Origin of the sequence: Ammoniphilus sp. CFH 90114 (assembly GCF_004123195.1) — a bacterium.
GTDB lineage: Bacteria > Bacillota > Bacilli > Aneurinibacillales > RAOX-1 > YIM-78166.
This window is the reverse complement of the sequence record NZ_SDLI01000002.1, coordinates 288358-345751: the sequence shown is the minus strand read 5'-3', so window position 1 is coordinate 345751 and position 57394 is coordinate 288358. Positions and strand designations below refer to the sequence as shown.

Genomic DNA, 57394 nt, shown 5'->3' with positions numbered 1-57394 from the left:
TTTCTCTTGTTCCATTTGCTCATCCATATCCTTCAAGCGCTGTAAATCCCTTAATCTTGAAGGGTCTTCATTAAAGTAATGAACTAGGTATTCAATACAAGTAATTGCATCCCAACTCAGATGATGTTCAATCCCTTCCACATCATCATAGATCTGTTCCTGCGAAACTCCGATCATTTCCAAAAAGTTCTCCAATAAGGTATGACGATCAACCAACCGCTTGCCGACCTTTTTCCCTTTGGCAGTCAAAACAAGCCCGCGGTATTTCTCATAAACGAGATATTTGTTGTGATCAAGCTTCTGGACCATTTTGGTGACGGAGGAAGGATGTACGGAAAGAGCTTCAGCTATATCAGATACTCGGGCGTATCCTTTTTCCTCGATGAGCGTATAAATCTTCTCCAAATAGTCTTCCATACTAGGAGTTGGCATATATATCCCCCCATTCATCCTCTACGTCCATAATCACATAACAACAATATTACCTTAAGTTGCTATGGTGAGGCAAGTGAATTTAAGTGGCTTATACGAAATAATAAGCCTGAGGTGAGAAAATCATGGCGACACTAACCCTAGAAAGAAAAACCCAGCATGTAAACAAGCCTTTTGAGCCAGATGTCGTCTTCTTTGAGCCTCAAGCTCTTGAGTATCCGTTGGGTAAGGAGCTCATGAATCGGTTTAAAGGATCGAATACCCCGATCCAGATGACGACTTCCCATAACCAAGTCCGAGGAATTCAAGGAGAATCGGGTTCACCGGAATGGTATCGAAACGCGAAACGGACACTAGTTGTGGGAGTAAAAAGATCCCTGAAATTTGAACCCTCCAAGCCATCAGCAGAATACGCTATACCGCTAGCTACGGGTTGTATGGCTCATTGCCATTATTGCTATTTGAACACGAATGTAGGAACCAAACCCTACATCCGAGTGTATGTGAATCTAGAGGAAATCTACGGGCAAGCAGAAAAATATATGAGAGAACGTGCTCCCGAAATCACCCGATTCGAAGCCGCATGTACCTCAGATCCGGTAGGGATTGAACATATTACAGGGTCATTAAAAAGAACGATCGAGTATTTTGGTCAACAGGAATTAGGACGTCTACGATTTGTTACTAAATTTGCCAATGTAGACTCCTTGCTCGACGCGAAACACAATGGTCATACTCGATTTCGTTTTAGTATTAATGCCGATTATGTGATTCGAAATTTTGAACCTGCTACCTCTTCTTTCTTGGATCGAATCGAAGCCGCTAAGAAGGTGGCTGAAGCAGGATATCCGTTAGGCTTTATTGCCGCCCCTCTCTATCGGTTTGACGGATGGAAAGAAGGGTACGAAGATCTTTTTGAACTACTGGCTCGTGCCTTGCCTTCATCAGCTACAAAAGACTTAACGTTTGAACTGATTCAACATCGGTTTACTAAGGTTGCTAAAAATCTGATCTTAGCACGTTATCCAAAAACCAAATTAGAAATGGACGAAACCAAACGCCAATATAAATGGGGAAAGTACGGACGAGGAAAGTACGTGTATAAGAAGGATGAAGCAGCTGAACTTCAGATGCATCTAGAAAGGCTCGTCCATTCCTATTTTCCTCAAGCTGAAATTAGTTATTTCACTTAATACAAAAGGCGACCAATATGGCCGCCTTTTTATTAATTGGACTGTAAAATTTCGAGCTCCTGAAAAACCGACTCCAAGTAATCGATATCCACTTTGTCCTCTAAAGCACTAAACAGTCCTGCATAGTGTTCCTCTAGCTGCTCTAAGAGCTGCTTTTTCTTTTCCACCGTGTTTTCCTCAAACTGATCGTGGTAGTATTGCTTCATTTTGGATCCACACTGTTGCAAGTAAGTGGTGACAGGTTCTGAAGCCCATTCCTCTAGGCTCTCTCGCATCTTATCCCTGCCTCCCTGTTCGAAAAATTGCTTATGAGATTTAAATTGTGAAAGAATCTTGCGAATAGATGAACCATCGTAATCCAGATCTTCTGGGAATTCAGGTACAGCTAATGAATAAGACTGATATGGGATTTCTAACACAGCTTGAAGTTCTTTTTGCATGTCCTCTATGATCTGAGAAGTTAATTGATTTAATGTTTTCTCTAAGCGTAAAGAAGTTGCCCGAAGTTCCTGGCCCAAAGAAAAAACGATATTGCGGATCATCTCGTCAAAACATTGCTGCAGGATAGCCTTATTATCTCTTCCCTTTTCTTCCTTGATGACGGCTGGATTAAAGGATAAGCTGTACCAATCATTAAATCCATAGAACAAACGCTGTTTAACATAGAAGAGCAGTTCCTCAACTTCCTTCTCCACTGATCCTTTTTCCCGGTCATAATTAAAGGAACTTACCGTACTTTCATCCTTATCTTTGGCCTCGAGATACTGTGACCTTTTACGCGTCTTCACTTCTTCCCCTTCTTTGGCTGACTCAATAAATGAACGAAGAGTCGCACTTGAACGGTTCATCTCTCCTAACGCCGATTGAATGGCAACTTCGGTTAGCTCCTCAATCGTAAAACGAATAAAGTCTTGCTCAAAGGCTTCGAATCCGGAGAAAGCAAGGGCTTCCGCCGGGGGCATAAGGCGTTCGGCCGATTGCGTTCTCTCCCTGTAGACTCTCTCCGCGGAATCCGACAACTTACCTTCCCCTAGCATTCTGGCAAGAAGTGCCGTCTGGCTTGAAACAGGATATAATCGCGGGTTGCGAATCCCGCATGTAAGGAGGTTATCTTTTACGTGCTGAACTACCCCTTGCAATTCGTCCTTAGAACGGGCCAGATCGGCAGCATTCACTAAGAAGAACATCTTATCCATCTCAAAAGTATCTTTGACTCTTCCGAGCTGCTGTAGGAACTCTCGGTCTGCGTGGGAGAAAGCATGATTATAGTAAGTCACAAATAACACCGCATCAGCATTCTTGATATAATCAAAAGCAACCCCCGTATGGCGTGCATTGATGGAATCAGCTCCAGGGGTATCTACAAGGGAAATTCCTTGATCCGTTAAAGGGCAAGAATAGTAGAGCTCAATCCACTCTACAAAACAAGCTTTGTCCTCTTGCGCAACCAATTCCTTAAATTCGTCCATTCCAACTAGAACCTCTTGATCATATTGACCTTCCATGGCAGTAAGACCCCTCTTAACAGCCGCTAAAAAGGAATAATGCGGTTTAGCTGTAGGCAGAATCTCATCTATATTGATGCGATCAATCTTAGACACAGCTTCTTCAATGGAGCTCGCTTGAATCCGGAAGATCGCCAGAGAATGCAACACGTCTTTCGTCATATCTTGCTCACTCTTGATCTTGACGCGGACAGTTCCATGCGGGAACTTACCATTAGGCGGCAATATCTTATTGATCGTGGCTGTTGTCGGATTCGGTGAGACGGGCAATATCATATCCCCCATCATAGCATTGGCAAAAGAAGATTTCCCTGCACTAAACGCTCCAAACAAAGCTACTGTAAATAAGTTTTGCTCTAGTCGATCGGCACGCTGTACCATATTCTTGGCAGCGAGAGCCTGCCCCTTAAGACTTTCTACAAGGTTGGCTGCTTTGCGAAGCCTCGCGGCAGTGGATACCAGCTTAGATTTGTAGTCCTGCTTAAAAGGTGAGGTAGCGACCTTGTTGTTCTCCGACAATACAAGAGTATCCACCTTTTCTTTCTTCACAAGAGTAGGCACTTGTTTATCTTTCCAGGATCTGCGAGCTGCAGGTTGGCTGCTTGCCTTTTCTTCTGCATGGGTGGATGGATGAATGGTGTCGCCCTCTAACAGGAGACTCTCCTTCAACTCTTGTATATAACCTTGCTCTTTGCATTCGAGTTCTCGAATGGCTTCAAAAGCTTCCTTCACCTTTAGAACAGCTTGCCCTTCCTCTTTAAGTTTTTGTTCTTCTATCTTCGCTTCTTTTTCGGAAAGGACAATAAGGTCATCAATGATTTCTATTGCTAAGCGACGATACCTTGCTTTAATGTCATCAGCTAAGTCTTTCGTATAATTGAGAACGGCATCTCCGGTTAGTCTAGCTCCTTCTTTAATCTTTGAAGAAAGAAGCTCTGTAGTAATGGAGACTTCTAAGCTATCTATTCTCTGCATCAGGTCTTCTGGAACGGATAAACCAGCTTCCTTCGGCAAGCGATATAAAAGCTCCTTCACATGCCATTGCAAATTGGCTTTCGTTTGTTCTTCAACCTCTTGATGAAAAGCGGTCAGTCGTGCCTCTTTTTCTTGTTGCGTCTTACCCGCTGTGAATAAGAAACCGACCTTAAAACCTGGTTGGCAACTTTCTAAGTACTTCGCAGCTAAATCACGCATAGAGTAAGGCGTGATGTTGGCATTATCGATAACCCCTTGTAATTCCTTCATGAGCTTATTCTTTAATTCCTTTGGTGCACTTAACGTCAGATCTAACTTTGTCTTCAGCTCTTGGTAGGAATCTTCCGTCTCTTTCGCATTGGCTACCCCTACAATTGCTTCCCATTCTGTTTTTTTGGCCTGGCTTTTTCCTTGGATAAACTGCTCATGCTCGCCAACAAGATCTAATGCCGAACGTAGCACACTTTCCTGGAGAACTTGATCCTTTTGTAAGAAAAGAGAATACAACCTATCGTGCATCTCTTCAATTTGGTTCTCTGAATGATCTGGGACCTTCAGCGTAGTATAGTAGATGCCGTCTGGCTCCACTCCCCATTGCTTGAACGAATCCTCTACACTCTGTCGAAAAGCGGAGAAATCCAGCTCTAGGTCAAAGTGCTTATCAATTTGGTTAATGACCAGATAAAGCGTCTTTCCTTTTTCCTTCAGTGTCTTTGTAAATTGAAAGTTGATCTCCGATTGGACATGGTTATAGTCCATCATATACACCACAACATCCGCCAGGTGCATAGCCGATTCAGTCGCCACTTTATGAGCCGCATCCGTCGAGTCAATTCCCGGGGTGTCTAATAGGGTAGCCCCATTGATGAGAAAATCATTGGGATGGTAAATTTCTACGGTTACGACTTCGTCTCCGTCCTTACATAACTCCTTTAGCTTGTCGAGCTCTTCAACATAGTTAAAGGTAACTGGAGCCTTGTTTTTCAAATAGGCAATAGCCTTAACTTCTCCTGATTTAACCTTCACCACATTTGCACTCGTAGGAATGGGACTAGACGGTAAGATTTCCTTACCCATGAGGGTGTTGATCATCGTTGACTTCCCTGCCGAGAAGTGGCCGCAGAAAGCTAAGACAAACTCCCCTGTGTCCCATTTCTCCAATAACTCGCCCATCTTTGCTGCATTGCCTCGGTCCTCCGCTTTGGTAAACCTTGCCTGAAGTTCTTCAAGACGTTGCTTCAGGGCTCCCTTAGCTAGTTGGATTTGCCCTTCTTCCAATCGTTCCAATAAGCTCTCTACACTCATGTAATCACCTATGTCTCTCTATTTTTCTAGTTATTATCCTTCTGGTGTTGTTATTTGATCATTTCCTTACATTTTAAGCAATAACAGCGTGAACTTCTACAAAAAAATAAAAAAGCCAACCCTAAAAGGGCTGGCACCTTCTAACCTACTATCCGCAATACTTGTCAAAAGCCCCTTGAAGATTAGCAACGATCGATCCTGCATCATATCCTTCAATCTGATGACGCTCGATGAAATGGACTAATTTACCATCCTTGAACAAAGCAACGGATGGAGAGGATGGCGGGAATCCTTCGATGTGCTTGCGTGCTTCAGCTGTAGCTTCTTTATCTTGACCAGCAAAAACAGTAACCAAATGATCCGGCTTCTTATCACCTTGAAGAGAATGAATAACCGCAGGACGAGCGATCCCTGCCGCACAACCGCAAACAGAGTTAACGACAAGAAGAGCGGTTCCTTTCTGTTCAGAGAAGAATTTCTCTACTTCCTCTGGTGTAGTTAATTCGGAAAAACCCGCTTGTACAAGTTCATCCCTCATAGGTTGAACCATCTGCTTCATCTGATTCATATATGCATCAAAAGACATCATAGACATATCATTCACTCCTTAAATTTGAATTCTTCATTTCTATTGTACCCATATTTCCTAACTTTTGAAAGCTTTCGATGCGTTATTATGGCAGCCACTCTTGGAAGAAGGGTTTAAGATCTTTTGATGTGTATTGCTGGACAAAAGACTGAAATTCATCACCCTTAACAATCTTAAACTGAAAATGCTCGGTATATTCCTTAATGAAGCGGCTAAATGCTTCGTCTCCCAATTCCTGGCGTAGAGCGAAGATCATGAGGCTGCTTTTTCTATAGTTGCCACGCCAGTAAGACGACCAATCCTGATAATCCTCAACGGGAAGTATTTTGGTTTGGGGAAACTTACTTTTTAGGTAACTTCCTTCTTCAGCATAATACTTCGTTAAACGGCTCTGATGAAGGAACTCATCTGCAAAATAAGTGGCGAATCCTTCATCTAACCAAGGTTCACGTAATGGATCATTTCCTACGATGTTATAGAACCATTGATGGGCGATTTCATGAACAACCGTTTCTATTCCTCTTGGATCATTCAAACGATCCGATCGAACAAAGACCAACCCCGGATACTCCATTCCTGTAATGAACATTTCATTCTCATAGATATCAAGTTGAGTATATGGATAGATCCCAACCCGCTGTTCCATATAATCAAGCATCTCTTTAGCACGCTTGAGGACCAGCTCTCTTGCTCCGGGCGCAGTAAGGCGATAGTGAAGATGAATCTGTTTTCCCCCATCCGAGGTAATACTTTGAACCTGATGGTCCGGGCTAACAGCAAATACAAAATCACGGGCTTGTGAGACGCTCGAGGTTGTTACTTTTTTACCTTGTATGATTTGTTCTGTCTCCTCACCTGTCATCACTACCTGGTACTCTTCTGGGGTGGTGATTTCGACCTCGTAACTGCCTGCCTCACTATAGAAAGGATCCCCTACCGCTTCATATTGATTAGCATGCCATTCTCCATCATAGACAGCTAAGATGGGGAGTACGTTTCCAAACCATACCGCCTTTTCTTGCATACCTAAACGATGATGGACCATCGGTAGTTGAGATGTCCATAACATATCGATGGATAAAGGTTCACTTATCCCCCAGGACTCAGGAAGATCTAATTGAAGGATGGCTTTCTCACGTTGAAAGGAAGCAGGCTCTCCGTTAATCAGCACTTCCTGTATATCGATTCGTCCAAGTTGGATTCCATGAGGATAGGCGCGGGAAAAAGATTTCGGAAGAACAGGTGGTTTCTTGTCATCTTTCTCAAATGCCCCAAGAAATAACTGCACATAAACCTCATCTGTAGCTTTCTCACTGCGGTTCCACGCCTCAATACTAGTCTCCCCCTGCAGGATTCGCCCCTCGGGTTCAAACATGAGCCGATGCTCGTAGTGAGGAGGTTGGGGTTGGGGAGGAGGAAGCGGTGTCTGTTTGAGCTCCTGTTCGTGTTCTTGGGATACCCCTGTCCCACAGCCGGTTAAGAGGTACATGGAAATCCACATTAGAATCCATCTTTGCATGATAAGTTCTCCAATACCTTTTGTTCCTGAAGGAAAGTGGAGATCTGCTTTTGCTCAACTTCTGTAAGCTTATATTCACTGTCACATCCTTCATCAAGGACAACCATCTGTACTACTTCTTTTTCATCATTCAAAATGACTAAAGCGCTCGGATCGGATAGCCCTTGAGGGATAGAATCAAGTTTGAAGCTGACATAAACATGAATCCATTGGCCCATATGGAGAATATCCTCCACTCGCAAATGTTCTAAAGTTAATTCTTGATATTCACTAAAACCGTGTCCAATCATGTACTTTTCCTCCAACCTTAGGTGTACTTGTTTCTACATTGTATAGAGGTTTAAACGGTTTCACAATAGGAAGGGATGACATCCCCTATTTCTTCAAACTTAACCCGTGTTTCACCGCATAGGAAGCCAATTGAACACGGTTGTCCAAGTAAAGTTTTTTTAAGAGATTCTTCATATGATTCTTTACCGTATTTTCTGAGATGTGCAGCTTCTCCGCTAGCTCTCGGTTCGTTTCTCCTGCAGCTACATGCATCAAGATTTCCCGCTCTCTTGGTGTAAGGGTGTCTGGACTGGGTTGATCAGGGATGTCCCCTTCTCTAAATTGATAGAATAACCGTCCAGCTAGCTCTCTGGATACATCAGCCGTTCCATCAATCAAAGCATGAAGATACGTGATCCAATCATCAGGATCCATATTCTTCAATAGGTAACCCTGGGCACCAAATTGAATCGCTGTAAACAAGTCCGCAATATCATCCGAAACACTGAGGATCACTACTTTTATTTTAGGAAAGCTTTGCTTGATCAGTCGAGTAGCTTCTAATCCATTCATCCCTGGCATATGAATATCCATCAGGACGAGATCAGGCTGTAACTCCTTGCACTGAGAATAAGCCTCCTCTCCGTCGATGGCCTCACCCACTAGTAAAAATGAAGAATCACTAGCTAATAAACTCTTAATCGCTTTTCTTGCCAATGGATGATCATCTGCAATAAGAACACGATAGGTATTCTCCATCTTACTTCCCATCCTTTTTCACTGTAATCGTAAGCTTCGTTCCACCCTGTGGGGGGCTCTCCAATACTAGGGTTGCCCCTAGCTTATTGGCACGCTCCTGAATCATAGACAATCCGAAATGGTTCTTCTGTGGGGCTGTATAATTCATTCCCTTACCGTCATCCGCAATAACTAAGAACCATCCTTCTGGTCCTGTTTTCAAGTGAATTTCTGCGTGGTTTGCTCTCGCATGCTTTCGAATATTGGTGAACGCCTCTTGGATAATACCAAACAGTTGAACCTCTTCCCCGGTGGTAAAGTAACCTTGGGGGATGCCCACTTTTTTACTAATTTCAATTCCCGTTACATCACACCATTCACCCAACCACTTTCCCAAGCGATGAGTAAACGTAATGGATTCATCCGGTAAAGTCCTAAGATTAAAAATCGCCTGTCTAAGGTTATTATCGATCTCATTGACCGCCATCCGCGCTTCACCTAAGTCTCCTTGCTTGAGCTTCACCTTTAGAAAGAACAATCCTTGTGCAATATTATCATGCAGCTCTCTAGCTAACCGTTCCTGTTCTTCATAAACTGCTCTTCTCGATTGTTCCCCGACGATTTTTTGATTCATTTCCTTAATTTTATTGAACATCCATGTAGCAAAAATATAAGAAAGTACAAAAGTAAGAATGGTAATATAGAGGTTCCCTTCCTCCATAGATATATAATCAAGAAGAAAGTCATGGCGAATATATTCAAACCCTCCGATAATAATCGTAGGAAGAAGTATCGTAAACCATTTTAATTGGCTATAAGTCATGAGTTTGGACAGCCCCGCATCTTCATATTTTTTAATTAATAGTATAGCGAAAATCATCTTCTGTTAATATGGCTAGCTAGAGCTATTTATAGACGAAAAAAAAGATAACCTTATGTCACGGTTATCTTATTGGAGAGCTTTTGGTCACTAAAAAATTGAAAGGTATAATAATGTAGCAGTAAACAAAAAGATCGATTATGCTGAATGTAGAAAGAGGAGAGATCAAATCGATTCCGAGCTGGCTCGTAGATGACCATAAGCCGATGTTTCATTTTTTCCATCAGATAGTTTACATAGGACGAAGCAACATCCGTATCGTAAAAGGTTAAATAAGCATATAAAGAATGATCCTCGGGGTCATCTAGTACACTAACCCCTGCACAAGAATATTCTGTTGAAATTCCACACTGATTTAATACCGAGAGAACAGAATAGAGCTCCTCATCAACATAATCATGCTTTAGCCATTTTACAGATTTAGGCCTTCTAGCGACCTTCTGCCCCTCTGCCCATCGTTCTACCTCTACTCTTCTACGATGCCAATGCTCCATTGTATGATGAGATAAGACGATCTCCTCTAATGCCTCCCTTGACTTTGCCATACTTTCCCTCCTTTCTCTTTCTAGCTCACTATAGTTTGTAAAACAAATAGACGTCTAATCCAGTTTTCGATCTGACTGAAAATACTATTGTATTCCAAAACATGTTCTGTATCCACTAATCTGATGATCTTATGTAAATATACTTTCTCGATAAGAGTACGTTCCGTAAGAGGATCGGCTATCTCCCCCGGGTCAGTTACTTTAGTCAATTCCATAAAAAGAACATCTGGAGAACGTTGTAGCAGCATCTCTAAAACTCCTGCAACTTCATCTTGCTGATCCAGCATAGGTTAAAAAGCTTCTCCATTATGATGTGACCATCTACATCCGCTTTTTCTAATTCATTCATTAAAACTGCTGGCATAAGACCTCTACTCTTAGCCTCCTCTAACAGTCTAATCTAATTAAGAGAGTTGTTTACCGATCCAAGAAATCTGCTTAGGATGACTGCTGGTATTCTTCCCATAAAAATTCACTTCGTGTTTGCCTTAAGGATCGCGATTCTAGCTTTATATCTATAAATATAATCGTAATAACTCCTATTATCAACTAGTTTTTTGTTGTTATCATATCGGATATTGATGCCCTGGTTGGTTCCGGTGCTTTTCAGGGCGTCATTCTGTTTTGATGCCCCAAAATTGGTTCATCAGCGATTTTAGGGCACCATTCCCACGCTTTGACGCCCTCAAATTGGTTCATCAGCGATTTTAGGGCACCATTCCCACGCTTTGACGCCCTCAAATTGGTTCATCAGCGATTTTAGGGCACCATTCCGGTGCTTTGATGCCCCCAAATTGGTCCATCCGCGATTTCAGGGTATCATTCACGCGCTTTGATGCCCCCAATTTGGTTCATCAGCGATTTCAGGGTGCCATTCACGCGTTTTANGGCACCATTCCCACGCTTTGACGCCCTCAAATTGGTTCATCAGCGATTTTAGGGCACCATTCCGGTGCTTTGATGCCCCCAAATTGGTCCATCCGCGATTTCAGGGTATCATTCACGCGCTTTGATGCCCCCAATTTGGTTCATCAGCGATTTCAGGGTGCCATTCACGCGTTTTAATGCCCCCAAATTGGTCCATCCGCGATTTCAGGGTATCATTCACGCGTTTTGATGCCCCCAAATTAGCTCAACCCCGATTTCAGGGTGTCATTCCCACGTTTTGATGCCCAATTTGGTTCATCAGCGATTTCAGGGTGCCATTCCGACGCTTTGACGCCCTCAAATTAGCTGACTGGGCACGAAACCCGGGCCTGATCCGGCCATAAGGTTCGAGCTTTAATGTCCTGACTCACACCCTGACCTACAATAATCTCCTCAAATAAAAAAGGGTGCCCCCAGGAGTCGGTTATTCCGACCTTTGAGCAACCCTCTTCTTTTTCATAAACAACAAGTAAAGGAAAAACGGCGCGGTTGACCACTCACACATAGATGTACTAAAGATTACGAGTCCCCTACATGATTGGTGAAATAAATAAAAATTCACCTCAGCACACTACATAAATGATAAATAATGGAACTTCCCAAATATCAACAAACATCCAATGATCACAAGCAATAAACCACTACCCCAAGAGAGCCATTGCATATACTTTTTTAAGCGTGATAGCCATTCCATCGCCATCTGACTAAGCAGCCCAATGAACAAGAAAGGAAGACCTAAACCTAGACCATAAGCTAGCAATAGAAGTCCTCCCTCCCACATGGTCTGGGTTTGACTCGCAAGGACTAGGATTGAACTTAACATCGGGCCGATACAAGGCGTCCATCCTAAGCCGAACGCTACACCCATAAGCCCAATACTCCATGTGCTTCGTTTCCCATTAAATAAAGAGTTCAAACGGTACTCTCTATTAAACCAAGTAATGCGAAGCCAGCCTAATAGATGAAATCCAAAGATAACAACAATTAAACCTAACAACTGAGTTAACAGCTTCTGATAAGTAGATAACCATTGACCTACTGTGGAAGCTGACATCCCTAGCAACACAAGCGGCAGGATTAACCCGCCTACAAACACGGCAATACGAAGAAGGTTCTCTCTTCCCTGAGGCTTGCCTTTCTGCCAATCAGATGCCGAAATTCCTGTAATCATAGCAAGATAGCTAGGTATGAGAGGTAGGATGCAAGGAGACACAAAGGACAGAATACCTGCACCAAAAGCTAACATCATATTCATCGTTTCACTTGACTTTCTGCTTTTTGATATTGATCAAGAAGATCTTGTGCACTAGTGATGACAAAGGGAAAGCTTCCGATATGATCGCCTTTCTCATTAAAAAACACAAACGTAGGCGAACCTAACACTCGATATTGATTGGCTAACCGCTTGTCTAAATCTACTCCCCATGGATGGTGTACATTATATTCTTTAAACTTTTCTCTAATTTCCTTTTCTTTACCACTAAACACAATGGTCACAATATGAAAGTCAGGATGTTCTTGCTGAAACTGCTTGATATAAGGAATCGTAAAGGAACAACAGTCACAGGGAACCGCTACAAAGTGCAAAATCGTCTTTCCTTTTCCGATATATTGCTTTAAGTCCATCTCTTGCCCTTGTTCGAGGGAGGTAATAATTAAAGTTTCTTCTTCTGCCAGAGTAGAGAATACGATAAACCCAACTAATCCAACTAACAATACCAGGGGAATCAAAGAAAGAATATTCTTCCTCATGTATCCCTCACCTCCCATCCGCGCTACTTCTGTTCGTCCGCATGGTATCCTTTCATTAACTCCATATGCTTATCACCATCTGCCTGCTGAGTGAACCCTTCCACTTTTCTCTCCACGCCTGCTTCGGTTATCGTCACATGAGCATACCATTCCCCAGCCATGGCTAATGGCAACTCTAATTGGTAGGTTCCTGGATTCACTCTTTTCATCGTTCCTTCTGTTGGATGATTCATCATGTTCATATTCATATACAAATACACTTTTTCAACATCGATGGCCTTCCCATCTTTATCCTTAAGTTCTACAGTATAGAGAGTCTTCTGCCCCGTTGGAACGACTGCTTGAGCTCCGTTAAAACTTACCTCTATATCATTGAGTTTTGTCCCTTGCCCTTGCGAACAAGCCGTCATAAGTAAGACCACTACAGCAACAAGGCTAATCCAAACTTTTCTCATCACCGATTCCATCCTTCCCTAATTGAGTTGAGTTCCTCATCATTTTACACCCGGATGGTTGACGTTTTATATGACTCGACTGGGCTATTTTTAACTAGAGTGTGTCAAAAAAATGAACACCTTTAAGGATAAATGTAAGGATCGCTTGGTCGCTCTACAGTCTGCCATTTGTTTACTTTAATTACCGGCATCTCAAATTCTCCATAAGTTGCTGTATCAATCACCCCTCGCACTTTTATCCAGGAGTCTTGCGTCAAGATAGGGGCATCCTCCATTTGTGCAAGCAAGCCTACTACGCTTGCGTCAGCCACACAGTGCGTGATAAGAAATCGGGCTACAACCAGCTCGTCTTCTTTCATTTGTTCCTCTTTATAGACAAAGCCGGTCATTTCAATGGATTTACCTTTAAACTTTTCTGGATATAGAAAAATAGAATCTGCATAAGCAGCAAATTTTTTTCCCTCTAGTTTGATTTCATTCATCTCCATAACTTCATTGACCGTTTCCTCATAAATCTCATCTAAGTAGGAGAGATTGTTCTGGTTTGATGCATGATGCACCTCTTCGATTGGTGAAGCAGGCAATTCCTCATGAACCGAAGGTTGGTCTTTAATGGGAGTTGGTTTTATAGGTGTAATTAAGACCCCCTTTTTGGCCGCCATTGCTGCATCAAGCGTCTTCGCTGGAAAGAGAAATCCTGTGAGTAGAGGCAAAAGAATAATTGCGTAACTTACTCCTGTTCGAACATTCCACTTTGTTGGGTCTCCGTGATCATGAGTGCATCCGTCATGACACTCATGATCCTCCCTCTTTTCTCCCAACCACAAGTTCTTTATCTGGATAAAAAAAAGAAAGAGAAAGATTAGAGAAGCGATTTTACTTAAGCCTGAATATTTCATATTGATATATTTACTCATCTCCCCTGTATGGTGGAGCATGAAGATAAGACCTGAAAAACTAAGTAGAATGATCGCTCTTAACAGTTGTTGAGAAAATGAAATCATACTTTTCCTCCTTATACCCACAATTGAATCAACATAATGCTTGCGAACACAACGATCGAAATCAGTGAGCAAAGCACAATAACAAAACGTGCCCGGAAGACAGCGTGCATCATGATCATATTTTTTAGATCAAGCATGGGGCCATAAACAAGAAACCCTAATAAAGCCGATGGCGTAAACAAATTTCGGAAGGAAGCAGCAATAAACGCATCGGCTTCTGAACAAAGGGACAACAGAAAAGCTAGAGCCATCATAACAAGAGTGGATAGGATAACACCCTCTCCAAGCTTCATTAACCAAACAGACGAAACATAAGTTTGAACAAACGCAGCAAAGAAAGCTCCCAATATAAGGTATTTACCCATATCAAAAAACTCGTCGATAGAATGCTTAAACATTTGTTCAATTCTCTTGGACAAAGGCTGGGTGCCATGTTGAATAGAGCTAGAGCTTTGCACCTGACCAGATTGCATCGTCTTTTTTAGCTGATTGCCCTTAAAGATCAAACTAATGATCGATGCAACCACGAGGGCGACAGTAAATCCAAGAAGCATTCGCATACCGGCCATCTGACCATCATTTCCAAAAGCCATATAGGTAGATAAAATGACAATGGGGTTAATAATGGGTCCTGTCAGTAAAAATCCTACTCCTGCATACACAGGAACTCCTTTAGCAATCAAACGACGTACAATGGGTACAATCCCACATTCACATGCCGGAAATAATCCGCCCAACACACAGCTCATGAATACGGCCAAAAAGCGATTTTTTGGCATCCATTTTTGAATATGATCTTCCGTTACAAATATCTGTATCATACCAGCTATCAGCACACCAATTAGAACAAAAGGAATCGCTTCAATTAGAATGCTTAAGAAAATGGTATTTAAATTCAAAACAGAGGGTGGAATAAAGGAATCCTCCTCAAACGATATCCCCAAAAGGTTCCCTCCGGATAACACCATAAACATCACAGTTGCAAGAATAACTACTCCAGTTAACTCAAAGAAAAAAGAACGAATCGTATGCACCCTCTACTTCCTCCATCCACATCATATACCTAATCTATATGCGGACAAGTCTATAATATTGACATAATCAGAAATGATTCTGTTTCTCAAAAATAAAGAGACCTCAAATCAATGAGGTCTCTTAAAAAAGCTATTCCATTAATATCTATATTGATCTACAGAGCGTAGCTGTTGCAATTCTCGTAACTCTTTTTCCATACGCTCATGCTCCAAGTCCTCTCCAATTATCACGATTACAGGTTGAATGGGTCTTTCCGATTGGAAAGGCACAAACATGGATTCCCCGTACGCGAATTGGTAGGAGAAAAGTCCAGGTGATTCAGTCAATTGGAGAAAACCTTTCCCTCTATATATCGTACCCGGTAGATTTTTCATCCAAGATTCAAAACGGAGGCGATCTACCGGCCCTTCTAGCTCTCTAGAAAATGTACGTAAATGTAGAGAGTGTTGAACATGTGCCGGCGTATACCCGTCAACCGTTTTTCCTTTATGGCTAACTCCCTGAAGGAAGTTGGGATCTACTGAAGCGTATTGCGTTGGTAATATGTAAGCTTTCGGATTAAGAGTTGCCACATCCTTTTCAATACCCTGCCACCCCGATGGGTCTACTTTATCTATTTTATTAATGATCAGCACATCAGCATATTTCACCTGGTCTTCAATTAGCTTTGTTACCTTTGGTTTAAGAGTTGCCCGTTCGCTCCACTGCTTCGCATCAACCATAGAAATAACCGCTTGTATATGGACCTTATAGGAAAATGTTGGATGTGAACAAGCATGGATAATCTCCATCGGATGAGCTGCCCCTGTTGCTTCGATATAAATAGAATCCAGTTCATACTCTCCGAGCATCTGGGATAGCTGTAAAGACAACTCACCTTGAATACTGCAGCAAATACAACCACCCAGTAACTCCTTTAGAGGAGCGTCACCTGGAACAATGGAAGAATCAATACTAATCTCTCCCAATTCATTCATTATCACTCCGACTTTGTTGCCCTGGGCTTTCTCATTGGCGAGAAGCCTTGCTAGGAGTGTACTTTTTCCACTCCCAAGGAACCCAGTTAGTATATATACGTTCACCTTTGATTTCATTGCAAGATTCATCCTTTTTTCTGTCCATCCTATCGGTAATACGGGAGAAATGCAAGAACTCTGTACATGCAAAAACTCCGCTTTACTGATCGCGGAGTCTCTTCATTAATTAGCGAGTTTCTTTATGAATCGTATACTTGTTTAATCTTGGACAAAACTTGCGAAGCTCCATACGATCAGGGTGCTTTCTTTTATTCTTCGTAGTTGTATAATTGCGATCTCCACATTCTGTACAAGCTAGGGTAACCGTTACGCGCATCTTCTTTTCCTCCTTGATTTTACTTAAATCAAAATGATTTCGATTTGATGTTTTTTTATGGTACTATAAGCGTAAGACTAAGTCAACCAATAATGTAGAAGAAATAACAGTTGATTAAAAGAAAGTGAATTGAGTATATTTATCTTTAAAAATAATAATTGTTACGTATTACCATAAGGAGTTGAAACAATGCTAGATTGGTTAATCATCGGTGGGGGAATACAAGGATGTACTTTGGCTACTTATCTCCTGCGTCATAAGAAAACGAGCATACAGCAGTTAGGAATTATCGATCCTCATCAAAACCCACTTCATAAGTGGATCCAAAATACTTCTATTTTGGAAATGCCTTTTCTTCGTTCTCCTTCCATACATCATCTTGACGTAGAGCCCTTTGCTCTTGAGAGATATGCCAAAAAGGAAAGAAGTCGTTTCGCTGCAGCCTTCACCTTACCCTATGACCGACCCTCGCTTGAACTCTTCAATGAGCACTCTAGAGACGTCCTTGGAGAATTAGAGATACCATCTGCATGGATCAAGGGAAAAGCTGCTGGAATGATCCGTAAGAAAGATTACTGGTGTGTAGTATTAGACAATGGAAAGGAAATCGAAAGTAAGCATGTTGTCCTTGCCATGGGTTTAAGTGAGCATCCTCATTGGCCTGAATGGGCGACTAAAGCGAAGGATGATGGTGGTCAGGTGTATCATATATTTAGTAAGGCTCCTACCGACTTTACATCCCTTACACCACCCATCGTCCTTGTTGGGGGTGGAATTAGTGCTGCGCATACCGCCATACGATTATGCAAGCTGTATCCGGGCCAAATAACGCTAGTAACAAGACATGAACTCCGCATCCACCAATTTGATTCTGATCCTGCCTGGCTAGGTCCGAAGAATATGAATCCCTATCGCACAATTAAGGACTTTCAGAAACGAAGACAGATGATTCTGTCTGCTCGACATCGGGGCTCCATGCCTACTGAGCTTTACTTAGCTCTTATGAAGGAGCAAAAATTAGGGAATCTATCTATCTTAACGAATCAAGTAGAAAACACTCAAATCCTTGGAGGGCAGGTTTTATTTCAATTTACAGACCAATCCGAAGTCTTGGCTGGTTCTGTCATGTTAGCTACAGGTTTTCACACTTCTCCGCCGGGGATGGATTGGCTAGAACCTACTCTGCGTGAACAAAATATGCGCTGCGGCGTTTGTGGCTATCCTATAGTTTCATCCGTAAACCTAGAATGGACAGATGGACTTTTTGTCATGGGGCCGCTAGCCGAACTAGAAATAGGGCCGGTTTCACGGAATATCGCTGGAGCAAGACGAGCAGCCGAACGTATTTTACAAGCTACATAACAATTTATTCTTTTGTTAAATCGGAATAATTATGATATAATTTAAATTAGAAATCATTCTAAAGGAGATGTTACTACATGAAAAAAGGAATCCATCCGAAATTTCAACCCGTTGTATTCTGGGACATTACATCAGATTACAAATTCCTAAGTGCATCAACCAAACATTCCAACGAAACGATTCAATGGGAAGATGGCCATACCTACCCTCTCATTAAAGTGGAGATTAGCTCTGCTTCTCATCCTTTCTACACCGGAAAGCAAAAGACCATCGACACAGGTGGAAGAGTAAGCAAGTTTATGGAAAGGTATAAACTTAAGAAATAAAAAAAGCTGTCTGACCTCGTCAGACAGCTTTTTCATCATATGACTCTAAGAAACGGTTGATTGTCCGCCTTAACCAAGGTCCTAACTCCCGAGAATTCCTGAAGATCCTTTCCTCGTAGCCCCATGGTTCTCGATTGCTATTGTACATAATCAACGTTAATTTTGGCGTTATTTCTTCAAAATAAATATGAAATTCAACCCCATCTATTCGGGAGGCCGTCACTTCGTATCCATAACACTGCGGGATCTTCTTTACGTTCACCAGATGTAAATCTATGAATAATTCCTCTAAGGCCTTCCACCCCTCTTCTTTCGGAAGAGAGATCGTATTTTGGATATGTTGCAAAAGTTGACTTGTTGTAATCCCCTTTTCTTTCACTTGTTCATACAGATTTCCCATTTCCCTCAAAAAAAGAGCCTTACTCACCCTAGTCCCTCCTCGCTTTCCTTACATGATACTCATGTAGTTAAAACGAAATTATTACTATTTGTTAATTATACTGTTCAACTTCACTCTAGTCAAAACAAAAAAACTAGCCTCTAACGAGACTAGTTTTTAGCATTATTTCTTATACTCTAAAGCTTGCTTCAAGGTTTCTATGTTATCCTTCATGACACTGAAGTAATTCTTTCCTTGGGATAATTCTTCTTGTGTTAGATTTTCAAGGGTATTAAGGGTTAGAGCTTCGGCGCCCACCTCATGTTTCACAACCTCAGCTACTTTTCCTGATACAAGAGAGTCAAATAAAATATTTTTGATTTCATGCTCTCTAGCTTCATCAATAATGTTCTTTAATTGTTGCTGAGACGGCTCATTAGAAGGACTTAAGCCAGAAATCGCAATTTGTTTCAACCCATAAGCATGAGTGAGATAACCGAACGCTGCATGGGAAACTACAATTTCCTTATGGTGGGAATGAGCAACTAAATCCTTAAAAGCAGCATCCAGTTCATCGAATTGTGTGTTTAATGTTTGGAAATTCCCTTCATAATACTCTTTGTTAGCTGGGTCCGCTTTTATCAATGCATCTTTAATAAGCTCCGCTTGTTTCTTTGCTTTTAATGGATCAAGCCAGATGTGCGGATCAAATTCTCCGTGGTCATGATCTCCTTCACTGGCATGCTCTTCATGTCCGTGATCTTCCTCTTTCGCATGCTCTTCATGTCCATGTTCTTCCGCTTTCGCATGCTCTTCATGTCCATGATCCTCCGCTTTCGCGTGCTCTTCATGTCCATGGTTTTCATCATGATCTACTGCTCTTACTAATTCGATATCCTTGCTAGCATCTACGACAATTAAGTCTTTATTCTCTAGCGATTGAAGAGCTTTATCAGTCCATCCTTCAAAGCCAGCACCGTTATAGATAAAAACATTCGCCTCATTAAGTTTAATCATATCCTTAGCGGTTGGCTCGAAATCATGTGGCTCTACTCCTGCGGGGACAATATTTTCTATGATCGCTTTGTCCCCTGCAATGCTTTGAGCGAAATCGGTTAGAGCAAACAATGTGGTGTACACCTTAATCTTACTATCTACTACCGGCTCCGTATTCGCTAATGTGCTTTCCTCCGGTTTCGTTGCTGTTCCACATGCAGATAATAACATCCCTAATGAAAATAGGACTGTAAACAATCCAAGAAATGGTCTTTTCATTAGTGACAACCCCCCTTCTCCATTAACGCTTCCACTAAAACGGAAATCTTATTATTTACGAACCTAATACTACTACACTTATCCCAGATGGTCAACCCGCTTAATCGTGTTAATGTATTTTTTTTCCTTTACATGAAAAGACACCCATATAGGGTGTCTTAAACAGAAGATGGCTGATTCAGCGTTTTCTTTTCTATGCCCTTAATGACGATTACCCCTAATCCCTGCAGTAGGAACTTAGCAAGAATTTGACCTAATATGGCTAAAGGTACCATCTCCCAAGTTAAGAAACCAGCACCTAAAGGTGAAAGTCCGATAATGACAAATAGTACACTATCTAAAAACCCCCCGACCAAACCGCTGTACAAAACTCTCATACTAAAGGGAAGCTTGAGACGGGAATAAATCTCTGTATCCGTCGTTTCGGACACTAGAAAGGCAATGGCTGAGGCTAAGACAATAATTAAGGTATCCCCTAGAAGATAAGAGCTTAGGGCGGATAGCATTAAAGCAAAGGAAATGATCGCGTACGTTTTTGCCCTACCATGCTGTTTCTGTACGTAGTCACGCAAGATAAAGGTCAAGCCAACAATTAAACTGCCTGCCGGAATGATAAGGGCCCCAAGATGAAAGGGCATGACAGCCGCTGTAACTACATTTGCCGTCACAATGGAAAGTAAATAAAATAAAATGCTCATGTTTCATCACCTATCTTATTCTTATGAAGTGCAATAAGAAGACCATGCTCTTCTTTATTTTTTCTCCTATAACAGAAGACCGATTTAAAATAATATCATGAAACTTACAAATCGTAAACTTCTTCTTTTAGGAAATGGTCCTATAGACCATCTTCTTAGTTTAAAAAATTTTTAGCAACTTTCCATTGTTATACAATATAATATTATTAAGTAAACTGTATTATAACAATATGGGGAGGTATTCATATGTTATCTAGAGAAGAAAGAAAAAACATGATTAATTTTATTGTGAATCTGTATGGAGTTGGAGCAGATGACTTTATTTATATGACAGATACAGACGTTGAGGGTATGTATGAAAAGGTGTATTACGAAGTGGAACTGCAAAGGGATATCTAAGCTGTAGGTCAATCAGACCTACAGTTTTTCTTTAAATTGGAGGTTAAGAATTAGCAGAAAGAAACCATTTCAATTAATTGCCATATGCGATATATTAGACTAAAGAATTTCATTTTGTCAGAGTTTGAGGTGTGTTATGCGCTCTATCTTGTTAGGAGTCAGTGCTGCTTTCTTTTTTGCCTTCACCTTCGTCTTAAATCGATCCATGGATCTTTCTGGAGGAAGTTGGATGTGGACCGCTTCCCTTCGATTTATTTTCATGGTACCTTTACTTGGAGCCCTCGTCCTGTTGCGAGGCAAGTTTCGTACTCTTATTCAAGAGATGCGCAAAAATCCAAAAGCATGGTTACTGTGGAGTTTCCTTGGATTTGGATTATTTTATGCACCCCTTTGTATTGCAGCGGCTTATGGACCAGGATGGCTTATTGCAGGCACTTGGCAAATAACGATTATTTCGGGATCTTTACTTGTACCTCTATTTTATGAGACCATCCATACCTCTGGAGGTACAATAAAGAGAAGAGGAATCATTCCGTGGAAGGGACTATCCATGTCCTTATTAATCCTTGCCGGGATCATTCTTATGCAGATCCAACACGCCCAGAACGTATCAGTTGCCGAAGTGCTAATGGTGCTCATCCCTGTACTTATAGCTTCCTTTGCCTATCCGCTTGGTAACCGCAAAATGATGGAGGTTTGTGAAGGACGATTAGATGCCTTCGAAAGAGTATTAGGTATGACCATAGCCAGTCTACCTATATGGATCCTTCTAGCAGTTATTGCTTTCGTTGATACAGGAATGCCAAGCTCGAGCCAAACTTTTCAATCGTTTGTTGTTGCCCTTGCTTCCGGTGTCATTGCTACCGTTCTCTTTTTCAAAGCGACAGACATGGTCAAGGGTGATATGCAGCGTCTAGCTTCTGTAGAAGCTACTCAGTCGCTTGCCGTTGTCTTTACGCTTATTGGGGAGATCTCTATTCTTTCTGGAGCCCTGCCCCCTCTTCTTTCTTGGATAGGCGTGCTTCTCGTAGTCATTGGTATGGTCCTGCATAGCTACAATTCCCGTCGGAAGAGCAACAGTACTAAAAATCAAAAACAAACAGTCAGCGCCTGAAATTACAGGGCAAGTTTCTATCTTTACCATAGGAACTTGCCCTTTTACTATTGTCTCCTAAAATAGATATCTACCTAACACCAACCCTCTGCTTCTTCATAAAATAAACTAGTGTTACAATACTTCATGGTAGAAAGGGGGTTTTAACATGTCGTTTTCACTGGGAGGTTTAATGCTTTATGCCATGTGGGCTGTGTTAGGAGTCATGATGGTTGATTTTATCGTAGCAAGCTATCGTGCCTTGAAAAGAAAGTACTTTTCCGCTGACATTATCCTTGAGTACCTCAAAGACTTTGTTTTTTATATTTTTCCTCTCTTTCTTATTGCCAACATGACGGGTCTTGATCCCACGGGATGGATTCTGCTCATTGCCTATTTTGGTGCTAGTTTAGCGGTGTTGGTCAGGTATCTATCTGCTATAAAGAGGAAATTGTAGATTCAATGTAAGAAAAACGCCTCGGAGTTTTCCGAGGCGTTTTTCTAAAGTAGTTATGTATATGTAAAGCGAACTTAGATTCCTGCAATTTACTTACTAACCGGCAATAAACAAATAAATGTATAGAACAAGAAAGCTTGTATACAAGTACTTTGTAAAAGTCGGTGCCTCTTTATCCATCCACTTTCTAAAAACCATAATACCAAATCCCGCCGTAACAAGAAGGAATCCAATGACGTCTGGCAATCCAGAATACCTTAAAATAATTCCTGCAATAACGAGGATCAAGGGAAGCAAATTCAAAACTAATGGTGACATGTAATTATCCTTTCAACATTTCATTTGAGCCCATTATAGCATGTTTCAAACTCATCTCATAATTGTTTGATCTTATGATCGGCTTTTTTTACTCCAACAAAATGTACTCTTACTTACAGACTTCTACCCATTCTTCGAATGATCAAGCTTCATACATTACTAATAGATTCATAGAGAGGAGGGAATTCTAATGAATAGACTCTGGTCTTACGTGGGGGGTTTAGTAGCTGGATTAGCTATTTCCTCAACTACCTTCACAGGTACTTTCTTGTCTGACTTAAATCCATTTTTTGAAGTTGTATCAATAGTCGCGATCCTCGTTTTTTCTGGTGCACTTGTTTGGGAAGGAATCAAAGGCTTAATGAACAACTAATTTAGACTCCTGATTCATCAGGAGTCTTTTCTATTCATCATCTTGCTTTTGCCTCAACCCTGCGAAAAGACTAGTAATAAGAACTGCAATAATTGTAACTGTAATAGCATAAAAAAATTTAGCCTTCACCGTATCAGAAGGGAATAAAAACCACCTATCAAATAAGGATTGAACAGCTTCATTCCATGCAAGTGCAGCAATAACACCGAAACCTGCAGTAAATAGCGTTATGATTTGTTCCATTATTTTTTTGCTCATGTACAAGACACCTCATGAACAAGGTATGACAGAACCATCCTGAAAATGAATAATTGTAGTCAAAATATGGTCAATCACGTTTCCAACGATAGGGAAGTTCGACGATACTCTCCGGTTCCCCAACGACTGCGAAGTCTAACAAATCCTTCAGTATTCTAGCTTGTATCTCACTCCCGCCCGCTCCTCCAAATGATCTTCCAAGTGGAAAACGCAAATACAAGGATCTTGGGGCCCTCACCTTCTTCGTTACATTCGGCAGATGGCTAATCGCTGCTGTTCGAATGCCTCGGCTCTCGATCTCTCTTTGAATCAATCCCACGGATTGATGGCAAATATATCAGCCAGGTGAGAGAAGCACAATGTCTACTCCATCCTCTACCAACTGTTGGGCAACTTGAGGTGCGGTTTCATCTATAAGTAACTCTGTCTTAGGGATATATCCCATCAAACCAAAGTGATGTGTAGCTGTACTCCCAATGGTCCCCGACTCGACAAGTTCGTGTAACCTATCAAGTGGAAATACGCAGTTGATATCTTGATCAGCATCCGAGCGATCATAATGGGTATGGCTAATAACCAAATCCTCTTTTGTCGTAGCATCGGGAATGATTCGATAACTGTGATCTCCTGCTTCGACGTCAAATCTAGGCTGACTTCTAAGATGCACCCCAGCAGTTGTGACTAAAGCTACTCTTGCTTGAGAAAGATCCTTGTTCCATTCAGCTATCGGCGGTGGCGTTGTGACGGAGTGGACCATCTTTTCCGCCACTTTTCCAATGATTTTCTGCTTCCACATGAACCCCTATTCCTCCTCTCTAAGTATTCTACGAGCTTCAAACATACGTTGAAGGGCCGTAAAGACCTCCACAGCCAAAAACAACCCCGTTGACCACAATAACCAGGCTGGAAACAAGATCATGACGGTAAAGAGAATAAAGCCTTCTGTTCGTTCTGCTAGACCCGCTTGATAGTAGAATGACTTAATTCCCTTCTTTTCCGAGAGCGCCCCCACCGTAAGAAAGACCGTCATTGAAAAAACAATTGAAGCAGTAAGAAGTAACAGCAGAAACTGAGCTTGGGGAAAACGGGCAGCAAGTCCGACAATTACAGATAGTTCTACGATTCTATCAAACGTAATATCCATAACCGTTCCCCATGCCGATGTCTTTTTACTCGATCGTGCCATGGAACCATCGACAGCATCTAAGAAACCGGATAACCATAGGAATACAATCGCCCAGATCGGTTGCTCAAAATAAATCAATGGGCCCGTAAGTATTCCTAGCAGAAAGGCTATCCACGTCACTTGATTAGCGCTTAATCCCATCCTCAGTAAGACTCGCCCTGTAGACGAAATATATGGTTCTACGTACTTTCTTGCATGTGTATCAAGCATGGCTCCACCCTCCTTTCATGTCACCTTAGAGGAATAAAATGCAATCCGGACTTTCTATACCTAATCGTTACGGCTCGACCAGGTACCCATGAAGGGTCAGGCTCATGACCTAAATTCATCACTTCAAGGGTATGACCACCCATCTGTACTTCAAGTAAGGTGACGCTACCTACATAAGTTATCTGAGATAAAACCCCTGTCATAATCCCTTCATTTACTGAATCATTCGGATCTTGATGCAGCGTGGCGGATAGAACTTCAGGCCGTAGAACCAACCACCCTTCTTGATCAGTGTCCTCCGTTGGTAACTCGAGCTTTAAGCCATCCGCAAGAAACCACTTTCCCGTTCTTTTCCCTTTCAAAATATTACGTATTCCCAAGAATTGCGCGACGTCAGGATGGTTTGTTTGTTTGTATAACTCGGCTGGTGTTCCCACCTGCAAAATCGTTCCTTCTTTCATCACACCGATACGATCCCCTAATACAAAGGCTTCCTCCCGGTCGTGTGTCACCATAACAACGGTAACCTTGTATTCTCTTTGCATACGTTTTACGAGTTGTCTCATCCCGTTGCGCAGTTCCGGATCTAGGGCACTAAAGGGTTCATCCAAGAGGAGTACCCTGGGATGGGTAACCAAAGCTCGAGCGAGGGAAACTCGTTGCTGCTGACCACCGCTAAGCTCCGTCGGGATTCGGCTCTCAAAACCTGTTAGCTCTACTTGATACAGAATTTCTCGGGCTTTCTTTAACCGCTCTTTCTTTGGCATGCCTTGCATCTTTAATCCAAAAGCTACATTTTGTTCTACGTTCATATGAGGAAAGAGCAAAGCATGCTGAAACACCATACCCAGTCCCCGTCTCTCCGCTGGTATCCCCACTACGGTTTGCCCATTAATCTCAATGCCCCCTAAATCAGGTTCAAGCAACCCTGCAATCAGTCTTAGCAGGGTTGTTTTTCCGCAACCAGAAGGTCCGACCAGGACAAAAAATTCTCCTTCTCTAATACACAATTCTTTTATTGTAAGTAAAAATTGATTTTTAGTGTCGTATGTTTTCTTGATGTCTGTTATACGGATCGAGGCCATTAGCTCCTGTCCTTTCCTTACGTTACATTCAGAAGTTCCTTTTAGCATAATATCCTTTAAGCAGAAAGTCCATGGAGAGCATGGCTAATAAGGCCACTCCAACAAATAACAAAGAATAGGCCGAACCGACAGCGGGGTCTCCTCCACTAATGAATGGGAAAAGGAGCAAGGGTAGTGTTATCACCTGTCCGCCTCCGATGAGTAAGGTGATCAGGTACTGACTGGCGGATACTAGTAGACTTAGTCCGGCACCAGCTGCAATCCCCGGAAGTAGATGCGGAAAAACAATATGATAAAACCTTTGCATTCTCCTAGCTCCGAGCATTCTTGCTTGTTCCTCCCATTCAAACCCTAGTGTACGATAGCTTGTAATAAGTGCCCGAAGAACATAGGGAACTGTTGGAATCACATGAGCAAGGATAACTCCCCATAGCGTGTCTGTTAACCCCAATCCAATAAATGTCATATGGATTCCCATCATAGGGACAAAGGCAGGAACGACTAAAGGAGCAAACAACAGGGCTTCCATCATCCATTTACCTTTCATTGGCCATCTGGCCAGTGCATTAGCGGCTGGAATACTAACCACTAAATTGATGAGGGTAACCGCAAACGCAATAACTAAGGTGTTCATTACCGCTTCCCAAGTCCTAGAAGAAGGAGAAAATAAATAAATCCAGGATCGCCAACTATATGCTGTGGGGAACAAGTGAGGCCAACTCCAACCGGCGGAAAAACTTTGCAGGAGAAGTGGAAGGATGGAGACAAGCAAGGCGAGAAAACCTAGAATCGTCGCAAGCCATATCACGCTTTTTCTCAAGCCCAACCCTTCCCTTCACGTAGGCTCCATCTCTTGCTTAGACGGTAAGCGGCATACCCTAAACCAACAGAAATCACGGTGATGATCACATTCAACGCCATTGCCTCTGGACGCTCACTTAAACTACCCGTATAAAGGCGGAACCCATAAACGGAGATCATCTCAGGATAAGTTACACCTAATAGATAAGGCATCTCGAAGGCAGTAAATGTGAAAGCAAATACAATAAATGAAGCAGCTAACCATGCCGGCATCAGCAAGGGTATCACGATCTCTTTAAGGAACATCCAAGTATTAGCCCCGAGCATGCGAGCAGCTTCCTGCCAAGAATCACGAATCCGCTGAATGACAGGAAATAGAAGCAACGCAACAAAGGGGGTTTCCTTCCAAACGTAAGCAAAAATAATTCCCCAGCCCATGGGCTCATGAATCAAAACAGGGAACTGAGTCATATCTTCTATTATTCCAAGTGAATAAATCACTCTTGAAATCCAACCACTCTGCATGAAAAGGAGGACCATCAGATAGGCAACAACTAAATGGGGAATGAGCAGTGGAAAAAGGAACAATCTCTGCCAAACCCACCCTACTGATCTCTCCTCTTTCTTCCATAATAAGGTTAGTAAGGCTGCACCCAAACCCAAAAAACTAGATAGTAAAGTCGAAAGAAAAGCGGTTCGCAGAGACAAGCTTAATGACTCCCAAAACTGATCTTGTTCTATCAAGGTTTCATACGCACGAAGACTTAATTCAAGTTGTCCAAGAACTGGAAAATAGCCTAGACTCTGCAGTATACCTAAGCCTAATCCTCCCACAAACAGAAGCAGGATTAAAGTAAGAACAGGCATAATCATCAAATATGGCTTACTTTTTCGCCACATTCTCTATCCAGCCTTTCTCCAAATAATCCACATACTCAGCAGGAAACTCAGGTAGTTGGTGCTTTTCTAACTCCTCAGTGCTAAGCGTTGCTAGACCACGATCTATCTGTTCTACACGTTCCCGGTCCTCAGGGGACAGCTTTTCCAGGTCTAAGACCATGCCTTCCCCCCAATGAGACGGATCAAGCTTTGCCATTTGAGCTTCAGGCGAGAGTAAATAGTTAATCGCGATCATTGCTCCCGCTTTATTGGCAGCATTAAAAGGGATGGAAAGATAGTGCGTATTCGCTAAAGTCCCTCCATCAAGCACAAAAGTTCGTGTTGATGGTCCAAACGTTCCATTGGCCATTTCATTGCTTGCACGAGCCGGGTCATACCCCATCGTCATCCATACTTCGCCATTGGCATATAATTGGTCCAGCTTACCCAAGCTTTCTGGATAAGTCTTTCCCTCACGCCATAGGTAGGGTTCGATCTCTTGTAAGTAATCCCACATTGGAGGAAGTAGCGGTGCTAGTTCGGACTCCTGAAACGGACGAATAAAGGGTTGATAATCCCCTGTTACTTCCACGAGCACATGGCGGATAAAAGCACTACCCGTAAAATCAGGTGGAGCTGGATAAGTAAACTTTCCCGGATTCGCTTTAACCCATTCCTTTAGTTCGTTCATAGATTTAGGTGGGTTAGGAATCTTCGCGGAGTCATAAACAAACACAAACTGGGCTTTTCCCCAAGGAGCCTCCATTCCTTCCGTATCCAAACCAAAATCAAAACGGATATCCGGTGCATCATGGTTGACAAACTGCTGTACATTCGGCAGTTTGGCTGCAAAGGAGCCTGCAAGCAAACCATTCTCTTTCGCTGACTTAAAGTTCTCTCCATTAATCCACACAATGTCTGTGTTTCCTTTGGTTTTCCCAGCTTGCTTCTCTGCTAATAGCTGATTTAAGATATCTTTTGTATCCTGTATGGGAACACGATTGAGTTCCACACCCGTTGACTCTTTAAGCCTTGGAGCCACCCATCCATCCATATACTGGTTAATAGAATCGCTTCCTCCCCACATATAGATGTTTACTTTTTGTCCTTTTGCTTCCTCTGTTACCTGCTCCCAAGGAAGCTCTAAGGTGTTCTGTGCTCCATCAGCTTGAGATGGCTCTCCATTACCGCAACCCATTAGGGGGAGAACCATGCAGAACAATGAAAAAAACAACCCCCATCTGCAATACGTCAAATCTTTCTTCTCCCTTCCATTGTCACCATATTCGTGGTTTTCCTGTTCCATCGTTTATATCCAGCAGGAATAATCATAAGAGCGATCACTAAGGCAATCGCCATAAAAAACATAGGTGAAAAAACCTGGTGCAGGGAAGCACCCAGATAGTTATAAGCAAAAGCCCCTGGAAGTATTCCCAATGGGGTCGCCAAGGCGTAGTCGCGGAATCGTATTCTCGTGAGGCCTGCTCCGTAATTTACTGCATCAAAAGGAACAAGAGGAATGAGTCGTAGGAATAGAATAGCCTTGAAACCCTGTTCGTTCATATAAATGTCCAATTTCCCAAGACGACCACGCGTCCACTTCTCCATCGTTTCCCTTCCCAATTTTCGAGCCGCGCCAAATGCAAGAAAAGAACCCAGTGTTGCCCCGATTAAATCAAAGAAAGTGCCCCACCAAGGCCCAAAAGTTAGACCCCCTGCTAGTGATAAAATGACCGCTGGAAAGAAAAACAAGGGGCGAATGGTGTATAAGAATATGTAAACAAGGGGCGCAATCCATCCAAACGAAAGAATATATTCTCTAATAATAGCTGGTTGAAACAGTTGAGCATCAAGAGAACGAAGCAAGTAAACACCAGAAAAGACAAGACCAACAAAGAGAAGTCCTTTAGCAATATGTCGATTCACGATTATCCCCCTTATTAGCCCCTGAACCAACGGACATAACGCTTTATCCACCGCTGTATTCGTCCGTCAAAAAGCCTTTTTCTCCAATACAAATCTGCCGTTTGTTTAACGGCGTTAGAACGTGTGGGATAAGGATGCATTACACTAGATAGCTTGTGCATTTTCTGCTTCCATTTCCTTGTCACAATGACCTCTTGCATAAACTCCCCAGCATCCTGTCCTACTGCATGAGCACCAAGGATGTAACCCTTGGAATTGGTGATGATCTTCACTAAACCTTTATCGTTCCCTTCTGCCACAAACCGATCAACCGTTTCCAACGGCGTTTTAAAGACCTCTATTTTATTCCCTAATCTTCTAGCTTCCTCTTCGGTTAAACCTAGATGGAAAACCTCTGGATCTGTAAACAGCACCCACGTGTCAGCCTCTCGGTTCACTTTACGTTTCAAGCCTAAAACAGCATTGGAAACCGCAATCTTCCCTTCCTCGCCTGCTTCATGGGTAAATAATGCACGCCCATTCACATCCCCCACCGCATAGATGTGCGGCTTGGACGTTCGCAGATGAGAATCTACCTTAATATAACCTCGTTCAGTGAGAACCCCTGCTGCTTCTAGGTGAAGAGACTCGGTATTTGGAATTCGACCCGTTGCTAGGAATACGTCATCTACTTCCAGTTCGATCAATTTACCATCCTGTGAGATGATCGCTTTTTTACTGTTTGAGGCAGTAATTAATTCCTTGACCGTTGCTCCTGTCATGAATTGAATACCTTCCGACTCAAGCGTCCCTCGTAAACTTCTTGCAATTTCTTGATCCTCACGATATAGGATCTCTTTAGATGCTTCCACAATGGTTACCATCGTTCCTAATCGCGAAAAGCCCTGAGCAAATTCTATTCCAATAGGACCACCCCCAATGACTAACAAACGAGAAGGAAGCCGATCCATATTTAGAATGGATTCATTCGTTACAAACCCTATCTGCGCAAGATCTGGGATCGGTGGGATGAATGGACGCGAACCGGTTGCAATGACAATACGTTTCCCAAATACTTTTTCTTCTTCATTGATCATGATCTCATGAGGGGAAGTGAATGAGCCTAAGCCGTTATAAACATCGATACCAAGTTTTCCAAACCGCGCAGGATCATCATGCTCGCTTATACGAGTGACAGCGTCTTTGACGAACTCCTTTACGCGCGAGAAATCGACTGCCCCAGAAACGTCCATCCCAAAAATATTGGATTGTCGTGCTACATAAACTGTCTTCGCTGCATGAAGAAACGATTTACTGGGGATACATCCCGTCCATAGACAATCTCCCCCTAACGGTCCGTCTTGAATAAGAGCAACCTTAGCACCAAAGCTAGCTGCTCCGGCAGCTGTAACCAATCCTCCCGCCCCTCCACCAAGGACGATGAGATCATAAGTTTTCATAGTAAGCCACCTTTATATTTAAGCAGAAATTTGTTTTGCCAGACTGGATTTCTTTTTCCATGCTGAAATGATCACCGCTAGACAGATCGTGACAATGAAGATCCAGAAAAGAATTTTCACTGACCCTGAAGCGGTCTGACCTAAGTAAGAATAAAGAATGGTGGCTGGAGCCTGACCAATCCCTGTTGCAATCCAGAATCCCCAGAATCTCATGGAAGTTAACCCTGCAGCATAGCTTACCACATCAAATGAAATAAAGGGCAGCAACCTTGATACGAGAATTGATTGTTTACCGTACTGCTGAAAAAATTTATCTGTCATCTCAATTGCGGATTTACTCACTAACTTCTCGACAGCGGGTCTTCCTAAAGAACGTGCAATGAAAAAGCATAAAGCCGCACCAAGCATCGCGCTGCTCCAAGAAAGCAGACCGCCCCAGAAGGCTCCGAACAGCATCCCATTTGCGAAGGTAATCACGAACGCGGGTAAAGGAGCTAGGACCGCCTGAAAGATCATAAGCAACGCAGAAACGATTGGTGCAAAATAACCAAAGGATAAGAGATAGTCACGAAAGGCCTCAATATCAGCGGCTGCAAGCATAGCAGAAGCATCATTAATAAAATACCTTATTCCTGGCTGAACAAAGTAAAGCAATACAAAGACAAAGCTTATACCAACAACAGCAAAGATTGAATTACGTTGTGCTTTCGTCATGATTTTTCTCCCTTCTTCCAACTGTTTTTGGTAAAACAAGTGGCTTAACAGCCCAACGATAAATATCACTAAAATTGCTGAATTCATTTGGCTAAGAGAAAGATGAGGCATATAGATTCCCTGCCGGAGAACGTAGGCTGGTACGATAAGCAGCCGATCCCATTGAAAGGACTGGACAATCAATAGGGTTAGAGGACCGCCTACCAAGATACTAGCATGAACATATCGCTTCTCCCAAATAAGCCAATGGTCTAAAACAAAAAATTGATTCAGGAGAAATAGGATGATCGCTATTCCAACAAATACGGGAACCATGGCTCCTAGGTTGGCTCTCATATCAAGCCACGTCCATTTTACTAATGCATTAGCCAAGCTTAAGCTAAATATGAACGAGAAAAAGCCGGCATTTAAGATACCAAAAATGAATTGAAAAGTTCGATTGGTGGGTGCGATTGACATGTCGATCATCACCTCCTATTTGGTTAAAGGGCATAAACGCATGTTTATGCCCAACAAGTAAAAAAATTAGAGTAATTTAAAAGTTACGATGACTGGTGTTCCATCTGCAGGTAATACATCCTTGTTCCCTATAAATTCAACTTCTTTGTCCGCAAAAGCACCTTGGTGTTGGTGATGATTGCTTGTAATCCCCACTGGGCAGCTGTCAAAGCAAGCTAGACAACCTGTAAAGGCATCAATAGAGCGAGCATGATTCCCACCAAACTTGTACTCAATTGGCTTCCCCGTAGAATCTAATACCAGCTCTGTCATCTTATACTCCTTAGGTGCTCCCTCCCAAGAGATGGTTACATCCAGAACAGAGCCTTCAATAGTCTGACCTGCCGTATCCGGGGTCAAGTTATTGCCTGCTTCCGCTCCGATGGCCATTAAAGCATCGTGGAAGTTAGCTTGGTTAGCATAAGAAGTAAATAATGCCTGACCACCATATTTTCCCTCATGGAAGTTAAGACCATGACGAGTAGGCTCAACCGTATATTTACCATTAAGTTTAGCGAACACTTTGACCGTCTTTGCTTCTTTATCTACAACTAGCGGTTGCTGCTCCGTTGTATCTACTCCTTCAGCCGCAACGGTTTGCGTTCCTTTCACCTTTGCTCCCCCACTGGTTTCCTGTCCTCCACCACAAGCTGTCAAGGAGACAGCCACCAGAGCGGCCAGTAAAAGATAAGTCAATTTCTTCATAAATGATAGCACCTCCAATAAATAATTCCTTTTGACCCTATAAAATATATCACAAAATCTAATTTGCATGATAACTTTTCTTTAGCATTTAGCACATACAAGAAAACTCAAAAAATTATACCAACAGAAAATATGTACTTCAAAGTTTACCAAAGTAATGATATAGTAGATTTGCAGGTCTCTAGCATCTTAAATAAATAAATGGGGGTAATAGTAGATGAAGAAATTATTCACCGGCGTACTCAGCACGGCGATGATCGCTAGTTTAGCTATCACTGGCTGTAGCTCCAACCAAGAGACTACTCCAAGTCCTAACGATGGCAAAACCGAAGAGAAGGCAGCGGAAAAGAAAGAAAGCGTTATCCGTATGAATATTCAGACGGAACCGCCTTCCCTACACCCTGGTATCGCCACAGATACACAATCCATCACCGTTATTCGTGCGACTATGGAAGGTTTAATGAGAATCGGAATGGATGGAAAGCCTCATGAAGCAGCAGCTGAGAAGGTAGAAATCTCCGAAGATCTTAAGACTTATACTTTTACCATCCGCGATCATAAATGGAGCAATGGTGAAGCTGTCACGGCCCACGATTTTGAATATGCTTGGAAGTGGATTCTAACTCCTACCAATGAAGCTCCTTATGCTAACTTACTATACTTGATCGAGAATGCTGAAGCTGCAAAGAAGGGTGAAGCATCCCTTGACGATGTTGGTGTGAAGGCTCTTGACGAAAAGACTCTTCAAGTAACCTTAAACAACCCAACTCCTTACTTCTTAGAATTTACTGCTTTCTCTGTTTTCTACCCAATGAACAAGGCTGTTAATGAAGGAAATACAAATTGGCATGCGGAAGCAAACACACACGTTGGTAATGGTCCTTACAAGCTAGCTGAATGGGCTCATGGATCTGAACTAGTACTTAAGAAGAGTGACACCTATTGGGATGCTGCATCTGTTAAAGGTGACACCGTTAAGTTGATGGTCATTGAAGATCAAAATACAGAAGTAAGCATGTTTGAAGCAGGAGAATTGGACTGGGCAGGATCCCCTCTTTCTGAGATTCCACCAGATGCTCTAGTACCTCTATTACAAGAAGGTAAAGTAACTAGCCAACCAATCGCTGGTACTTACCTCTACCGTTTTAACACAACAAAAGAGCCATTCACGAACGCAAAAATTCGTAAAGCATTCTCTTATGCAATTGACCGTCAGAGCTTAGTAGAAAACGTAGCACAAGGTGGACAAATGCCTGCTATGGCTTGGGTTCCTCCAACTATGATTCCTGAGAATGAAAAAGGTCTATTCCAAGACAACAACGTAGAAGAAGCGAAGAAGCTATTAGAAGAAGGATTGAAGGAACTTGGTAAAGACAGCCTTCCTCCTATTGAACTTCTTTACAACACTCAAGAGCTGAACACGAAACTTGCTCAAGCCATCCAAGATCAATGGAGGGCTAACCTAGGCGTTGAGGTTACTCTAGTAAATAAAGAAAGAAAAGTACAATTAGAAGAAGAAAAAGCTGGCCAATACATGATGTCCCGTGGAGCTTGGTTAGGGGATATCAACGATCCTGTTAACTTCCTTGAGCTTTTCGTTGCAGTTGAAGGTAACAACCGCACGTATTGGACAAACCCAGAATTCACGAAGTTAATTAACGACACTTACGCTATGAACGATAACAATGCCCGTATGGAAAACTTCAAAAAGGCTGAGAAGATCCTTATGGACGAAATGCCATTCATGCCAATCTACTTCTACACTTACAACTACATGAAGGCTGACAACTTGAAGGATGTTTACATGGACGGTCTTGGAAGTCTTGACCTGAAGTGGGCTTACATGGAGTAATAGATTTGATGAGAATAAGCGGAGGTTACTCCGCTTATTTTTTTTGATTCTGGGAGGATCCGGGTGCTGGGTAGATCACCGGCAAATAGGAGGATAAAGTTGTTATCCTCCACCTATTTTCCCTTTTTCTGCGCCACTTTTGGAAATAACGGAAGTTTATCCGCTTAACTTGAACGTGTCCCCAAACAAGCAAAAAAAGAAGGATGCACCAAAATAGGCACATCCTTCTCCCATTACTTATCGCTTTTCTACTACAATTAGATATACTTCGTTATCTGCGTTCTTCCATAACTCGACTTTATCCGTAGTACGGATATCCGTCGCAGACATAGCAGATCCATCATGGGATTTCACTACGAAATCTTTCGTTAGCTTGTAGCTCGTAGAAACATTATTATAGAAGACATATTGTTCTCCATTTACACGGGTTTCTAGTCCCATGAATGCCACATTGTCTTGCGCTTTCTCTCCTACCGCAGAAGAGGAAGCTACTTTTCCATCACGCTTTAAGGTTAGTGTTACGTATTCAAACTGGCTAATACCTTCTACAGCTTCTGCATTCAACCCTACATAAGTTGTTCCACCAATAATAATGGAAGCCGTAGTTACATTTCCATTCTCTCTTGCCACAGTCACAGAATCAACCGCACCACTTACGGTCTTCACTGCACCTATAATAGCTTTTACCTTACCATCTTTCGTAAGAGAAAGTGTATATTCTTTATCATTCGTAGCGGCATCTTCATCTACCGTTACACCTGTTGATAATTCATAAACTTTACCGTTTACGGTTACACTCGTATTGCTCTTTTCTGTAACGAAACCTTTAATACTCTGACTCTCTACTACAAGTTCAACAACATCCTGAGTTCCTACGCTTACTTTTAAGCTCGAGATCTTGGTATCATTTAGTTGATCCGCTGCAATACGATTGGCAGCTATCACTTGTTGATCTAGCTTTACAGTTGCCGTATCTACCACACGATACACATTACCATCGATAGTTACAGTAGCCGGTGTTCCTTCTGCAAAAGCAGTAGTTAGAGTTACAAATTCAGCATCAACTTCAACAGTACCTTGCTCTATCTTTACAAGATTCCCCTTAGAATCAAATGTAAGAACGGCATCACTTCCGCTAGAAAGCTTATTAAGTTCAGTTACGGCTTTTTCATTTACTAGTAATTGGGTATCAGCGAAGATAGAATATTCTTTGCCTCCAAATGTGATCTTGTTAGCCGCTGTATTTACTGCAATTTCGCCTGTTGCGCTTAACTTCATGAATTCAATAGCTGTAACCTCTCCGTCTACATTCAAGCTAAGCTTTACATGGTCACCTTTCGCTACATCAGCGAAATGGCTTGTCGTTCCTGTAGCAAGAGGATGAGCTTTTCCTGCAACCGTTGCATTAGAAGCCAACTTGTACACTTTTTCATTCAAAGTGATTTCTTTCTTCGCATTCGTTCCTGTAACAACAGAAATCTTTTCTACAAGTCCAACAGCTTCATTCGCAGCAAAAGAGATCGAAGTCACTTTTCCTTCCTTATCCTTTACCGCAATAAACTTCTGGCCAATATGTGCATTTGTTACGGATACACCATTTTCCACAACAAGGACCATATCCTCACCATTCACAGAAGCTTGAAATTTGTCTTCATCACCAACAGCCGTCGTGAAATCCAATCCGCTCTTAATAATTCCTTCTACAATGTTGGCTTGAGAGGTCTTGACGATGACAAATGAAACTTTTCCTTCTTTAGTTAAGTACTCTACTTCAGCACCTTCCACTACAGTACCATATACCTGAACATTGTCAGCGAAAACGAAAGTGTTTTCTTGACCGACTAGTTTCATTTCTTTACTCTGAACGTTAAAAGAAGAAACTACGCCTTTTATTACAGCTAATTTTTTATTTGTACCGTCATTGTTCCCATCTTTATCATAATAAGCACCGTTTGCATAAACAGGTGTTTCCATAAACTTGCTTGCAAATTTAGCAATCACCTCACGGTTAGCAGAAGCCGTAGGAACTTCAGTTGAATCATACATGCCTACCTTGTTCGCTTCAAGAAGGAAAGGATGGTACCATAATCCCGTAGTGCTTGCTGGAACCTCGATATCCAATCCGTTAACGAAAACGGTTAAAGCTTCAGCCACTTTTACTGTATTGTTTGGCTGGAATGTTCCGTCTGGATAACCTTTAATGATTCCCTTGGAAACAGCCAAATTAATAAATCCGTTGGCCCAGTGATTGTCTGGAAGATCTTTAAACTTCGTTGGTCCTTCGAACATTTTGACTTGCTCTTCGGTATAACCAAGAGCTAATACAGCCATTGTTGCAAACTCAGCACGGGATACTTCCTTATTTGGTTTAAACGTTCCATCCGTATAGCCTTTAACAACTCCAGCATAGTTCAACTTCAAGATCGCATCTTTGTTTGGATTGCTAGCAATATCGCTTAAAGGTAAAGCATTCGAAGCAGAAGCAAAACCAGGAACTGCCAGCAAACCTAATACTAAAGATTTCGTTACCCAACTCTTTAGGGTTTTGGATGATAATACGTTTAACATGCACTTTCTCCTCCTCAGATATGTAGTCCTTTTATTTATCTATGTCTAAGAAATTTTTGAGAGTGATGAAGCAATGAGATTATAGTATCGAAGATTGGGAGTCCCTGCATTGATGAAACATTGGAATATAAAGAAAAGCCCTCCTGTACTGGGGGGCTTTTCCTATCCGTCACTAACTATTATTTCAACTTCCTCTGAAGTTCCGTCTGCAACGCCTGATTCTGAATTTGCTGTAATCCATGTTCCATTTGCAGTAACACATCAATCGTTTGCATCGATTGATTCATCTGCTGAAAAGCCGAACTCGTAGCTTGCAATTGTTGAATCAGGGCTTGGTAGGCATCTGCTTGAAGCTGCATTTCCGTTCTTTCCATGCTATTCAACTGCGCTCCAAGACTGTTTATAGGCGACGAACCCGTGGTGCCGTGCGTTCCGGATTCACTTCCGAACTCCACATTCACATCTGGATGAAACTCTTCCGCTATCTCCGTACGCAAGTCCGCACCTAATCTTTGCATATCAGAGCGCATAGGTTTAATTACATTATCCCCGTTGTTGTTGAATACCCCACTAAACCAAATAGCCGCAGAAATAATGGCCAATGACAATAGTATAACAATGGTTGCTGTTACCATCTATTGGTCATCCTCCTTATCAGTGGGTTGAAAAAGGGTTACGCTTAAGAAAACGTAACCCTCTTTCCAAGGTCAATTATTGCAAGCTTTGATTCGAAGATGGCTGGCTAACCTGTTTCATCAATTGCTGTTGGGATTGAGAAACAATTTGTTGCATTTGTGTCATAGCCTGGAAAGATTGAATACTCTGGCTAGCCTGATTGAGAGTTTGAGCGGCCTGTTGAATGGATTGCTGTAGCTGCTGGAAGGCTTGTCTTTGCTGCTGTTGAATTTGGTTGGAGAATTGATTAACTTGTTGCATTAATTGATTGGTTTGTTGCTGAGTTTGATTAGAATTACCCGTCATTGAAGCCTGAGGGTTAGATTGAATTTGGTTCAATGCTTGTTGCATTTGATTTAGTTGAGTGTGTAAAGGAACAAGTTCCTCTGCAATCTCTTCTTTAGCGATTTCTTCTTGAGCTACAGCTTCAGCCAATTTTTCTTTTTTCGCCATGTTCAAATCCCCTCCATCAGGTTTTTGGTCTCCTTCAGGAACTCTTCCTCTGAAGAACACAAATGTATTTTGGCTTTTTCTTTTCCCCTCTATCCTTCCAAAGTAAGCCTTTAATATCAACTGATCTGAAGCTTCTTATAAAAAAACAGTAACCCAGAGGGCTACTGTTTCACTGCGACAATTAATTCAATTTCCACTGGTGCATTACTTGGAAGCTCCGCGACTCCTACTGCTGAGCGAGAATGTTTTCCCATTTCTCCAAAGATATCCACCAGTAATTCAGAAGCTGCATTCATCACCACTGGTTGCTTTGAGAATCCGCTAGCTGAATTGACAAAACCGGTAATCTTAACAACTCTCTCAATTTGATCAAGGGACCCAAGCTGTTGCTTAAGGCAAGCTAAACCATTCATAATGCACACACGAGCTGCTTCCTGGGCTTGTTCAATGGTAACATCTGTCCCAACTTTACCGGTATGAACCAATTCTCCATTTAATCTTGGAAGCTGTCCACTCACATAAGCCATGTCACGATGAACAACGACAGGTACATATTGAAATAAAGGGGCTGTGGCTTCTGGCAGTGCAAGACCAAGTTCAGTAATTTTATCTTCAATCATAAGAATTCCTCCTAGATAAATTTTGGAAAGATCTATAATATATAATATACAGACTTTTTAGTATAAGCAAAGGGGAAATAGCATGATATCTCTAAAAAATATTCAATTAGCTAGAACTAACATTTCCGACACTGTTGCTCAAACACCTCTTTTATCATCTGCAACACTATCGGAACAATACGGAAACCAATTGTTTCTAAAGGCAGAACACTTACAGAAAACGGGATCCTTCAAAATTCGAGGAGCAGCAAATAAAGTTCTTAATGAAGCAAACAATGGAGCAAAACACGTCGTTGCAGCTTCTTCAGGCAATCATGGACAAGCGGTTGCTTATATCGCTCGCCAATTAGGTATTCAATCTACGATTGTTGTCCCTGTTGACGCAGCCCTCTGTAAACAAGAGGCTATTCAAGCTTATAATGGAAAAATAGAATTATGCGGAACCACATCGCCTGAACGATTGGCAAGAGCGGAAGAAATTAGTCAAACCGAAGAAGCTGTTTTTATTCCACCATATGATGATCCTGCAATCATGGCGGGCCAAGGTACAATTGGCTTGGAAATTCTAGAACAACTTCCAGATGTTGATGTTGTATACGTTCCAGTTGGCGGGGGGGGACTTATCTCAGGTATAGCCACAGCCATTAAAGAATCCAACCCTCATATTCAAGTCATTGGAGTGGAGCCGGCTCTTGCCAATGATACATTTATGTCTATACAGGAAGGGAAGAGAGTAAGTATCGGAGCTTCCAAAACAATAGCTGATGGTTTAAGAACCTCTACACCTGGGGAACTCACCTTTCCAGTCGTTCAGCGGTATGTCGATGATATCGTGCTAGTTACCGAGGATCAAATCAAACACGCATTTTCGACCGTACTCAGCCGCATGAAACAGGTGATCGAGCCTTCCGCTGCAGCTGCGGTAGCAGCAGCTTTAGCTCATAAGGCTGAAGGGAAACGAATTGTTGCCGTTGTGTCTGGCGGAAATGTCGATTTAGATCAAATTCCTAATTTGTTAACGACCTAAAGAAAAAAGGCTGCATCGCAGCCCTTTTTCTCTTATTTCATACCTTTCTTAACCCACTCGGCTACTGTAACCACTCGTTTTGCTTGATGCTCAACCGCACCACGTACATCTTCGATCATCTTGCCTTCTTGATTCACCGTGACGCTCGTTCCGTAAGGGTTACCTCCTGCAGCAAAGATAGATGGATCACTGTACCCTGGAGCTACAACGATCGCGCCCCAATGGTACATCGTTGTATAGAGAGAAAGAATGGTCTGTTCTTGTCCCCCATGAGCATTACTCGCAGAAGACATAGCGCTAACCACTTTATTTGTCAGCTTCCCATGAAACCAAAGTCCACCCGTTGTATCCAGAAACTGTTTCATCTGAGCAGGTAGATTTCCAAAACGTGTAGGAACACTAAATATAATCGCATCTGCCCACTCTAAATCATCTAAAGAGACAGTATTTATATCTGCTGTTGCCTCCATATGAGCTTTCCATGCTGGATTACTTTCAATGGCAGCCTCCGGAGCCAATTCAGGAACCTTTAGGACTTTCACTTCTGCACCCGTTGCCTTAGCAGCATCGGCAGCCCATTGGGCCAGCTGATGATTAGTACCTGTCGAACTGTAATAAATAATCGCAAGTTTAATAGACATAAGCTTCATCTCTCCTCATAATAAAATTGTTATTATCTTCACTTTTGATCATAACTAACTTTATGTAAGTATAATAATGTGATACACTTACTATTGTCAAGTATCTTTTAAAAATGATAATCCTCGGGAGGTATATGTTATGATTTCACCCCTCTTTATATGCCATGGAGCTCCTACATTAGCTATTGAAAACAATGAGTATACTCAGTACTTAAATGAACTTGGGAAAGCCTTGCGCCCTCAAGCCATTGTCATCTTCACCGCCCATTGGGAAAGTGAGGTCCTGACCCTATCTTATAGAGATGACTCTTATGAAACGATTTATGACTTTGGCGGATTCCCACCTGAGATGTATAGCATTCAATATCCGGCCAAGGGCTCAACACCCATAGCCTCCAAAATAGAAGAACGGTTTAATAATAGAGGGATTACTACGAAAAGAGATGTAAAAAGAGGTCTTGATCATGGTTCTTGGGTCGTCCTTCGTTTGCTTTACCCGGATGCAGATATTCCGATCGTTCAAGTTTCCGTTAATCCATTTCTTCCGATCGACCAACAGCTGAAAATCGGTGAAGCATTGCAGGGACTTGACGATGAAGACATCTTGGTGATTGGCAGCGGGGGGACCGTTCATAATCTTCGTGCCATTCATTGGGGGCAGGATACTCCAGAATCTTGGGCAATGGAGTTTGATGACTGGCTTATTGAAAAAGTTCAACAGAGAGACGTGGAGGCCTTAACCCATTACCAGAATCTAGCTCCACATGCACCGCTCGCTGTACCTAGAGCTGAACATTTTGTTCCTCTTTTTAATAGTATGGGCAGCGGGAAAGTACATCAGATACCTAAAACACTTCATCGCAGCTACCAATATGGCACGCTAAGTCATATTGTGTTTCAATTTTAACAAAAAAAAGAAGGGGTCTCTTCCATAGAAGAAACTCCTTCTCTTTTTAAAACAATAGGCTTGAAGCATAGACGACCACCGCCACGGATAGGCTGCTTAGGATCGTTGTCAACAACACTACTTGCGTGGCAAACTCTGGGTGGTTGTTGTATTCCAATGCGATCAGAGCACTATTGCGGGAAGTAGGAAACGAACTTGCAATAAATAGGGCTTGGGCTATCGTCCCCTCCCAGCCTAAGACCATAATAACAAATAGAGCTACTATAGGAGAAAGAACAAGCCTACCGAGAATAGCAAATAGGAGGGAGCGACTTACCCTTTTGATTTTCAGATAAGCCACTTGGGCCCCAAGTGTCACCAAGGCTATAGCGAGAAAAGCATTTGCTGTATTTTGAACGGCTTTCCATACTGGTCCTGGTACAGCGATGTCCAGCGAACGAAAAAGAACGGCAAGAAGTAAAGCATACAACACCGGAAGCCGGACGATTTCTTTTATAAGCTTGGAACCCTTCGCATTGGCTGATACGGCATTGAACAATCCATATGTGTATGTAAGGAGATTCTGAAAAATGGATATGATGACTTGAATTGACATTCCGAGAGGATTGGTATGAAAAACAAGCTCACTAACGGGCAGTCCAAAATTACCGGAATTACTCAACACCATGCTGTTACGAAAACTTGCGGATAGTCCAGGATCAAATCCATTGATCTTAGCAATAAGGTAACTTACAACAATGAGCAGGACATTAAGAACGATACAAAAAAAGATAATTTGAGTAATAAGTTGCCCGGAGATCTCCCCTTGATATATATTTACGAAGCAAACCGCCGGCAAGAGAAAGAACGTATTCAATTTGGAAAGAGTATTTAGATCAAATTTAAATATTCGGTGTAGAATGGCCCCCAAGCCAATCAACAAGAAGATGGGAAAAATAATGTTTTTGAGTATAAGAAAAAAGATTTCCACTTTTTTATTCCTTCTTTCCTACAATAGAAATGAAACAAGACCCTTTGAGGGTCTTATCTCTACCTTTTTACTAGGCCTCTTCATTAATAATTACATTTTTCCCGCGCATTTTTAAGAAGATAGGAATTAACATCCATAACGCTGCAATGACCAGAAATAGAAGAGAAATGGGCTTCTGTAAGAAAATCATGAAATCCCCATTAGAAGTCGTCAGGGCGCGGCGTAAGTTATTCTCAATCATCGGCCCTAATACTAGGCCCAACACAAGAGGAGCAACAGGGAAATCGTTTTTAGTTAGAAAATAACCTACGACACCGCACGCAATCAATAGCATTAAATCGAACGTGGTAAACTGAACGGCATAGACACCAAAGATCGAAATGGACACAATAATCGGTAGTAGATACTTCGCTGGTGTTTCAATAATTTTAGCAAACACCTTAACCAACGGCATATTAAGTACGAGTAACATTAAGTTTCCAATAAACATACTCGCGATTAGACCCCAAGCGACTTGAGGGTGGTCCGTGAAGAGAAGGGGACCCGGCTGAATATTGTACATAATCAAGGCCCCCATCAGGATGGCTGTTGTTCCCGATCCAGGGATACCTAATGTTAATAATGGAATCATCGCCCCACCAGATGCCGCGTTGTTCGCTGATTCAGGCGCCGCAACCCCAGCAATGGCACCTTGGCCGAACTTGCTTGGATTCTTACTTAATTTCTTCTCCATGATATAGGAGAAGAAGGAAGCTAATGTCGCCCCTGCACCAGGAAGGAGCCCAATAAAGAAGCCTAGGAAGGAGCCTCGAACAATCGGTACCGCGCTTTCTTTCATATCTTGCTTTGTCGGAAGAATTCTTCCCACTTTGGCGATGGCGCCGGTATCCGTATCCTTTTCTAGAATGGTTTTAAACACTTCCCCAAGGGCAAATAGACCAACAGCAATCGTTAGAAACTCTAAACCGGAGTATAGAACAGGCGTATTATACGTGAACCTGGCTACACCTGATACGTTATCCATACCAATCGTGGCCAATAGAAGGCCTGAAACTGTCATGATTAAGGCCTTCGTCATCGATTTCCCCGCCAGACCGCTAACCGCACACAAACCCAGAATCATCAGGGAGAAGTACTCAGCCGGACCGAAGGAAAGAGCAATATCGGACAAGGGTTCAGCTAGCGCAACAAGTCCTACAACGGAAACAATCCCTGCAAAGAAAGATCCGATAGCCGCAATGGATAAAGCTTGCCCCGCCCGACCTTGCTTTGCCATTTGATAACCGTCTAGAGCGGTGACCACAGAGGAAGATTCACCAGGTGTGTTTAGTAGAATAGAAGTCGTAGATCCACCGTACATCGCACCGTAATATACTCCAGCTAACAGAATAATAGAACTCGTTGCTGCGGAGCTTGGATCTAATCCAGAAGTCAAAGTAGAAGTTACCGGAATAAGCAAAGCGACACCACTCATAGGACCGATTCCTGGCAAGACCCCAACGGCGGTACCGATCAATACACCGAAGAAAGCAAAAGCTAGATTATGCCACTGCAGGGCTATTGCAAACCCATTAGCAAGAAACTGTAAGGATTCCACTACTCATCACCTCCTAGTTAAACCATACGGGAAATCCCGGCAACGAGCCTTCCAGTACTTCGACAAACAAATAATAGATGCCATAAGAGAAACCACCTGAAATCGCAACGGTTTTCCACCAACCGCCTTTTTCCATCACCTGGAATCCAATCGTTAAAAAAACAAACGTCGTAATGACATATCCAAGCGGTTCCAAAAGTAAGCCATATAATATGGCTGAAACAAGAATAATAAGAAATCTTTTATAATCTAAGGCTGCGCCTTTTGGTTTCACATGTGAATAGAATCTAGTTTCATAGAAAAGACGGATACTTAATAAAATAAGGATAATGCCTAATCCCATAGGAAACATATCAGGTCCAACACTGCTGCCATAAGCACTTGCGGAAATCTTTCTGCTTTCGAATATAAAGGCTGCTCCAATAATGAAAAAAACAAGACTGGCATAGCGGTCAAACGACTGGCTCATTTTCTGTTCCCTCCTTTTAAACGACTAGGGAAGAGAATACTCTCTCCCCCAGTTTGATTCCTACTTTGCCATACCTAGCGCAGCTAATAATTCGTTGATTTGTTTATCCTGCTCACCTAGGAAAGTTTTGAATTCCTCGCTGTTCTTGTATTCACTTGCCCAACCGTTAGCTTCTAATTCTTTTTTCCAAGCTTCGTTCTCAGACAATGCCTTTAACTTTTCTTGCCAGTAAGCTAAAGCTTCTTCCGGCATTTCCTTCGGTCCGAACACTCCGCGCCAAATCGTAAATTCAGCCTCTACTCCCGCTTCTTTCGTTGTTGGGATATCTTTTAGATCTCCACCCAAACGCTCATTAGAAGTAACGGCTAGTACACGAATTTTTCCAGCCTTTAGATACTCCCCTACACTTGAAGCATCGGTTGCAATCAGATCAGCATTTCCACCTAGCAAGGCTGCCATCGCTTCCCCACCACCGTCATAAGAGACATACTTCACCGCTTTTGGATCGATTCCGTATTCGAATGCAGGCAATACCGCTATTAAGTGATCCATAGAACCAGGCGCAGAACCACCTGCAACCGTTACTTTCGAAGGATCAGCCTTGATTGCATCCAATGCAGACTTTAGATCCTGGAATGGCGAATCCGCTTTCACGACAAGGGCGCCATAATCACGAGTAAGCTGGGCCAACGGAGTCGTATCTTGATATCCAAAAGGGCTATTTCCTTCTTTTTTATTACTGTTAATTAGGATAGGTGGAGAGTTAACGAACAACTTGTAGGGATTGTTCTTGTCCTGGGTCGCATATTCTGCCATGAATACGGCTCCACCACCGCCTGGTTTATTTTCAACCGTCATGGTTTTATCTATTAGCTTCGTTTCCGTAAGCACCTTTGTCAAGGAACGAGCTGTCTTATCCCAACCACCGCCAGCACCAGATGGAGCTACTACGATAATCGGTTTTTCTGGATAATTGGAAGCCTTTTCAGTTTTCGTTGAGTTATCACTTGGTGCACTTGGTGTAGTTGACGCTCCTTGATTTCCTCCACCGCCACAAGCTGCTAGACTAAGAGCCATTACACTTGATAAAAATAGGGCAGCAAACTTTTTCATTCCCATATCCCCCTCTGAAATCGTTTTTATTTTTATGAAAAAAAGACAGGTGATTGACCTGTCTTAAAATTATCAGAATGCTATTTATTTTTGAAGTTTTAGACCATAAGGAGGATAAACATCATTGAATTTATTTTGTTCATAAAAATCACGAATGGCTCCTAAAGTACCTTCTTTCTGGCCTGCCCACATTTCCATAAATCAACTCTGCATAAATCTTCTTTTGGGAAATTAAATACTCCAAGTACCGTCGCGCCGTTGAACGACTTACTCCTGATTCCTTACTCAGCATCTCCGCTGTCATCCCCTTGTCTTCCATCTGGGCTACAAACCTAAGAATCCGATCCAGAGTCAATGGGTCGATCCCTTTTGGAATATCCTCTTCCTCTTCTTCTTGGAAGGATAAAGATTGTTCCTTTTTCCATAATTCCTCGATCTGCTGGGCTGACAGTGTTTCCGTTTCTTCAAGACGTTGGAGATGAGAGCGATACTTTTCTAAGCTAGCTCGGAATCGGTCGAAGGTTAGTGGTTTTACAATATAATCGAATACCCCTCCATGGAGAGCTTTGCGCACGACCTCTACTTCAGAAGCGGCTGTAATCATAATGACATCGGTATGTTGAAAGTTTTGCCGGATAACAGGTACGAGATCAATTCCTCTCATATCAGGCAAATAGACATCAAGCAAAACAAGCTGGGGTCCTACGACTTCCAGCCACTCCCTAGCCTGTTCTCCTGTCGTTGCCGTAGCAATAACAGAAAAGCCCTCGACCTTTTCTGTAAACCTTCGATGAATCTCAGCTATACGGATATCATCCTCAACAATTAATACTTCGATGGGCTTACTCATACATTTCACTCCTCTCCTTAGGAATAGCTATGATGAAGAGGGCTCCGCCTATATCTCCTCGTTCAATAGCAATCGTTCCATCTAATTCATCAACTAATTCTTTCACTCGGGCTAGTCCAATTCCTCGATTTTCGCCTTCCTTGGTAGAAAAACCTCGCTTAAAAATAAGGGTAAGCCATTCATCATGGATCCCAGGACCTGAATCTTCAATCTCAAACAAGAGATCATCTCCAATATCCGTGACGAATAATCTAACTAACCTATTATCCTCTGGGTTTTTCTCTACAGATTCAAACGCGTTCGTAATTAAATTCCCTATAATGGACACGATGGCACTGCTGTCGATATGATGGGGCAATTTCTTCAGACTGCTCTCTCGGTCTAGAAGAAATTGAACCTTGAGTTCTTTTGCCCGATTATAAAATCCTAACATAATTCCCCCAAGCCAAGGGTCTTGAAGCTTACTCATAATAAAATGAACGATATCCTGATGGTCAGCGGTTTCTTTATGAATGAGCTCAAGCGCTTGATCATAGGATTCCAATTGTAAGAGACCAGATAGGGTGTAAAGCAAATTATTAAACTCATGGGTTTGAGCCCTTAACGCTTCCGCATATCGCGTCACTTGTGAAAGTTCCTCCGTTAACTGATCTATTTCCGACTTCAGCCGGAAACTCGATACCACACCAATGACCTTGTCTCCGGATTTTACTGGTAATCGATTCGCAATAATGACATTCCCTCTTACGATCATTTGTCGATCGAGCTGCTCCTCTCCTGTATGAAGAACTTCTAAAATCGTGCTGTGAGGGATCACCTCTAGAACCGGCTTACCGATCAGATCTTCGTTGGGAAGAGAGAGAATATCATAAGCCGCTTGGTTCGCCATCGAGACTTGTCCTTTTCGATTCACTACAATGATCCCTTCCCTTACCGATTGAATAACCGCATCTCTTTCCTTATATAGAGAAGAAATCTCCTCCGGCTCTAAGCCGAACATAGAATTCTTAATACTTCGCGCCAGATAAACAGAGCCTAAAACACCAATTAAAATTCCAAGAACAGCTATCCCTAAAATACGCCAGCCTAGGAATTCAATTGTATCCTCAATATCCTCCAGCAGAAAGCCTACCGATACAACACCTATGATCTTCCCGCTGTCATCTTTAATAGGAACCTTACCCCGCAAGGAAGGTCCTAGAGATCCTATTGCCTTAGAGATGTAAGATTCGCCATAAACTAAAGCCCTTTCATTATCCCCTCCCACCATCTCTTTACCGATTCTTTCTGGTAAGGGGTGGGAATAACGTACCCCGTGCTCGTTACCTACCACAATAAATTCAGCATCAGTTTCTAATCTAATTCTTTCTACTGTGGGTTGAATGGCAATCCATGGTTCGGACGTTTTAAAAGCTTCATGAATCTCAGGCATCGTTGCCACATATTGGGCTAGATGAAGGGCCCGCTTCCCCACTTGCTGCTCGATGGAATGAGAAGTGGCGTAAAAAAATAAAGCACTTGTTAAAACGACAATGAGCAGAACGAGGAATACGTTAAGTAAAGTAATTCGGTGCTGCAGTTTAAGCTTGATCAGATTCCTCATCAATATCTCTCCAGTGAGTCATTTTTTACTATCGTACAATAATTTTTCCTCTTAATCTAACGATTGTAAACCCAATAAATATTACCTATAATGTTTAATATCGCCGTCTTGAGGGGGAATAGAGATGGAGTTTAGGCAGCTTCATACTTTTTTAACACTAGCAGAGATTCGGGGGTTCACCCGTACCGCAGAATGGCTAGGATATGCGCAATCCAGTGTAACCGCTCAGATCCAAGCCCTTGAAGAGGAGCTGGGAGTGAAGCTTTTTGACCGTCTAGGAAAAAAGGTTGTCTTAACCGAAGCCGGAGAAAAGTTGCTTCCCGTCGCTCAAGAAATTCAACGATTACATGATTACGCGAAAGAGTTAGTCAGAGATAGTAAGGAACCCTCTGGAACCCTTGTTATTGGTGCGACAGAATCGCTTGCTGCCTATCGTCTACCACCCATTATTCAATCCTACCGTCAGAGATTTCCCCAAGTGAAGTTAATTCTTCGACCTGGATTTTGCTCTGAGCTTCGCAATGATGTTCGAGAAGGAAAATTAGACATGAGTTTTCTACTCGGTCCCGAGGTGCCATCAACCGATCTCATACTAGAAACCCTTGCATTAGAGAAAATGGTATTAATCGCCCCTAACGATCACCGATTAATAGGAACAAAAGGGATAGACGCTCACGACCTGCAGAAGGAAATGATACTCCATACGGAGCCTGGTTCTAGCTATCGAATGTCCTTCGAACAATATTTGAAGAGTCACAACATTCTCGAACATCAGTCTGGTGATTTTTGGAATATTGAGGCCATAAAAAGCTGTGTCATTTCCGGTCTAGGAATCTCCTATCTTCCTAAGTTTACAATTGAAAGTGAGCTTAGAGAAAACAAACTTAGTGAATTGGACTGGAAGGACCCCATACCAGCTGTATCCATGCATATGACCTATCATAAATCAAAAGTCATTTCACCAGCGCTGCGAGAATGGATGAACCTGGTCCTAGAGCATGCTAAGCTATGGCAAGAAGCTCAAGCCTACTAAACAAAACACAAAACAGCAGGGTCCCGTAGACCCCGCTGTTGCTCAATGCGTTATACAATATTTTCGACCTTCTCATTCACTTTTTTTGAATCAACATTGGAAGTCCGAAGTGGAATTTCTTTTAAGAAAAGATTAAAGAACAGCGCGGCCAGGACAACGAAAGTGCTTAAAAGAAAGACTTGTGTTAAAGAATAGTTAAGTGCATCCTTTAAGGATAAGATGAGTTGATCTAACATGGGTTGCACTTGTGCAGGAAGGTCTGCTTTCATTTGCGTAACAGCCTCATGGTTCATAAGGATCTGGGGATTATCAAGGTTAATATCCCCTAACACTCCCTCTGGCAGGATGGGAAGGTTGGATTCTGCGAGCCTTTCCGACATTCTTGAACTCATCACATACCCCATAATGGCAACGCCAATCGTTGCTCCTGTTTGCCTGAACAATTGAGCAGTTGCTGTCGCAACGCCTAAATATTTATGATCCACGGCATTTTGTACAGTGAGCGTAAAGATCGGCATGGTCATTCCAAGTCCAATTCCTGTGATAATAAGGTTAAAAATCATGGTGGGCAATGCAGCATCCGATGTTAGAGTCGAGTTCAAGAACATTCCCATCGCCATAATAGAAAAACCAATTAAGCCCAGCATCTTATATTTCCCTGTCCGCGTAATCCATTGACCTGCAATCGCACTAAATGTCACCATGGAAATCGTCATGACCATCTCCACGAGTCCTGAGGTTGTGGCTGATTCACCTAATACTCCTTGTACGTAAAAGGGAGCATACATAATCACCCCAAACATTCCCATTCCAGCAAAGAAAGATACGATGATGGATATGGTAACCACCCTGTTTTTAAACAATTCAAGTGGAACAACCGGACTAGCCACCCGCCGTTCAACATAGATAAACAAAATCAAGGAGATTAGTGAAACTCCAAATAAACTCATGATTTCAATAGATGTCCATGCATATTCTGTTCCCGCCCAGCTAAACCCTAATAATAAAGTTAATATCACCATTGACAGTAATAAGGATCCTATATAATCTACTTTTTCTTTATCTTTTCGTACAGCTTGAGGATAGAGCTTCAGAATCATAGAGAAAGCCACGAAACCGATCGGTAAGAATACCCAAAACACCCATGACCAATCTAGATGATCAACGATATATCCACCGAGAGTGGGGCCGAATAAGCTGGACAGACCAAACACACCACCCATCATCCCTTGCCAACGACCTCTCTCCCGTGGAGAAAACAAATCGCCAACCGTAGTAAACGCAGTGGACATAATCATACCACCACCCAACCCTTGTATCCCGCGATAAGCAATCAGTTCATAGATTGAACCAGAAAAACCGCTCAACAAACCGCCCACCATGAAGATACCAATCCCAGATAGGATAAATATTTTCCGGCCGTAAATATCTGATAATTTACCTACAAGGGCCGCCGTTATGCTCGATGTGAGAGCATAAATGGTAAAGACCCAGTTGAAGTAGTCCATCCCGCCAATTTCGGCCACAATCTTGGGTAAGGAAGTCCCTACAATCGTCATATTAAGAGCAGAGAAAAACATAGCCGACATAACCGCAGCCATAATGATGATTTTCTTACGCATTTCCAGATGTTCCAAGGTATTCCCCCCTCTTCTTACTTACCTCATTATTTTGATCCTTTATAAATAGCAATGGCTTGGGTAATTTTCTGAAGTGAAGAAATAACCGAGGTAATCTCCTCATATGTAAAGTCCTTCAGAATTTCTTCGAATAACTTTACATTCTTATTCCTCTTCCTCTGCAAAAATTCTTTTCCCTGATCGGTTAGAGAAATGACCACAACTCTTCTGTCCTTTTTATCTCGTTCACGCGCAATAAGTCCAAGGCTCTCTAGCTTATCAGCAATCGCCGTCGCTGCCCCTGGCGTAATATCGAAGTACTTTGAAATATCCGTTGTCTTAATGCTCCCTTGACCATGTATCATAAATAACAGAAACATATTTGCGTGGGTCAGTCCACTGTCATCATTTGATTGGATAATATCAACAAAGCTTTCATGGACCTGTTTTAATGCGATGAGCAACTGTTCAAACTGATTCAATGAGAACCTCCAAATATTTTAATAACTAAACTATATCTAAACAAAATATAATACTTATTAAAGTTAATGTCAAGATATTGTCACATCTTACTCGCTTAATGAAAAAACCGACACAGCGTGTGTCGGTTTACTATCGTAAAAAAGATATAAAGACGATACCTATAATCGCAACAATGGATACATGTAAACCATTAGATCTAAATCCCACTTGAAACCCTGATATCCCTGATATTCTGCTAACCATTAAATTTAATCCAGAAAACGGGCTTAGGACTGTTGAAGTCGACCAAGCGAGTAATAGCAACATAGCAAGAGCTAAATTGTTGATCTCTAATGATTGAGCATTCAATTGCATAGCCAATGCTGAAACTACAGCTAATTGATGTAACCCAATATACGTAAAGACAATAACGATGATCATAACAGTCAGAGCAAACATAAAAAATGAATATTGAGCCATGTTGTTTAAAAAATGACCGATCCCATCGGCGAAATCTGTCCCCTGTACAGCGTGACCTAATAGCCCAGCGCTTGTAAAAAGCATAATTTCGTTGCTCATCATGGGGACTGTTTCACTTCGATAACTTTTTAGCTGGGGCAACAATCGAGTCCATCCCTTAAACAATAAAGCCCACAAGAAAGGAAAAATAATCGAAATCAAACTAACGATAACCAACATAGACCAATGGGTGATCGACTCAATTAACAAGGATACACTCATTAAAGTAAATACGAAAAACACAAGCTGCACTAACTGATTACGGTGTTTTCGCTCAAGGGGCGCATCAGCGCTAGATTCGGTTATTAAGGGATGGCCCCTCTCCCAAACTACAAATAAAACATTGCCTATGAGTAAGGAAAGAAGGGAAAAACAAAAACCGTATACGATATAATCCCCCACAGGAATGTGTAAATAATAGAGTACTAGGGATACAGAAGCAAAGTAAGGTGACCACATTGGTGAGCTAGAAAACCCCACAAGATAACTTTTTGCAGAAACAGTCGAAGGCAATTTAAGATCTTTCAGGAACTCATTAATAATCCGCACAGAGCCTAAATTAAGTACAGGAGAGAGAATAAACATGGTCCCCGTAATACCTGCAAAGAATTTCTTTGGATGGTGAAGCAGATTCCGTAACAAGCTATCAATAGCTGCAAAATACCCACCTACCCGGAGGGGAAGGGCTATAAGCGGGGCTAGAACAATAAGACAGAGTAAAGGGAGAACTAATAATAATCCTTGACTAACCCCCTCTATTCCCGACCCCTTATAAAATTCCAAAAATACTCCCGTGGCCATCATACCGAGACCAAGTAATCGTGGAAATCCCTTTGCTATCAGTGAACTGCTGGCAAATGCCGCAAAAACCATAGCCACAACAAGATATTCAAGCCATTCTATTCGCAAAAAATAGTTTACCAAAAACACTCCACACATCATTAAAATGAAGTAAACTCGCATTTCTCTCTCTCCCTAATTCCAGCCTTTATCTATAACTTAGAAAATTAAAACACATCTCTATGTTAGGAGCATTTCAAAATATAGTCAAGATTTTACGAAAAGACTCCACTATATAATAAAAACCATATTGCATATAAGCAATATGGTTTTAAGGCACTTTAACAAAACCCACTTGGTCACAAACCAGCCCGGTAAAGCGGAAAGGATTCGCATATATGCTGCATATTGTCTCTGACACGGTTTACTACCTCTTCCGAACCTTTGCTTTTAAGTACGGATACAATAGATAGCCCAATTTCAGCCATTTCCTCCGTTTTCATGCCCCGACTCGTAACCGCAGCCGTTCCAATTCGTATCCCACTAGTAACAAACGGGCTTGCTGGATCAAAGGGAATGGTATTCTTATTGACCGTGATGCCCGCTTGTTCCAACAGACGCTCAGCTTCCTTGCCAGTCAGTCCCCATGTTCTTACATCTACCAGGACCAGATGATTATCTGTCCCTCCGGAAACGAGTACCGCCCCCTCTTCTTTCAGTGTTTTAGACAGAACGGAGGCATTCGCAACCACTTGAGCCACATATTCATGGAAATCAGAATCTAGCGCTTCTTTAAAACACACCGCTTTCGCTGCAATCACATGCATGAGCGGTCCACCTTGAATCCCAGGAAAAATGGATTTGTTTATGGCTTTAGACATTTCCACGTCATTCGTTAGTATGACCCCTCCCCTTGGCCCGCGCAACGTCTTATGTGTTGTGCTGGTCACGACATGAGCATGAGGAAGGGGAGAGGGATGCAGCCCTGCAGCCACTAAACCCGCGATATGAGCCATATCTACCATCAGGTAGGCCCCAACTTTATCCGCAATTTTTCTAAATCGATTGAAGTCTATCATCCTAGGATAGGCGCTCGCCCCGGCAATAATCATTTTCGGACGAGATTGAAGGGCAAGCTCTTCCACTTCATCGTAATCAATGAAATGCGTTTCCTTATTCACACCATAGGAAACGACATCAAACCATTTCCCTGAGATGCTGACTGGGCTTCCGTGTGTTAAGTGTCCGCCATGGGAGAGATTCATTCCCATAATCTTATCACCCGGCTGCAGTAAGGCAAAAAATACGGCCAGATTCGCTTGGGCGCCGGAATGTGGTTGAACATTAGCATACGCTGCACCGAATAGCCTTTTTAACCTATCAATGGCGAGATTTTCCACGATATCCACATGCTCACATCCGCCATAATACCGTTTACCCGGATACCCCTCAGCATATTTGTTGGTTAAAACTGTACCCATCGCTTCCATAACATCCGTGCTAACAAAGTTTTCCGAAGCAATTAACTCAATTGTTCTGCTTTGCCTCTTACGTTCCTTTTCAATCGCCTCAAAAATTTCCTGGTCATGGATGGATAAGCTCATTCGTTCTGTACCTCCCTAGATTTAGTCCTTTCCCCAACAAAAAAGACAGGGGAAAGGTAAGTAAATATTCTACCTTTCCTCTGTCCTTTTACCTGAGAGTTTAACTCTTGATTCAAGAGTCTACCCCTTTGGTGGCTTATCGCTCTCTCCAGAGGTGCGTCCCATTGCGATCCTTTTACCTGAGAGTTACGTCCTAAGGTTTTTTAGGACTTGCTCCTTCGGTGCTGGTTCTAATCCGTCCAGTCTCTCACACAATTTTCATCCGCCGTATTTAATTTTGATAAGCTCGCTCACTGTTGCTTACTTAGAATACATGAGGCAATTTGGCTAATAACCGCTTAATGGCCTTGTTGCTTTCCTTTAGTACTATCGATTCATCCATCGTCTTCATGACTCGGTTCTCCATTGCCACCTGTCCATTGATAATTGTCGTTTCTACATCTGCTCGTGTGGCAGAATAAACAATCCTTGAGATGGTATCCACTCCAAAAGAGGGATACATATGGAAGCCATTTAGGTTAAGAATCGCCAAATCCGCCTTCTTCCCTACCTCAAGACTTCCGATTTCATGATCAAGTCCCATCGCCTTAGCGCCTCCGATTGTCGCCATACGAAAGACAGTTTTGGCATCCATGGCAGTAGGTCCACAATGCGGCTTATGGATGATGGCTGCTAAACGCATTTCGTTGAACATATCCAAGTTATTGTTGCAAGGTGCCCCATCAGCCCCCAAACTGACAAAAGCTTCTCCACTTAATAGTCCTGGTACATCAGAAATCCCAGAAGCAAGCTTCAAATTCGATCCTGGACAATGGCTCACTTTCACTCCTCGTTCCCGAATAATTCGCTTTTCTTCCTCATTGAGCCAAATGCAATGCGCCAAGATCAAGCGGTGATTAGCTAACCCGATATGATCAAGGTACACGACATTGCGCATGCCCCTTTCTCTTTCAACCAGTTCAATTTCTCCACGATTTTCCGAGGCATGAGTATGCACTCGAACATTATATTTTTCGGACAATTCCCTTACTTCTACAAGCAGTTCCTCTGTACAGGAAACAACAAAGCGTGGACAGAACGCATATTGGATTCTACCATTATCATAGTTGTGCCATTTCTCTAATAGATCCACACTAGCTTGGATCGACTCCGTCGTTTTCTCCCTTAACCTTAGAGGGACTTCATCTCCCTTATCCATCATTACCTTACCCGACATCACTCGAATCCCGCTCTGTGCCATAGCTTGGAAAGCTTCATCGGCGTAATGTACGGTTTCCATATCCACAATGGAAGTTGTTCCACTTTGTATCAATTCACCCGCGCCAAGCATAGCGGAATAATAGCTCGATTCTGCATCGTGAGAAGCCTCGAGCGGCCAGATTCGTTTTTTTAGCCAGTCCAGTAGCTCAAGATCATCTGCTTGACCCCGAAACAATGTTTGGCATAAATGAATATGGGTTTGGATAAATCCCGGCACTACTGTTCGGCGACTTGCATCGATGACTTTATCTGCTTGAACGTCCGTTATTTCTCCAATATCAACGATACGATCCTCCTCAATGAGGATATCCCCGTGAATGATTTCCTCTTTTGCATTCATGGTTACAATTTCGGCGTTTTTAATTAATAATCTCAAACTACACATCCCCCTTACTAATAAATAAGAAAGAAGACAATGAAAAAACCCCTGACTATGAAAGAAAGCTTACCATCATAGTCAGGAGATTTACGGTCCCTGGTAGATACTTCCGAACCCTATTTTCGGAATTATATTCACGTTTCATTACTACAGTTATTATACAAAAACTTTTCTAACTTTTCAATATGTTTTGAATAATATTTTATTCGTAAGTATTGCTACCTTATGCACAAACTTCACATATTTTACAAGCTTTTAAATCCCTTATAACTACTATATAATAATAGATGAATTTGAGCTAAATATAGTGATACACTATATCTATAAATATAACAATAATGATATACTATATTCAAAAATATCAACAATAATGATACACTATGATAGGGTTATTATTGATCCAGAAAAGGTGTTTGACCACCCTAGCTTACTGTCACGCCTAAGCAGGAGCGCCTACATCCTTTCTGTAAATCTTAGGATATAAGGATGGTTAAAATGACTAACAGACAAACTAAAACAGACGTCATCTTAATTGGTGCCGGAATTATGAGTGCGACTTTGGGAACACTTCTGAAGGAATTAGTACCGGACTGGAGAATTACAGTGTTTGAGAAGCTCGCAAACGCAGGAGAAGAAAGCTCTAACGAGTGGAACAATGCTGGAACGGGACATGCTGCACTGTGTGAGCTTAACTACACCGCCGAAAAACCGGACGGATCCATAGATATTAGCAAAGCTATCAAAATTAATGAACAATTTCAAGTTTCCATGCAGTTTTGGTCCTATCTTGTAAACAGCAATCTGATTCGTAATCCGCAGGACTTTATCATGCCATTACCTCATATCAGCTTTGTACATGGGGAACAAGATGTCAACTTTTTAAAGAAGCGATTTGAAGCTCTATCTAGCAATCCTTTGTTTAAGGGGATGGAATTTTCCGATGACCCGGCCAAATTGATAGAGTGGATCCCATTAATGATGAAGGACCGCCCATCCAATGAACCTATAGCTGCAACAAAAATCGACTCTGGAACGGATGTCAACTTTGGCGCTTTAACCCGTATGTTAGTTGACCACTTAAAGAGTAAAAACGTAGGCATCCACTACAATCATAGTGTCAATGATATTAAACGTACTAGCGATGGATTATGGGAATTAAAAGTACGAAATCTCGATAACGGTACTGTTGAACATCATCGTGCCAAGTTCGTCTTTATCGGAGGCGGGGGTGGAAGCCTGCACTTGCTTCAAAAATCCGGTATCCCTGAAGGTAAACATATTGGAGGATTCCCGGTAAGCGGAATATTTATGGCGTGTAATAATCCAGAAGTGATAGAACAGCATCACGCAAAAGTATACGGTAAAGCGAAAGTTGGGGCACCACCTATGTCTGTCCCGCATTTGGACACAAGATATATTGACAATAAAAAGACCTTACTATTTGGCCCATTTGCCGGTTTCTCACCGAAGTTTCTAAAATCTGGTTCCATGTTCGATTTAGTAACTTCCGTCAAACCCGATAATGTCTTAACCAT

The 57394-nt window shown here is 42.2% G+C and carries 59 protein-coding genes and 3 riboswitches (2 of these 62 running past the window's edge); of the genes, 12 read left to right on the top strand and 47 right to left on the bottom strand.

Going from position 1 to position 57394, the window contains the following annotated elements; genetic code table 11:
• A protein-coding gene (mntR, locus tag EIZ39_RS06375; protein ID WP_129198611.1) for a transcriptional regulator MntR crosses the window boundary here: on the bottom strand, nucleotides 1–432 show its 5' portion. 30 nt of this gene lie to the left of the window's left edge; only the first 432 of its 462 coding nucleotides appear in the window; its start codon is at nucleotides 430–432; its stop codon lies beyond the left edge, outside the window.
• 125 nt (nucleotides 433–557) lie between these two features.
• Between mntR and splB the strand changes: the two genes are divergently transcribed.
• The gene (gene splB / locus EIZ39_RS06370) at nucleotides 558–1625 is read left to right on the top strand and encodes a spore photoproduct lyase (RefSeq protein ID WP_129198609.1); all 1068 of its coding nucleotides are present in this window, start codon (nucleotides 558–560) and stop codon (nucleotides 1623–1625) included.
• A 32-nt stretch (nucleotides 1626–1657) separates the two neighbouring features.
• Here splB and EIZ39_RS06365 read toward each other — a convergent pair whose 3' ends face one another.
• The 15 genes from EIZ39_RS06365 to rpmG all read right to left on the bottom strand — a co-directional run bounded on the left by EIZ39_RS06365 (nucleotide 1658) and on the right by rpmG (nucleotide 16477).
• Nucleotides 1658–5410 (bottom strand): dynamin family protein, encoded by a 3753-nt coding sequence (locus EIZ39_RS06365; protein WP_129198607.1) that lies wholly within the window; start codon nucleotides 5408–5410, stop codon nucleotides 1658–1660.
• Nucleotides 5411–5558: 148 nt separating this feature from the next.
• Entirely contained in the window at nucleotides 5559–5999 is a 441-nt protein-coding gene (locus EIZ39_RS06360; protein WP_129199145.1) for a BrxA/BrxB family bacilliredoxin, read from the bottom strand.
• A gap of 85 nt (nucleotides 6000–6084) precedes the next feature.
• Nucleotides 6085–7518, bottom strand: coding sequence for a M1 family metallopeptidase (locus EIZ39_RS06355; RefSeq protein ID WP_129198605.1), 1434 nt, complete (start codon nucleotides 7516–7518; stop codon nucleotides 6085–6087).
• Nucleotides 7500–7808 carry a hypothetical protein gene (locus EIZ39_RS06350; protein ID WP_129198602.1) on the bottom strand — a complete coding sequence of 103 codons (309 nt, stop codon included), beginning with the start codon at nucleotides 7806–7808 and terminating at the stop codon, nucleotides 7500–7502. Before EIZ39_RS06350 ends, EIZ39_RS06355 begins: the two co-directional genes overlap by 19 nt.
• An 85-nt stretch (nucleotides 7809–7893) precedes the next feature.
• A complete protein-coding gene (locus tag EIZ39_RS06345) occupies nucleotides 7894–8547 on the bottom strand; it encodes a response regulator (protein WP_129199143.1) in 654 nt (217 codons plus the stop codon).
• A gap of 1 nt (nucleotide 8548) precedes the next feature.
• The gene (locus EIZ39_RS06340; RefSeq protein WP_129199142.1) at nucleotides 8549–9349 is read right to left on the bottom strand and encodes a sensor histidine kinase; all 801 of its coding nucleotides are present in this window, start codon (nucleotides 9347–9349) and stop codon (nucleotides 8549–8551) included.
• A 110-nt stretch (nucleotides 9350–9459) separates the two neighbouring features.
• Nucleotides 9460–9951, bottom strand: a complete 492-nt coding sequence (locus EIZ39_RS06335; protein WP_205668517.1) for a hypothetical protein — start codon at nucleotides 9949–9951, stop codon at nucleotides 9460–9462.
• A 20-nt stretch (nucleotides 9952–9971) separates the two neighbouring features.
• On the bottom strand, nucleotides 9972–10199 hold the full coding sequence (locus tag EIZ39_RS06330; protein WP_129198600.1) for a P-loop NTPase family protein: 228 nt from the start codon (nucleotides 10197–10199) through the stop codon (nucleotides 9972–9974).
• A gap of 1250 nt (nucleotides 10200–11449) precedes the next feature.
• Complete coding sequence (locus tag EIZ39_RS06325; protein ID WP_129198598.1) at nucleotides 11450–12133, bottom strand: cytochrome c biogenesis CcdA family protein; 684 nt, start codon at nucleotides 12131–12133, stop codon at nucleotides 11450–11452.
• Complete coding sequence (locus tag EIZ39_RS06320) at nucleotides 12130–12630, bottom strand: TlpA family protein disulfide reductase (RefSeq protein ID WP_164984935.1); 501 nt, start codon at nucleotides 12628–12630, stop codon at nucleotides 12130–12132. Before EIZ39_RS06320 ends, EIZ39_RS06325 begins: the two co-directional genes overlap by 4 nt.
• A 23-nt stretch (nucleotides 12631–12653) precedes the next feature.
• A complete protein-coding gene (locus tag EIZ39_RS06315; RefSeq protein WP_164984934.1) occupies nucleotides 12654–13085 on the bottom strand; it encodes a FixH family protein in 432 nt (143 codons plus the stop codon).
• Between the two features lie 122 nt (nucleotides 13086–13207).
• Nucleotides 13208–14089 carry a TIGR03943 family putative permease subunit gene (locus EIZ39_RS06310; RefSeq protein ID WP_129198592.1) on the bottom strand — a complete coding sequence of 294 codons (882 nt, stop codon included), beginning with the start codon at nucleotides 14087–14089 and terminating at the stop codon, nucleotides 13208–13210.
• A gap of 11 nt (nucleotides 14090–14100) precedes the next feature.
• Nucleotides 14101–15063: a permease gene (locus EIZ39_RS06305; protein ID WP_129199140.1), complete on the bottom strand. Its 963-nt coding sequence runs from the start codon at nucleotides 15061–15063 to the stop codon at nucleotides 14101–14103.
• A gap of 198 nt (nucleotides 15064–15261) precedes the next feature.
• Nucleotides 15262–16218 carry a CobW family GTP-binding protein gene (locus EIZ39_RS06300; RefSeq protein WP_164984933.1) on the bottom strand — a complete coding sequence of 319 codons (957 nt, stop codon included), beginning with the start codon at nucleotides 16216–16218 and terminating at the stop codon, nucleotides 15262–15264.
• Between the two features lie 109 nt (nucleotides 16219–16327).
• Entirely contained in the window at nucleotides 16328–16477 is a 150-nt protein-coding gene (gene rpmG, locus EIZ39_RS06295; RefSeq protein WP_129198588.1) for a 50S ribosomal protein L33, read from the bottom strand.
• A gap of 189 nt (nucleotides 16478–16666) precedes the next feature.
• Between rpmG and EIZ39_RS06290 the strand changes: the two genes are divergently transcribed.
• Nucleotides 16667–17839: an FAD/NAD(P)-binding protein gene (locus tag EIZ39_RS06290; RefSeq protein ID WP_129198586.1), complete on the top strand. Its 1173-nt coding sequence runs from the start codon at nucleotides 16667–16669 to the stop codon at nucleotides 17837–17839.
• A 77-nt stretch (nucleotides 17840–17916) separates the two neighbouring features.
• Nucleotides 17917–18165: a type B 50S ribosomal protein L31 gene (locus tag EIZ39_RS06285; protein ID WP_129198583.1), complete on the top strand. Its 249-nt coding sequence runs from the start codon at nucleotides 17917–17919 to the stop codon at nucleotides 18163–18165.
• Between the two features lie 19 nt (nucleotides 18166–18184).
• Here EIZ39_RS06285 and EIZ39_RS06280 read toward each other — a convergent pair whose 3' ends face one another.
• The 3 genes from EIZ39_RS06280 to EIZ39_RS06270 form a co-directional block, all read right to left on the bottom strand.
• Nucleotides 18185–18592, bottom strand: a complete 408-nt coding sequence (locus EIZ39_RS06280) for a hypothetical protein (protein ID WP_129198580.1) — start codon at nucleotides 18590–18592, stop codon at nucleotides 18185–18187.
• A gap of 135 nt (nucleotides 18593–18727) precedes the next feature.
• Nucleotides 18728–19819 carry a metal ABC transporter substrate-binding protein gene (locus EIZ39_RS06275; RefSeq protein WP_129198578.1) on the bottom strand — a complete coding sequence of 364 codons (1092 nt, stop codon included), beginning with the start codon at nucleotides 19817–19819 and terminating at the stop codon, nucleotides 18728–18730.
• Nucleotides 19820–19977: 158 nt separating this feature from the next.
• Nucleotides 19978–20517, bottom strand: coding sequence for a VUT family protein (locus EIZ39_RS06270; RefSeq protein ID WP_129198576.1), 540 nt, complete (start codon nucleotides 20515–20517; stop codon nucleotides 19978–19980).
• 246 nt (nucleotides 20518–20763) lie between these two features.
• Here EIZ39_RS06270 and EIZ39_RS06265 point away from each other — a divergent pair, with 246 nt between their 5' ends.
• The 3 genes from EIZ39_RS06265 (at nucleotide 20764) to EIZ39_RS06255 (ending at nucleotide 22466) form a co-directional block, all read left to right on the top strand.
• Nucleotides 20764–20916, top strand: a complete 153-nt coding sequence (locus EIZ39_RS06265) for a BH0509 family protein (protein ID WP_129198574.1) — start codon at nucleotides 20764–20766, stop codon at nucleotides 20914–20916.
• Between the two features lie 136 nt (nucleotides 20917–21052).
• On the top strand, nucleotides 21053–22030 hold the full coding sequence (locus EIZ39_RS06260; protein WP_129198573.1) for a DMT family transporter: 978 nt from the start codon (nucleotides 21053–21055) through the stop codon (nucleotides 22028–22030).
• Nucleotides 22031–22178: 148 nt separating this feature from the next.
• Nucleotides 22179–22466 (top strand): hypothetical protein, encoded by a 288-nt coding sequence (locus EIZ39_RS06255; protein WP_129198571.1) that lies wholly within the window; start codon nucleotides 22179–22181, stop codon nucleotides 22464–22466.
• Between the two features lie 96 nt (nucleotides 22467–22562).
• Here EIZ39_RS06255 and EIZ39_RS06250 read toward each other — a convergent pair whose 3' ends face one another.
• Entirely contained in the window at nucleotides 22563–22784 is a 222-nt protein-coding gene (locus EIZ39_RS06250) for a hypothetical protein (RefSeq protein ID WP_129198569.1), read from the bottom strand.
• A gap of 190 nt (nucleotides 22785–22974) precedes the next feature.
• Here EIZ39_RS06250 and EIZ39_RS06245 point away from each other — a divergent pair, with 190 nt between their 5' ends.
• Entirely contained in the window at nucleotides 22975–23157 is a 183-nt protein-coding gene (locus EIZ39_RS06245) for a hypothetical protein (protein ID WP_129198567.1), read from the top strand.
• A gap of 30 nt (nucleotides 23158–23187) precedes the next feature.
• On the opposite strand, the gene EIZ39_RS06240 is transcribed toward EIZ39_RS06245, so the two are convergent.
• From EIZ39_RS06240 to EIZ39_RS06185, 11 genes are all read right to left on the bottom strand, one after another.
• The gene (locus EIZ39_RS06240; RefSeq protein WP_129198565.1) at nucleotides 23188–23415 is read right to left on the bottom strand and encodes a DUF5654 family protein; all 228 of its coding nucleotides are present in this window, start codon (nucleotides 23413–23415) and stop codon (nucleotides 23188–23190) included.
• Between the two features lie 70 nt (nucleotides 23416–23485).
• Nucleotides 23486–24211 (bottom strand): glycine/sarcosine/betaine reductase selenoprotein B family protein, encoded by a 726-nt coding sequence (locus EIZ39_RS27500; protein ID WP_255433878.1) that lies wholly within the window; start codon nucleotides 24209–24211, stop codon nucleotides 23486–23488.
• 6 nt (nucleotides 24212–24217) lie between these two features.
• On the bottom strand, nucleotides 24218–24811 hold the full coding sequence (locus EIZ39_RS06225) for a CDP-alcohol phosphatidyltransferase family protein (RefSeq protein WP_129198559.1): 594 nt from the start codon (nucleotides 24809–24811) through the stop codon (nucleotides 24218–24220).
• A 20-nt stretch (nucleotides 24812–24831) separates the two neighbouring features.
• The gene (locus tag EIZ39_RS06220; protein ID WP_164984931.1) at nucleotides 24832–25896 is read right to left on the bottom strand and encodes an ABC transporter ATP-binding protein; all 1065 of its coding nucleotides are present in this window, start codon (nucleotides 25894–25896) and stop codon (nucleotides 24832–24834) included.
• Between the two features lie 28 nt (nucleotides 25897–25924).
• Nucleotides 25925–26716 (bottom strand): ABC transporter permease, encoded by a 792-nt coding sequence (locus EIZ39_RS06215; protein ID WP_129198557.1) that lies wholly within the window; start codon nucleotides 26714–26716, stop codon nucleotides 25925–25927.
• Nucleotides 26713–27597 carry an ABC transporter permease gene (locus tag EIZ39_RS06210; protein ID WP_129198555.1) on the bottom strand — a complete coding sequence of 295 codons (885 nt, stop codon included), beginning with the start codon at nucleotides 27595–27597 and terminating at the stop codon, nucleotides 26713–26715. The genes EIZ39_RS06215 and EIZ39_RS06210 overlap by 4 nt, the downstream gene beginning before the upstream one ends.
• Complete coding sequence (locus EIZ39_RS06205) at nucleotides 27581–28882, bottom strand: ABC transporter substrate-binding protein (protein WP_240675720.1); 1302 nt, start codon at nucleotides 28880–28882, stop codon at nucleotides 27581–27583. Before EIZ39_RS06205 ends, EIZ39_RS06210 begins: the two co-directional genes overlap by 17 nt.
• Entirely contained in the window at nucleotides 28828–29502 is a 675-nt protein-coding gene (locus EIZ39_RS06200; protein ID WP_164984930.1) for a TVP38/TMEM64 family protein, read from the bottom strand. The genes EIZ39_RS06205 and EIZ39_RS06200 overlap by 55 nt, the downstream gene beginning before the upstream one ends.
• A gap of 14 nt (nucleotides 29503–29516) precedes the next feature.
• Nucleotides 29517–30941 carry a dihydrolipoyl dehydrogenase family protein gene (locus EIZ39_RS06195; RefSeq protein ID WP_129198551.1) on the bottom strand — a complete coding sequence of 475 codons (1425 nt, stop codon included), beginning with the start codon at nucleotides 30939–30941 and terminating at the stop codon, nucleotides 29517–29519.
• 18 nt (nucleotides 30942–30959) lie between these two features.
• Nucleotides 30960–32114: a TVP38/TMEM64 family protein gene (locus EIZ39_RS27245; protein ID WP_240675719.1), complete on the bottom strand. Its 1155-nt coding sequence runs from the start codon at nucleotides 32112–32114 to the stop codon at nucleotides 30960–30962.
• A 66-nt stretch (nucleotides 32115–32180) separates the two neighbouring features.
• The gene (locus EIZ39_RS06185; protein ID WP_129198549.1) at nucleotides 32181–32858 is read right to left on the bottom strand and encodes a YdjY domain-containing protein; all 678 of its coding nucleotides are present in this window, start codon (nucleotides 32856–32858) and stop codon (nucleotides 32181–32183) included.
• A 217-nt stretch (nucleotides 32859–33075) separates the two neighbouring features.
• Here EIZ39_RS06185 and EIZ39_RS06180 point away from each other — a divergent pair, with 217 nt between their 5' ends.
• The gene (locus EIZ39_RS06180) at nucleotides 33076–34710 is read left to right on the top strand and encodes a peptide ABC transporter substrate-binding protein (protein WP_129198548.1); all 1635 of its coding nucleotides are present in this window, start codon (nucleotides 33076–33078) and stop codon (nucleotides 34708–34710) included.
• Nucleotides 34711–34947: 237 nt separating this feature from the next.
• Here EIZ39_RS06180 and EIZ39_RS06175 read toward each other — a convergent pair whose 3' ends face one another.
• From EIZ39_RS06175 to EIZ39_RS06160, 4 genes are all read right to left on the bottom strand, one after another.
• Nucleotides 34948–37278 carry an S-layer homology domain-containing protein gene (locus EIZ39_RS06175; RefSeq protein ID WP_129198546.1) on the bottom strand — a complete coding sequence of 777 codons (2331 nt, stop codon included), beginning with the start codon at nucleotides 37276–37278 and terminating at the stop codon, nucleotides 34948–34950.
• 179 nt (nucleotides 37279–37457) lie between these two features.
• Nucleotides 37458–37913: a hypothetical protein gene (locus EIZ39_RS06170; protein ID WP_129198544.1), complete on the bottom strand. Its 456-nt coding sequence runs from the start codon at nucleotides 37911–37913 to the stop codon at nucleotides 37458–37460.
• Nucleotides 37914–37989: 76 nt separating this feature from the next.
• Nucleotides 37990–38406, bottom strand: a complete 417-nt coding sequence (locus tag EIZ39_RS06165; RefSeq protein WP_129198542.1) for a hypothetical protein — start codon at nucleotides 38404–38406, stop codon at nucleotides 37990–37992.
• Nucleotides 38407–38567: 161 nt separating this feature from the next.
• Complete coding sequence (locus tag EIZ39_RS06160) at nucleotides 38568–39026, bottom strand: RidA family protein (protein WP_368666305.1); 459 nt, start codon at nucleotides 39024–39026, stop codon at nucleotides 38568–38570.
• A gap of 82 nt (nucleotides 39027–39108) precedes the next feature.
• Between EIZ39_RS06160 and EIZ39_RS06155 the strand changes: the two genes are divergently transcribed.
• Entirely contained in the window at nucleotides 39109–40053 is a 945-nt protein-coding gene (locus tag EIZ39_RS06155) for a threonine ammonia-lyase (protein WP_129198538.1), read from the top strand.
• Between the two features lie 32 nt (nucleotides 40054–40085).
• Here EIZ39_RS06155 and wrbA read toward each other — a convergent pair whose 3' ends face one another.
• Nucleotides 40086–40703: an NAD(P)H:quinone oxidoreductase gene (gene wrbA, locus EIZ39_RS06150; RefSeq protein WP_129198536.1), complete on the bottom strand. Its 618-nt coding sequence runs from the start codon at nucleotides 40701–40703 to the stop codon at nucleotides 40086–40088.
• A gap of 130 nt (nucleotides 40704–40833) precedes the next feature.
• On the opposite strand from wrbA, the gene EIZ39_RS06145 reads away from it, so the two are divergent.
• Entirely contained in the window at nucleotides 40834–41601 is a 768-nt protein-coding gene (locus EIZ39_RS06145; RefSeq protein ID WP_129198534.1) for a DODA-type extradiol aromatic ring-opening family dioxygenase, read from the top strand.
• 46 nt (nucleotides 41602–41647) lie between these two features.
• On the opposite strand, the gene EIZ39_RS06140 is transcribed toward EIZ39_RS06145, so the two are convergent.
• The 6 genes from EIZ39_RS06140 to EIZ39_RS06115 all read right to left on the bottom strand — a co-directional run bounded on the left by EIZ39_RS06140 (nucleotide 41648) and on the right by EIZ39_RS06115 (nucleotide 48206).
• A complete protein-coding gene (locus EIZ39_RS06140; protein ID WP_129198532.1) occupies nucleotides 41648–42571 on the bottom strand; it encodes an AEC family transporter in 924 nt (307 codons plus the stop codon).
• Nucleotides 42572–42641: 70 nt separating this feature from the next.
• On the bottom strand, nucleotides 42642–44168 hold the full coding sequence (locus tag EIZ39_RS06135) for a tripartite tricarboxylate transporter permease (protein WP_129198530.1): 1527 nt from the start codon (nucleotides 44166–44168) through the stop codon (nucleotides 42642–42644).
• A gap of 13 nt (nucleotides 44169–44181) precedes the next feature.
• The gene (locus EIZ39_RS06130; protein ID WP_129198528.1) at nucleotides 44182–44637 is read right to left on the bottom strand and encodes a tripartite tricarboxylate transporter TctB family protein; all 456 of its coding nucleotides are present in this window, start codon (nucleotides 44635–44637) and stop codon (nucleotides 44182–44184) included.
• Nucleotides 44638–44697: 60 nt separating this feature from the next.
• A complete protein-coding gene (locus tag EIZ39_RS06125; RefSeq protein WP_129198526.1) occupies nucleotides 44698–45756 on the bottom strand; it encodes a Bug family tripartite tricarboxylate transporter substrate binding protein in 1059 nt (352 codons plus the stop codon).
• 142 nt (nucleotides 45757–45898) lie between these two features.
• The gene (locus EIZ39_RS06120) at nucleotides 45899–46600 is read right to left on the bottom strand and encodes a response regulator (protein WP_129198524.1); all 702 of its coding nucleotides are present in this window, start codon (nucleotides 46598–46600) and stop codon (nucleotides 45899–45901) included.
• Nucleotides 46593–48206: an ATP-binding protein gene (locus EIZ39_RS06115; RefSeq protein WP_483296013.1), complete on the bottom strand. Its 1614-nt coding sequence runs from the start codon at nucleotides 48204–48206 to the stop codon at nucleotides 46593–46595. The genes EIZ39_RS06120 and EIZ39_RS06115 overlap by 8 nt, the downstream gene beginning before the upstream one ends.
• Nucleotides 48207–48327: 121 nt before the next feature.
• Here EIZ39_RS06115 and EIZ39_RS06110 point away from each other — a divergent pair, with 121 nt between their 5' ends.
• Nucleotides 48328–49236, top strand: a complete 909-nt coding sequence (locus EIZ39_RS06110; RefSeq protein ID WP_129198520.1) for a LysR family transcriptional regulator — start codon at nucleotides 48328–48330, stop codon at nucleotides 49234–49236.
• A 50-nt stretch (nucleotides 49237–49286) separates the two neighbouring features.
• Here the strand turns inward: EIZ39_RS06110 and EIZ39_RS06105 are convergent, their stop codons facing one another.
• From EIZ39_RS06105 to EIZ39_RS06085, 5 genes are all read right to left on the bottom strand, one after another.
• Complete coding sequence (locus EIZ39_RS06105; RefSeq protein ID WP_129198518.1) at nucleotides 49287–50873, bottom strand: MDR family MFS transporter; 1587 nt, start codon at nucleotides 50871–50873, stop codon at nucleotides 49287–49289.
• 29 nt (nucleotides 50874–50902) lie between these two features.
• Nucleotides 50903–51337: a MarR family winged helix-turn-helix transcriptional regulator gene (locus tag EIZ39_RS06100; protein ID WP_129198516.1), complete on the bottom strand. Its 435-nt coding sequence runs from the start codon at nucleotides 51335–51337 to the stop codon at nucleotides 50903–50905.
• 130 nt (nucleotides 51338–51467) lie between these two features.
• Complete coding sequence (locus tag EIZ39_RS06095; protein WP_129198514.1) at nucleotides 51468–52799, bottom strand: hypothetical protein; 1332 nt, start codon at nucleotides 52797–52799, stop codon at nucleotides 51468–51470.
• Nucleotides 52800–52975: 176 nt separating this feature from the next.
• Nucleotides 52976–54220, bottom strand: coding sequence for a serine hydroxymethyltransferase (glyA, locus tag EIZ39_RS06090; RefSeq protein ID WP_129198512.1), 1245 nt, complete (start codon nucleotides 54218–54220; stop codon nucleotides 52976–52978).
• A 77-nt stretch (nucleotides 54221–54297) separates the two neighbouring features.
• A riboswitch (glycine riboswitch) is annotated at nucleotides 54298–54375 on the bottom strand.
• Nucleotides 54376–54377: 2 nt separating this feature from the next.
• Nucleotides 54378–54482, bottom strand: a riboswitch (glycine riboswitch).
• A gap of 42 nt (nucleotides 54483–54524) precedes the next feature.
• On the bottom strand, nucleotides 54525–55856 hold the full coding sequence (locus EIZ39_RS06085) for a 5'-deoxyadenosine deaminase (RefSeq protein ID WP_255433877.1): 1332 nt from the start codon (nucleotides 55854–55856) through the stop codon (nucleotides 54525–54527).
• 58 nt (nucleotides 55857–55914) lie between these two features.
• A riboswitch (purine riboswitch) is annotated at nucleotides 55915–56015 on the bottom strand.
• Nucleotides 56016–56354: 339 nt separating this feature from the next.
• On the opposite strand from EIZ39_RS06085, the gene EIZ39_RS06080 reads away from it, so the two are divergent.
• On the top strand, nucleotides 56355–57394 hold the 5' portion of the coding sequence (locus EIZ39_RS06080) for a malate:quinone oxidoreductase (RefSeq protein WP_129198507.1). It continues 469 nt past the right edge of the window; only the first 1040 of its 1509 coding nucleotides appear in the window; it begins with the start codon at nucleotides 56355–56357; its stop codon lies off the right edge, out of view.

Coding starts and splice junctions, on each gene's coding strand:
- EIZ39_RS06350 (WP_129198602.1), bottom strand. CDS start 7,808: ATGATTGGACACGGTTTTAGTGAATATCAAGAATTAACTTTAGAACAT.
- EIZ39_RS06145 (WP_129198534.1), top strand. CDS start 40,834: ATGATTTCACCCCTCTTTATATGCCATGGAGCTCCTACATTAGCTATT.
- EIZ39_RS06095 (WP_129198514.1), bottom strand. CDS start 52,799: ATGCGAGTTTACTTCATTTTAATGATGTGTGGAGTGTTTTTGGTAAAC.
- EIZ39_RS06170 (WP_129198544.1), bottom strand. CDS start 37,913: ATGGTAACAGCAACCATTGTTATACTATTGTCATTGGCCATTATTTCT.
- EIZ39_RS06155 (WP_129198538.1), top strand. CDS start 39,109: ATGATATCTCTAAAAAATATTCAATTAGCTAGAACTAACATTTCCGAC.
- EIZ39_RS06195 (WP_129198551.1), bottom strand. CDS start 30,941: ATGAAAACTTATGATCTCATCGTCCTTGGTGGAGGGGCGGGAGGATTG.
- EIZ39_RS06305 (WP_129199140.1), bottom strand. CDS start 15,063: ATGTTTATGGTGTTATCCGGAGGGAACCTTTTGGGGATATCGTTTGAG.
- EIZ39_RS06210 (WP_129198555.1), bottom strand. CDS start 27,597: ATGTGGCGAAAAAGTAAGCCATATTTGATGATTATGCCTGTTCTTACT.
- EIZ39_RS06130 (WP_129198528.1), bottom strand. CDS start 44,637: ATGAGCCAGTCGTTTGACCGCTATGCCAGTCTTGTTTTTTTCATTATT.
- EIZ39_RS06300 (WP_164984933.1), bottom strand. CDS start 16,218: ATGAAATCAAAGGTGAACGTATATATACTAACTGGGTTCCTTGGGAGT.
- EIZ39_RS06285 (WP_129198583.1), top strand. CDS start 17,917: ATGAAAAAAGGAATCCATCCGAAATTTCAACCCGTTGTATTCTGGGAC.
- EIZ39_RS06360 (WP_129199145.1), bottom strand. CDS start 5,999: ATGATGTCTTTTGATGCATATATGAATCAGATGAAGCAGATGGTTCAA.
- EIZ39_RS06345 (WP_129199143.1), bottom strand. CDS start 8,547: ATGGAGAATACCTATCGTGTTCTTATTGCAGATGATCATCCATTGGCA.
- EIZ39_RS06255 (WP_129198571.1), top strand. CDS start 22,179: ATGTCGTTTTCACTGGGAGGTTTAATGCTTTATGCCATGTGGGCTGTG.
- EIZ39_RS06120 (WP_129198524.1), bottom strand. CDS start 46,600: ATGAGTAAGCCCATCGAAGTATTAATTGTTGAGGATGATATCCGTATA.
- EIZ39_RS06270 (WP_129198576.1), bottom strand. CDS start 20,517: ATGAGCATTTTATTTTATTTACTTTCCATTGTGACGGCAAATGTAGTT.
- EIZ39_RS06335 (WP_205668517.1), bottom strand. CDS start 9,951: ATGGCAAAGTCAAGGGAGGCATTAGAGGAGATCGTCTTATCTCATCAT.
- EIZ39_RS06315 (WP_164984934.1), bottom strand. CDS start 13,085: ATGAGAAAAGTTTGGATTAGCCTTGTTGCTGTAGTGGTCTTACTTATG.
- EIZ39_RS06225 (WP_129198559.1), bottom strand. CDS start 24,811: ATGCTTGATACACATGCAAGAAAGTACGTAGAACCATATATTTCGTCT.
- EIZ39_RS06340 (WP_129199142.1), bottom strand. CDS start 9,349: ATGACTTATAGCCAATTAAAATGGTTTACGATACTTCTTCCTACGATT.
- EIZ39_RS27245 (WP_240675719.1), bottom strand. CDS start 32,114: ATGTCAATCGCACCCACCAATCGAACTTTTCAATTCATTTTTGGTATC.
- wrbA (WP_129198536.1), bottom strand. CDS start 40,703: ATGAAGCTTATGTCTATTAAACTTGCGATTATTTATTACAGTTCGACA.
- EIZ39_RS06320 (WP_164984935.1), bottom strand. CDS start 12,630: ATGAGGAAGAATATTCTTTCTTTGATTCCCCTGGTATTGTTAGTTGGA.
- EIZ39_RS06325 (WP_129198598.1), bottom strand. CDS start 12,133: ATGAATATGATGTTAGCTTTTGGTGCAGGTATTCTGTCCTTTGTGTCT.
- rpmG (WP_129198588.1), bottom strand. CDS start 16,477: ATGCGCGTAACGGTTACCCTAGCTTGTACAGAATGTGGAGATCGCAAT.
- EIZ39_RS06125 (WP_129198526.1), bottom strand. CDS start 45,756: ATGGGAATGAAAAAGTTTGCTGCCCTATTTTTATCAAGTGTAATGGCT.
- EIZ39_RS06265 (WP_129198574.1), top strand. CDS start 20,764: ATGTTATCTAGAGAAGAAAGAAAAAACATGATTAATTTTATTGTGAAT.
- splB (WP_129198609.1), top strand. CDS start 558: ATGGCGACACTAACCCTAGAAAGAAAAACCCAGCATGTAAACAAGCCT.
- EIZ39_RS06180 (WP_129198548.1), top strand. CDS start 33,076: ATGAAGAAATTATTCACCGGCGTACTCAGCACGGCGATGATCGCTAGT.
- EIZ39_RS06220 (WP_164984931.1), bottom strand. CDS start 25,896: ATGGCCTCGATCCGTATAACAGACATCAAGAAAACATACGACACTAAA.
- glyA (WP_129198512.1), bottom strand. CDS start 54,220: ATGAGCTTATCCATCCATGACCAGGAAATTTTTGAGGCGATTGAAAAG.
- EIZ39_RS06310 (WP_129198592.1), bottom strand. CDS start 14,089: ATGATTTCATTTTCTCAACAACTGTTAAGAGCGATCATTCTACTTAGT.
- EIZ39_RS06275 (WP_129198578.1), bottom strand. CDS start 19,819: ATGAAAAGACCATTTCTTGGATTGTTTACAGTCCTATTTTCATTAGGG.
- EIZ39_RS06245 (WP_129198567.1), top strand. CDS start 22,975: ATGAATAGACTCTGGTCTTACGTGGGGGGTTTAGTAGCTGGATTAGCT.
- EIZ39_RS06260 (WP_129198573.1), top strand. CDS start 21,053: ATGCGCTCTATCTTGTTAGGAGTCAGTGCTGCTTTCTTTTTTGCCTTC.
- EIZ39_RS06205 (WP_240675720.1), bottom strand. CDS start 28,882: ATGGAACAGGAAAACCACGAATATGGTGACAATGGAAGGGAGAAGAAA.
- EIZ39_RS06355 (WP_129198605.1), bottom strand. CDS start 7,518: ATGCAAAGATGGATTCTAATGTGGATTTCCATGTACCTCTTAACCGGC.
- EIZ39_RS06330 (WP_129198600.1), bottom strand. CDS start 10,199: ATGCTGCTACAACGTTCTCCAGATGTTCTTTTTATGGAATTGACTAAA.
- EIZ39_RS06160 (WP_368666305.1), bottom strand. CDS start 39,026: ATGATTGAAGATAAAATTACTGAACTTGGTCTTGCACTGCCAGAAGCC.
- EIZ39_RS06110 (WP_129198520.1), top strand. CDS start 48,328: ATGGAGTTTAGGCAGCTTCATACTTTTTTAACACTAGCAGAGATTCGG.
- EIZ39_RS06250 (WP_129198569.1), bottom strand. CDS start 22,784: ATGTCACCATTAGTTTTGAATTTGCTTCCCTTGATCCTCGTTATTGCA.
- EIZ39_RS06240 (WP_129198565.1), bottom strand. CDS start 23,415: ATGAGCAAAAAAATAATGGAACAAATCATAACGCTATTTACTGCAGGT.
- EIZ39_RS06165 (WP_129198542.1), bottom strand. CDS start 38,406: ATGGCGAAAAAAGAAAAATTGGCTGAAGCTGTAGCTCAAGAAGAAATC.
- EIZ39_RS06290 (WP_129198586.1), top strand. CDS start 16,667: ATGCTAGATTGGTTAATCATCGGTGGGGGAATACAAGGATGTACTTTG.
- EIZ39_RS06185 (WP_129198549.1), bottom strand. CDS start 32,858: ATGAAGAAATTGACTTATCTTTTACTGGCCGCTCTGGTGGCTGTCTCC.
- EIZ39_RS06365 (WP_129198607.1), bottom strand. CDS start 5,410: ATGAGTGTAGAGAGCTTATTGGAACGATTGGAAGAAGGGCAAATCCAA.
- EIZ39_RS06175 (WP_129198546.1), bottom strand. CDS start 37,278: ATGTTAAACGTATTATCATCCAAAACCCTAAAGAGTTGGGTAACGAAA.